The sequence below is a fragment of the Streptomyces albireticuli genome (genome assembly GCF_002192455.1).
GTDB lineage: Bacteria > Actinomycetota > Actinomycetes > Streptomycetales > Streptomycetaceae > Streptomyces > Streptomyces albireticuli_B.
Genome location: NZ_CP021744.1, coordinates 7,157,371 through 7,214,461, shown reverse-complemented (window position 1 = coordinate 7,214,461; position 57,091 = coordinate 7,157,371). Strand labels below are relative to the sequence as shown.

The 57,091-nt window shown below is 74.2% G+C and carries 47 protein-coding genes (2 of these 47 running past the window's edge); 21 read left to right on the top strand and 26 right to left on the bottom strand.

Features of this window, described 5'->3' with window-relative positions:
- Positions 1 to 417, top strand: the end of a protein-coding gene (locus tag SMD11_RS31075) for an amino acid permease (RefSeq protein WP_087929611.1). The gene continues 987 nt to the left of window position 1, outside the view; 417 of the gene's 1,404 nt are visible here — the last part of the coding sequence; its start codon lies beyond the left edge, outside the window; it ends in the stop codon at positions 415 to 417.
- A gap of 86 nt (positions 418 to 503) precedes the next feature.
- Here the strand turns inward: SMD11_RS31075 and SMD11_RS31070 are convergent, their stop codons facing one another.
- Positions 504 to 1,046, bottom strand: a complete 543-nt coding sequence (locus tag SMD11_RS31070) for a YbaK/EbsC family protein (RefSeq protein ID WP_087929610.1) — start codon at positions 1,044 to 1,046, stop codon at positions 504 to 506.
- 46 nt (positions 1,047 to 1,092) lie between these two features.
- Positions 1,093 to 2,373, bottom strand: a complete 1,281-nt coding sequence (locus tag SMD11_RS31065; protein WP_234366241.1) for an MFS transporter — start codon at positions 2,371 to 2,373, stop codon at positions 1,093 to 1,095.
- A 193-nt stretch (positions 2,374 to 2,566) separates the two neighbouring features.
- Between SMD11_RS31065 and SMD11_RS31060 the strand changes: the two genes are divergently transcribed.
- From SMD11_RS31060 to SMD11_RS31040, 5 genes are all read left to right on the top strand, one after another.
- Positions 2,567 to 3,934 (top strand): DUF6002 family protein, encoded by a 1,368-nt coding sequence (locus tag SMD11_RS31060; RefSeq protein WP_087929608.1) that lies wholly within the window; start codon positions 2,567 to 2,569, stop codon positions 3,932 to 3,934.
- 59 nt (positions 3,935 to 3,993) lie between these two features.
- A complete protein-coding gene (locus SMD11_RS31055; protein WP_087929607.1) occupies positions 3,994 to 4,902 on the top strand; it encodes an LLM class flavin-dependent oxidoreductase in 909 nt (302 codons plus the stop codon).
- 77 nt (positions 4,903 to 4,979) lie between these two features.
- Complete coding sequence (locus tag SMD11_RS31050; RefSeq protein ID WP_087929606.1) at positions 4,980 to 5,768, top strand: class I SAM-dependent methyltransferase; 789 nt, start codon at positions 4,980 to 4,982, stop codon at positions 5,766 to 5,768.
- Positions 5,765 to 6,913: a GNAT family N-acetyltransferase gene (locus SMD11_RS31045; RefSeq protein WP_087929605.1), complete on the top strand. Its 1,149-nt coding sequence runs from the start codon at positions 5,765 to 5,767 to the stop codon at positions 6,911 to 6,913. The genes SMD11_RS31050 and SMD11_RS31045 overlap by 4 nt, the downstream gene beginning before the upstream one ends.
- Positions 6,914 to 6,925: 12 nt before the next feature.
- Entirely contained in the window at positions 6,926 to 8,269 is a 1,344-nt protein-coding gene (locus SMD11_RS31040; protein ID WP_087929604.1) for a hypothetical protein, read from the top strand.
- A 14-nt stretch (positions 8,270 to 8,283) separates the two neighbouring features.
- Here the strand turns inward: SMD11_RS31040 and SMD11_RS31035 are convergent, their stop codons facing one another.
- The 3 genes from SMD11_RS31035 to SMD11_RS31025 form a co-directional block, all read right to left on the bottom strand.
- Positions 8,284 to 9,069, bottom strand: coding sequence for a maleylpyruvate isomerase family mycothiol-dependent enzyme (locus SMD11_RS31035; protein ID WP_087929603.1), 786 nt, complete (start codon positions 9,067 to 9,069; stop codon positions 8,284 to 8,286).
- Between the two features lie 374 nt (positions 9,070 to 9,443).
- Positions 9,444 to 11,099, bottom strand: coding sequence for an APC family permease (locus SMD11_RS31030; protein ID WP_087929602.1), 1,656 nt, complete (start codon positions 11,097 to 11,099; stop codon positions 9,444 to 9,446).
- Positions 11,100 to 11,476: 377 nt separating this feature from the next.
- Positions 11,477 to 12,460: a helix-turn-helix domain-containing protein gene (locus tag SMD11_RS31025; protein WP_087929601.1), complete on the bottom strand. Its 984-nt coding sequence runs from the start codon at positions 12,458 to 12,460 to the stop codon at positions 11,477 to 11,479.
- A gap of 160 nt (positions 12,461 to 12,620) precedes the next feature.
- On the opposite strand from SMD11_RS31025, the gene SMD11_RS31020 reads away from it, so the two are divergent.
- Positions 12,621 to 13,877: an alpha/beta hydrolase family protein gene (locus SMD11_RS31020; protein ID WP_199843992.1), complete on the top strand. Its 1,257-nt coding sequence runs from the start codon at positions 12,621 to 12,623 to the stop codon at positions 13,875 to 13,877.
- 69 nt (positions 13,878 to 13,946) lie between these two features.
- On the opposite strand, the gene SMD11_RS31015 is transcribed toward SMD11_RS31020, so the two are convergent.
- The 5 genes from SMD11_RS31015 to SMD11_RS31000 form a co-directional block, all read right to left on the bottom strand.
- Positions 13,947 to 14,318 (bottom strand): arsenate reductase family protein, encoded by a 372-nt coding sequence (locus SMD11_RS31015; protein ID WP_087929600.1) that lies wholly within the window; start codon positions 14,316 to 14,318, stop codon positions 13,947 to 13,949.
- A gap of 66 nt (positions 14,319 to 14,384) precedes the next feature.
- The gene (locus SMD11_RS31010; RefSeq protein WP_087929599.1) at positions 14,385 to 15,485 is read right to left on the bottom strand and encodes a calcium:proton antiporter; all 1,101 of its coding nucleotides are present in this window, start codon (positions 15,483 to 15,485) and stop codon (positions 14,385 to 14,387) included.
- 353 nt (positions 15,486 to 15,838) lie between these two features.
- A complete protein-coding gene (locus tag SMD11_RS36925) occupies positions 15,839 to 15,970 on the bottom strand; it encodes a hypothetical protein (protein ID WP_267896873.1) in 132 nt (43 codons plus the stop codon).
- A 64-nt stretch (positions 15,971 to 16,034) separates the two neighbouring features.
- Entirely contained in the window at positions 16,035 to 16,973 is a 939-nt protein-coding gene (locus SMD11_RS31005; protein WP_087929598.1) for a TRADD-N-associated membrane domain-containing protein, read from the bottom strand.
- A gap of 664 nt (positions 16,974 to 17,637) precedes the next feature.
- Entirely contained in the window at positions 17,638 to 18,531 is an 894-nt protein-coding gene (locus tag SMD11_RS31000; protein WP_087929597.1) for a hypothetical protein, read from the bottom strand.
- 215 nt (positions 18,532 to 18,746) lie between these two features.
- On the opposite strand from SMD11_RS31000, the gene SMD11_RS30995 reads away from it, so the two are divergent.
- Complete coding sequence (locus SMD11_RS30995; protein WP_087929596.1) at positions 18,747 to 19,460, top strand: YoaK family protein; 714 nt, start codon at positions 18,747 to 18,749, stop codon at positions 19,458 to 19,460.
- 99 nt (positions 19,461 to 19,559) lie between these two features.
- Here the strand turns inward: SMD11_RS30995 and SMD11_RS30990 are convergent, their stop codons facing one another.
- From SMD11_RS30990 to SMD11_RS30975, 4 genes are all read right to left on the bottom strand, one after another.
- Positions 19,560 to 22,517 (bottom strand): NACHT domain-containing protein, encoded by a 2,958-nt coding sequence (locus tag SMD11_RS30990; RefSeq protein WP_087929595.1) that lies wholly within the window; start codon positions 22,515 to 22,517, stop codon positions 19,560 to 19,562.
- 194 nt (positions 22,518 to 22,711) lie between these two features.
- Positions 22,712 to 23,020, bottom strand: coding sequence for an SCO5918 family protein (locus tag SMD11_RS30985; protein WP_087929594.1), 309 nt, complete (start codon positions 23,018 to 23,020; stop codon positions 22,712 to 22,714).
- A gap of 46 nt (positions 23,021 to 23,066) precedes the next feature.
- Entirely contained in the window at positions 23,067 to 24,557 is a 1,491-nt protein-coding gene (locus SMD11_RS30980) for a DEAD/DEAH box helicase (protein WP_087929593.1), read from the bottom strand.
- A 298-nt stretch (positions 24,558 to 24,855) separates the two neighbouring features.
- Positions 24,856 to 25,059 (bottom strand): cold-shock protein, encoded by a 204-nt coding sequence (locus SMD11_RS30975; protein WP_018536328.1) that lies wholly within the window; start codon positions 25,057 to 25,059, stop codon positions 24,856 to 24,858.
- Between the two features lie 360 nt (positions 25,060 to 25,419).
- Between SMD11_RS30975 and SMD11_RS30970 the strand changes: the two genes are divergently transcribed.
- Positions 25,420 to 26,124 (top strand): NADPH-dependent F420 reductase, encoded by a 705-nt coding sequence (locus tag SMD11_RS30970; protein WP_324614788.1) that lies wholly within the window; start codon positions 25,420 to 25,422, stop codon positions 26,122 to 26,124.
- A gap of 48 nt (positions 26,125 to 26,172) precedes the next feature.
- Here SMD11_RS30970 and SMD11_RS30965 read toward each other — a convergent pair whose 3' ends face one another.
- From SMD11_RS30965 to SMD11_RS30955, 3 genes are all read right to left on the bottom strand, one after another.
- Positions 26,173 to 27,651: a UDP-N-acetylmuramoyl-L-alanyl-D-glutamate--2,6-diaminopimelate ligase gene (locus SMD11_RS30965; protein WP_087929591.1), complete on the bottom strand. Its 1,479-nt coding sequence runs from the start codon at positions 27,649 to 27,651 to the stop codon at positions 26,173 to 26,175.
- A gap of 510 nt (positions 27,652 to 28,161) precedes the next feature.
- Positions 28,162 to 29,187 (bottom strand): sulfotransferase family protein, encoded by a 1,026-nt coding sequence (locus tag SMD11_RS30960; RefSeq protein ID WP_087929590.1) that lies wholly within the window; start codon positions 29,185 to 29,187, stop codon positions 28,162 to 28,164.
- A gap of 177 nt (positions 29,188 to 29,364) precedes the next feature.
- Positions 29,365 to 30,639 (bottom strand): MFS transporter, encoded by a 1,275-nt coding sequence (locus SMD11_RS30955; RefSeq protein WP_418952495.1) that lies wholly within the window; start codon positions 30,637 to 30,639, stop codon positions 29,365 to 29,367.
- Positions 30,640 to 31,029: 390 nt separating this feature from the next.
- Between SMD11_RS30955 and SMD11_RS30950 the strand changes: the two genes are divergently transcribed.
- Positions 31,030 to 31,386 carry a DUF805 domain-containing protein gene (locus SMD11_RS30950; protein WP_087929588.1) on the top strand — a complete coding sequence of 119 codons (357 nt, stop codon included), beginning with the start codon at positions 31,030 to 31,032 and terminating at the stop codon, positions 31,384 to 31,386.
- On the opposite strand, the gene SMD11_RS30945 is transcribed toward SMD11_RS30950, so the two are convergent.
- Positions 31,380 to 32,027, bottom strand: coding sequence for a DUF5701 family protein (locus SMD11_RS30945; protein WP_087929587.1), 648 nt, complete (start codon positions 32,025 to 32,027; stop codon positions 31,380 to 31,382). The genes SMD11_RS30950 and SMD11_RS30945 overlap by 7 nt on opposite strands.
- Before the next feature lie 229 nt (positions 32,028 to 32,256).
- Here SMD11_RS30945 and SMD11_RS30940 point away from each other — a divergent pair, with 229 nt between their 5' ends.
- The 5 genes from SMD11_RS30940 (at position 32,257) to SMD11_RS30920 (ending at position 40,063) form a co-directional block, all read left to right on the top strand.
- Positions 32,257 to 33,222 (top strand): cyclase family protein, encoded by a 966-nt coding sequence (locus SMD11_RS30940; RefSeq protein ID WP_087929586.1) that lies wholly within the window; start codon positions 32,257 to 32,259, stop codon positions 33,220 to 33,222.
- 161 nt (positions 33,223 to 33,383) lie between these two features.
- Positions 33,384 to 36,314, top strand: coding sequence for a SpoIIE family protein phosphatase (locus SMD11_RS30935; RefSeq protein WP_087929585.1), 2,931 nt, complete (start codon positions 33,384 to 33,386; stop codon positions 36,312 to 36,314).
- Between the two features lie 37 nt (positions 36,315 to 36,351).
- A complete protein-coding gene (locus SMD11_RS30930; protein WP_087929584.1) occupies positions 36,352 to 37,866 on the top strand; it encodes a sugar ABC transporter ATP-binding protein in 1,515 nt (504 codons plus the stop codon).
- Positions 37,863 to 38,903: an ABC transporter permease gene (locus tag SMD11_RS30925; RefSeq protein WP_087929583.1), complete on the top strand. Its 1,041-nt coding sequence runs from the start codon at positions 37,863 to 37,865 to the stop codon at positions 38,901 to 38,903. The genes SMD11_RS30930 and SMD11_RS30925 overlap by 4 nt, the downstream gene beginning before the upstream one ends.
- On the top strand, positions 38,900 to 40,063 hold the full coding sequence (locus SMD11_RS30920) for a substrate-binding domain-containing protein (RefSeq protein WP_087929582.1): 1,164 nt from the start codon (positions 38,900 to 38,902) through the stop codon (positions 40,061 to 40,063). The genes SMD11_RS30925 and SMD11_RS30920 overlap by 4 nt, the downstream gene beginning before the upstream one ends.
- Positions 40,064 to 40,070: 7 nt before the next feature.
- Here SMD11_RS30920 and SMD11_RS30915 read toward each other — a convergent pair whose 3' ends face one another.
- Positions 40,071 to 40,616, bottom strand: coding sequence for a hypothetical protein (locus tag SMD11_RS30915; RefSeq protein ID WP_159395410.1), 546 nt, complete (start codon positions 40,614 to 40,616; stop codon positions 40,071 to 40,073).
- A gap of 178 nt (positions 40,617 to 40,794) precedes the next feature.
- Positions 40,795 to 41,337, bottom strand: a complete 543-nt coding sequence (locus SMD11_RS30910) for an FABP family protein (RefSeq protein WP_087929580.1) — start codon at positions 41,335 to 41,337, stop codon at positions 40,795 to 40,797.
- Positions 41,338 to 41,484: 147 nt separating this feature from the next.
- On the opposite strand from SMD11_RS30910, the gene SMD11_RS30905 reads away from it, so the two are divergent.
- Positions 41,485 to 42,207, top strand: coding sequence for a class I SAM-dependent methyltransferase (locus tag SMD11_RS30905; RefSeq protein WP_087929579.1), 723 nt, complete (start codon positions 41,485 to 41,487; stop codon positions 42,205 to 42,207).
- A 10-nt stretch (positions 42,208 to 42,217) separates the two neighbouring features.
- Here the strand turns inward: SMD11_RS30905 and SMD11_RS30900 are convergent, their stop codons facing one another.
- Positions 42,218 to 42,772, bottom strand: coding sequence for a hypothetical protein (locus SMD11_RS30900; RefSeq protein WP_087929578.1), 555 nt, complete (start codon positions 42,770 to 42,772; stop codon positions 42,218 to 42,220).
- A gap of 33 nt (positions 42,773 to 42,805) precedes the next feature.
- On the opposite strand from SMD11_RS30900, the gene SMD11_RS30895 reads away from it, so the two are divergent.
- The 4 genes from SMD11_RS30895 to SMD11_RS30880 all read left to right on the top strand — a co-directional run bounded on the left by SMD11_RS30895 (position 42,806) and on the right by SMD11_RS30880 (position 47,663).
- Entirely contained in the window at positions 42,806 to 43,519 is a 714-nt protein-coding gene (locus SMD11_RS30895) for a response regulator transcription factor (RefSeq protein WP_087929577.1), read from the top strand.
- Positions 43,516 to 44,922 carry a sensor histidine kinase gene (locus SMD11_RS30890; RefSeq protein ID WP_087929576.1) on the top strand — a complete coding sequence of 469 codons (1,407 nt, stop codon included), beginning with the start codon at positions 43,516 to 43,518 and terminating at the stop codon, positions 44,920 to 44,922. The genes SMD11_RS30895 and SMD11_RS30890 overlap by 4 nt, the downstream gene beginning before the upstream one ends.
- 186 nt (positions 44,923 to 45,108) lie before the next feature.
- A complete protein-coding gene (locus SMD11_RS30885; RefSeq protein ID WP_087929575.1) occupies positions 45,109 to 46,524 on the top strand; it encodes a cellulose binding domain-containing protein in 1,416 nt (471 codons plus the stop codon).
- Positions 46,525 to 46,646: 122 nt separating this feature from the next.
- Entirely contained in the window at positions 46,647 to 47,663 is a 1,017-nt protein-coding gene (locus SMD11_RS30880; RefSeq protein WP_199843991.1) for a lytic polysaccharide monooxygenase auxiliary activity family 9 protein, read from the top strand.
- 608 nt (positions 47,664 to 48,271) lie between these two features.
- Here the strand turns inward: SMD11_RS30880 and SMD11_RS30875 are convergent.
- Positions 48,272 to 49,465, bottom strand: a complete 1,194-nt coding sequence (locus SMD11_RS30875; protein ID WP_087929574.1) for a saccharopine dehydrogenase family protein — start codon at positions 49,463 to 49,465, stop codon at positions 48,272 to 48,274.
- 549 nt (positions 49,466 to 50,014) lie between these two features.
- On the opposite strand from SMD11_RS30875, the gene SMD11_RS35600 reads away from it, so the two are divergent.
- A complete protein-coding gene (locus SMD11_RS35600) occupies positions 50,015 to 50,599 on the top strand; it encodes a hypothetical protein (RefSeq protein ID WP_159395409.1) in 585 nt (194 codons plus the stop codon).
- 68 nt (positions 50,600 to 50,667) lie between these two features.
- On the opposite strand, the gene SMD11_RS30865 is transcribed toward SMD11_RS35600, so the two are convergent.
- From SMD11_RS30865 to SMD11_RS30850, 4 genes are all read right to left on the bottom strand, one after another.
- Entirely contained in the window at positions 50,668 to 53,538 is a 2,871-nt protein-coding gene (locus SMD11_RS30865; protein ID WP_087929572.1) for a M4 family metallopeptidase, read from the bottom strand.
- A gap of 119 nt (positions 53,539 to 53,657) precedes the next feature.
- Positions 53,658 to 53,936, bottom strand: coding sequence for a DUF1540 domain-containing protein (locus SMD11_RS30860; protein WP_234366496.1), 279 nt, complete (start codon positions 53,934 to 53,936; stop codon positions 53,658 to 53,660).
- A 141-nt stretch (positions 53,937 to 54,077) separates the two neighbouring features.
- The gene (locus tag SMD11_RS30855; RefSeq protein ID WP_087929570.1) at positions 54,078 to 56,183 is read right to left on the bottom strand and encodes an alkyl/aryl-sulfatase; all 2,106 of its coding nucleotides are present in this window, start codon (positions 56,181 to 56,183) and stop codon (positions 54,078 to 54,080) included.
- Between the two features lie 537 nt (positions 56,184 to 56,720).
- On the bottom strand, positions 56,721 to 57,091 hold the end of the coding sequence (locus SMD11_RS30850) for an NACHT domain-containing protein (protein ID WP_087929569.1). It continues 1,999 nt past the right edge of the window; only the last 371 of its 2,370 coding nucleotides appear in the window; its start codon lies beyond the right edge, outside the window — the gene reads right to left on this strand; the stop codon is at positions 56,721 to 56,723.

The window sequence follows — 57,091 nt, the reverse complement described above, 5'->3', positions numbered from 1 at the left end:
CGCGGTCAGGGGCCGAAGGCCCTGGCCAAGGTCTCCGGCGGGGTGCCGCGCCGCGCGGTGCTGGCGTCGTCCGCGTTCGGCTTCTTCGCCGTCCTGCTGTCGTACTGGTGGCCCACCACGGTCTTCGCCTGGCTGCTGAACATGGTCGGCGGCGTGGTGCTGATCGTCTGGGGCTTCATCGCCGCCTCGCAGCTGCTGCTGCGCCGCCGGACCGAGCGCGAGGCGCCCGAGCAGCTCGTGGTGCGGATGTGGGCCTTCCCGTATCTGACCTGGGTGACGCTGGCCGGTGTGGCCGGCGCGCTCGTCCTGATGGGCCTGGAGTCCGACACCCGCGTCCAGCTGTACTCCACGGGCGGCCTCGCACTGGCCCTGGCCCTGATCGGGTACCTCCAGCAGCGGGCGGCCGCGGCGCGCTGAGGCCCGCCGCTCGCCACGAAGGCCGGCCGCCCTCCCGCAAAGGGGAGGGCGGCCGGCCTTCGGCGTACCCGGGCCGGCGCCGTGGCCTATCCGACCGGCAGGCCGAGCCCCGGGAGGACCTGGGCGCCCGGCAGCCCGGCGAGCAGCGGGCCGGGGACCCAGAGCTTGGAGCCCCGGATCCCGGAGCCCACCACCAGCCTGGGGTGGGCGGCGACCGCGGCGTCCACCAGGATCGGCCAGCCCGCCGGGAGCCCGACCGGGGTGATGCCGCCGTACTCCATGCCGGTGGCCGACAGCACGGTGTCCATGGGCGCGAACGACACCTTGCGGGCGTCGAGGTGGCGCCGCACCAGGCCGTTGACGTCGGCGCGGCCGGTGGCGGGGACGACACAGGCCGCGTAGCTCGTCGTCCCGCCCCGCTTGGCGGCGACGACCACGCAGTTGGCGGAGTCCGCCAGGGCCACGCCGTACGCCTCGCAGAACTCGACCGTGTCGGAGAGCGCGGGGTCGATGGCCGCGACCTCCACCTGGGCGGCGGCCCGCTCGCTCCAGCCGCCGAGGGCGGCGGCCACCGGAGGGGCCATCAGATCGGTCCGGGACAGGGCGGGGCATACCTCGGTCGTGTGCATGGACCCATCCAACCGCACCGGCACCACCGGCCGGCCGACGGGTGGATCATGCCCGCACCGCCCGCCGCCCGGACGGGAACCGGCGCACCCGCGGGGAGAGCAGGGCCGCCGAGGTGGCGAGGACGACGAGGCCGGCGCAGCCCAGCAGGGCGGTCCGGGGTCCGGTCGCCGCGGCGACCGGACCGGCCACCAGCAGGCCGAGCGGGGCGAAGGCGAGGGAGCCGAACCAGTCGTAGGCGCTGACCCGGGAGAGGGCGTCGGCGGGCACCTCGCGTTGCAGCGTCGTCGCCCACAGGACCCCGAAGACGTCACCCGAGACGCCCGCGGCGAAGGCCGCCACCGCCGTCGCCCAGACCGGGGCGGCCACGCCCAGCAGCACCATGGGCGCCGCCGCCGGGAAGGTGGCCAGCACGGCGACGAGGACGGGGCGGCGCGCGCGGAGCCGGACCGCCATGGCGGCGCCCACGAGCGTGCCCACCGCCTGCGCGGCGACGACGAGGGACCACTCCCGCGCCCCGGCGGGGCTCCGCCCGCTCGCCAGCGGGCCCAGGACGCCCACCGTGGCGTTGACGGCCGCGACGACGAAGGCGTACTGGGCCACCACCACCCACAGCCACTGCCGTGAGGTGAACTCGCGCCAGCCCTCCCGGAGGTCGGCCCAGCCGGATCCGCCGCGCCGGCGGTGGGCCCGGACCGGCCGGACGCCGGCGATCAGCACGGCGCTCGCGAGGAACGACAGGGCGTCGAGGGCCAGCGCCCAGCCCGCCCCCACCCGGGCGACGACCGCCCCGGACAGCGCCAGGCCGAGCACCATGGCGACGTTGGTGCCCATCCGCAGCAGGGCGTTGGCCTCCGTCAGCCGGTCGCGGGCGACGATCTCCGGGACCACGGCGGTCATCGCCGGGGAGAAGAGCGCGGTGGCCGTCCCGGCCGTCGCGGCGAGCAGGGCCATGGCGGGGAGCGGCGCGTGTCCGGTCAGGGTCATGACGGCGAGGCCGGCGTAGGCGAGTGCGCCGGTGGACTCGGCGACGACCATGAGGCGCACGCGGGGTATTCGGTCCGCTATGACGCCGCCGGCCAGGACGAAGAGCAGCTGGGGAAGCATCTGGCAGGCCAGTACCAGGGAGAGCTTCCCCGGGGTGGCGCCGGGCAGGCCGAGCACGGCGAACGCCAGGGCCACGCGGGCGAATCCGTTGCCGAGGACGGACACTGTCCGGGCCCAGGACAGGAGTTGGAAGTTCCGGTCGCGCAGCGGAGCAGGCGCGGACGGGGGAACGGGTGCGGAGGGTGGCGACGGCGGGGCGGGCCGTCCGGATGAGCGACTCACTCCGCCAGTGTGCGTCGGCCGCCGGGAAGGGAGACCGGCTTTTCCGGGCAGATGACTGTTTTCCGGCCAGATCTCACCAGCTTCTCCGTAACCCCCGGACAGGGACATTACGGGGTCTAGCATGGGTCATCGGACATGCTCAAGGACGTTCCGGTGAGCCGGCCCACGGGGTCCGGCGGTACGGGAGGGACCGATGGGAGCACGCGGGCCGTCGGTTCTGGACAATGCGCTCACCCACTACTACGACCGCGTCCAGACGGCGCTCCACCGGGTGGCGGAGAGCCGCCGCGCCGACGCCCGGAAGGACTTCTCCCCGGGCCCCCTGCTGACTCCCCCGACCGACCGGTTCCGTGCGTACGTGTCCGTATCCGGTCTGGCGGCGACCGAGGCGGGCGAGCACCACGGGGTGCGGCTCACCCTGCTGGACCTCATGCGCAACCCCGGCACGAGAACGACGAAGACCATGGCCTCACTGGTCATCGTGGCGCGCGCCGCGCACCACGTGCGGGAGACCGGGGAGCGTCTGATGCTCCTCACCCCGTCCTCCGCGAACAAGGCCACGGCCCTGCGCGACGCCGTCCTGCGCGCCGTGGACCACGGCCTGGTCACCCGCGACGGGCTGCGCGTCGCCTGCGTGGTCCCCGAGGAGTCCGCCCACAAGGTGTGGCGGTCCCGGCTCTCCGACGACCCGGAGCTGCGCCGCCGCAATCCGGTGCTGGTGCACGCCGGTTCCGGCGCGGCCGTCAAGGCCCTGGCGGGCGAGGCCGCCGGGGACGCCGCGGCCCGGATCCGGCACCTGACCGGCGTCCGCGTCTGGCACACCCTCGACCTCGACAACTACCGCGCCGCGGACACCGTACGGGCCTACTTCGAGGACGAGTACCTGCCGCCGCGGGACGGCCGCGTCCGCTGGCACTCCCACGCGGTGTCCAGCGCCTTCGGGCTCCTCGGCCACCACCTCGGCACCAGGCTCCTCGCCCGGGAGAAGATCGGCTCCGGCGCCGCCCGCCCGTCGCCCGGCTACCTCCTCGTCCAGCACCTCGCCACCCCCGACATGGTGCTCGGCCTGCACCGCGACGGCGGGCTCCCGGCGTACGGCCTGGACCGCGGGAGCGGGCTCTTCACCCAGGCCGCGAACCCGCGCTTCCCCGCCGCCGCCGACGACCCGTCGGAGTCGATCGACCCCACCTTCTACACGAAGACGCCCGCCACGGCCCCCGCGATGAGCGAGATCGTCCGGACCCAGGGAGGCGGGGGCCTGGTCGTCTCACGGCACGAGTGCCTCGCGCGGTACGCGCGGGTCCGCGCCCTGGTGGCGCCCGCCGGGATCCAGCTGCCGTCCGACCCGGCGCGGCTGCGCGAGTGGTCGCTGGTCATGGTGGTGACGGGCACCCTGCTCGCCGTCGAGCGCGGCCTGGTCGAGGCCGACGAGGTCGTCGTGCACGGCTCCGGCTCCTACACGGCCGACGACTTCGCGCCGCTGCCGGCCGCCGCGCTCCGGCCCGTCGGGAGCGTCACGGACGTCGCCGACGCGCTCCACGCGGCCGCGGCGGCGCGTTAGGGAGGGCGCGGCGGGGATGCGGGAGACGCGAGGGACCCGGGCGGAAGGAGGCGGCGAGGATGCGGACCGGGATCGTGATCCTTCCCGAACACCCCTGGCCGGAGGCCCGCCGGCACTGGCTGCGCGCCGAGGAGCTCGGCTTCGACCACGCCTGGACCTACGACCACCTGTCCTGGCGCTCGCTGCGCGACGCGCCGTGGTTCGGTGCCGTCCCGCTGCTGGCCGCGGTCGCCGCGGTCACCACCCGCATCCGGCTGGGCCCCCTGGTGGCCACCCCGAACTTCCGGCATCCGGTGGTGCTGGCCAAGGAACTCATGACGCTCGACCACGTCGCGGACGGCAGGATCGTCGCGGGGCTCGGCGCCGGGGCGGACGGCCCCGACACCCGGGCGCTCGGCGGCCCACCGCTCTCCCCCGCCCGCCGGGCCGCCCGCTTCGAGGAGTTCGTCGCCCTGACCGACCGGCTGCTGAGCCAGGAGCGCACCGACCACGAGGGCCCCGTCTACACCGCCCGGGGCGCCCGTACGGTGCCCGGCTGTGTGCAGCGCCCCCGCGTCCCCCTCGCGATCGCGGCGACCGGGCCGCGCGGCATGCGCCTGGCGGCGCGGTACGGGTGGGCGTGGGTGACCCACGGCACGGCCGCCGGGCCCGGCGAGCTCCCCGCGGCCGAGGTGCTGCCGCTCCTGGCCCGGCAGTCCGCCCTGTTCCGGGAGGCCTGCGCACAGGTGGGCCGCGCGCCCGCGGAGGCCGGCCGCATGGTCCTCGGCAGCCGGCTGGTCCCCGGCCTCACGGACTCCGTGGACCGGCTGCTCGGCTTCGCCGGGGAGTGCGCCGCGCTGGGCTTCACCGACCTGGTCCTCCACCGGCCCAGGCCGTCGGGGGTGTTCGCCGGGGACGCCGCCGCCTTCGAGGAGGTCGTGGCGGCCGCGCTCCCGCGCCTCGAACGGCTCCGGGCCGCGGATCCCTAGCGGTCCGGGGGAACGGCTGACGGCGCCCCGGGCCGCACGACCCACGGCGGAAGGCACCGGCGGAGAAGGAAGCGGACGTGGAAGCGGACGAGAGGACCGGCCGGGAGCCGGACGGACACGGCATCGGTGACTACGGCCGGACCTTCGGCGAGGTCTACGACGACTGGTATCCCCCGGAGTTCGCCGACGGGGCCGCGGCCGTGGCGGCCCTGGCACGCCTCGCGGGCGGCGGCGAAGCACTCGAACTGGGCGTCGGTACCGGCCGCGTGGCCATACCTCTCGCCCGGCGCGGCGTCCGCGTCCACGGCGTGGACAGCTCACCGGAGATGCTGCGCCGGCTGCGCGGCAAACCCGGCGGGCACCTGGTGCGCACGGTGCTCGCGGACATGGCCGACTGCGACCTGGGCCGCCGCTTCACCCTCGTCTACTCCGTCTTCAACAGCCTCTTCTGCCTCCCCGACCAGGCCCGGCAGGCCGCGTGCCTCGCCGTCGCCGCCCGCCATCTGGCACCCGGCGGGCGGGTCGTCGTCGACCACCAGATGCCCGCCGACGTCTCCCCCGGGGTCTCCGTCCGGCACTTCCACACCGGGGAGGACCGGTTCCGCTTCTCCGTCGTCGACTGCGACCCGGTGACGCAGGTGATGGAACGGCGCACCGTGGCCGTCACGGACGGCGGCGTCGTCTCGTACCGGTCGGTCATCCGCTACGTATGGCCCGGTGAGCTGGACCTGCTGGCCGCGGCGGCGGGGCTGGTGCCGCTGGCCCGCACGGCCGACTGGCAGGGCTCGCCGATGAGCCCGGACAGCCCGGGGTGCGTGTCCGTCTACCGTCACCGGTCCCCCGGCGAAGGTCCGGGCGCGCGATGACGGCGCCCGGCCTCCCCGGCCCCCGCCGTCCTCCGGCGCCCGCCCCGGCCAGGTCGGCGGCCCCGTACCGCGCGGTGCTGCGGGCGCGGTACGCGTGGGACACCGGTCCCCGGCTGGCGGCCGTCCGCGTCCGGTGGGACGGCGCCCGGCGCCCCTTCACGGCCTGCTCACCGCCGGACGGCCCGGTGCGGCTGTGCTACACGGGGCTGGGTGACGGGTCGCGTCACATCCTGGCGTTCCTCCGGCAGCGGGGCGTGGACACCGTGGCGACGCGGCCCGGCGCACGGCACTCCGCGCCCGTGGACATCCGGCTGTCCGGGCTCCCGGCCCGGCGCGTGCCCGTGCCGGGGCCGGCCACGGTCGTGCTGCCGTTCCGCGTGCGGCTCGTCGTCCCGGTCGGTGCCGGGCCCGGGGCCCTGCGCGCCCGGATCTCCGCGCGCGAGAGCCGTACCTTCCGCGCCGGCCGCGCCGCGCGGGGGTGGACGTGGGAGACCGGCACCGGCCCGCACGCCTTCGACCACTTCTACGAGCGGATGCACCTGCCCACCATGCGCCGCCGGCACGGGGAGGCGACCCGCAGCCTGTCCGCGGCCCTCGCCTACGAATGCCTCTTCCGGAAGGGGATCCTCTTCTTCCTGGTCGAGGACGGCACCCGGGTGGCCGGGGTGCTGTGCGCCCGCGGCCGGCACCACCGCGTCCTGACGATGCGGCTGCTCGGCGTCCTCGACGGCGCCGAACGGTACTACGCCGACGGCGCGGTACGGGCGCTGACGCACTTCACGCTGGAGTGGGCGGACGCGCACGGCTTCGACCACGTCGACCTGTCCGGCTGCGAGCCCTTCCTCAGCAAGGGGATCTTCCAGTTCAAACAGCGGTTCCACCCGGAGTGCCGGCTGCCGGACGACCACTTCGGCGGCAAACGGCTGGTGCTGCGCGTCGGGCGGGACACCCCTCGGGTGCGGGACCTGCTGGTGGCGAACCCGGTCATCGCCTGCGGCGACGACGGCTTCGAGGCCCTGTACTTCCACGACGCGGACCGGCCGCCGCGCACCGACCTGGCCTGGCGGTGCCCGGGCGTCCGCCGCGCCCGCCACGTCCCGCTGGACGCCTTCCTGCGGGACGTGCGGGAGCCCGGGCCCGCCTGAGAGGGAAAGACCATGACCGAGCACCACCCCTGGTTCGGCTCGTACGCGGTGGACGTCCCCGCCCGGCTCGGCGCGGCCGGCGTCCGCGACGTCCTCCGCGAGGAGATGCGCGACCTGGGCTTCCACGAGGAGCTGGTGTCGGCCCGGCCGCTGGTCGTCCCCGCCCGCGGCGCCGCGGAGCTGTACGGGGCGGCCGCGCGGCTGCTGGACCTCCTCCGCCGGGCCCTGCTGGCGAGCGGGCCCACGGCGCGGCACCGGATGGCCGCGCTGGGCGTGGACGAGTCGCTGCATCCTTTGTTCGTCGACGACCGGCTGGAGGAGCGCTACTGCGGCTGCATGGCCCGCCCCGACGCGGTGATCGGGGAAGACGGTCCGCGGTTCCTGGAGTTCAACGTCGGCGGGGCGGTCGGCGGCGCCGTCCACACGCACATGATGACGCGGGCCTGGCGCCGGGTGCACGGCGGCGCCGGCGGTGACCGCGCGCCCTTCGACGGCCCTTCGCTGTTCGGCGCCCGCCGCAGGCTCTTCGCCGCCGTCTGCGAGGAGCTGGGGCTGCCCCGGGCCGTCGCCCTGCTGGGCACCGTCCGTGACCTGCCCGGGGTGGGCAGCGCCCGCTACTTCGACGTCGAGATCGGCCACCTGCGGCGGCACGGCTTCCGGGCCGAGTTCCTCGAACCGGAGGAGCTGGACCGGGCGTACGACCCCGACGGCCGCTTCCGGTTCCCCCTGGGCCTGCGGCACTTCACGGTCACCGAGTGGCGCGAGCACGGCATCGACCTGGCTCCGGTGCGCCGGGCGCTCGACGCCGGGTGCCTCTTCCTGGCGCCGCAGACCGCCTTCCTGATCTCCAACAAGAAGGTCCTCGGGTGGGTCTCGGAGGGACTGCCCTGGATGACGGGCGCCGAGCGGGAGCTGGTCCGCCGCTACCTCCCCTGGACCAGGGTCGTCCGCGAACGCCGCGTCGCCTGGCGCGGCCGGGACCACGACCTCGGCGAGCTGCTGGTGCGCCGGCGGCCGTGCTTCGTGCTCAAGAAGGCCGTCGGCATGTGCGGCGACGGCGTGCTCCTGGGGCCGTCCACCGACCCCGTCGTGTGGGAGCGCGCCGTCGGGCGGGCGCTGCGTGAGGAGGACAGCGTCGCCCAGGAGTACGTGGAGGCGGGGCGGTGCGCGGCGCTGGTGACCGACGGGACGGGGTCCGGCACCCGTCCCACGACGATCGCCCCGCTCCTCGGCCCGTACGTCGTCGCCGGGAAGCCGGCGGGATGCCTGGTCCGTTACTTCGCCTCGGGCGAGAGCGGCATCGTCAGCATGTACGGCCACGGGGCCCTGATCAACGTCCTGGTGGCCGGTCGCTGACGGGGCGCTCGCCCTCAGAAGGCGGAGTTCGCGGTCCAGCGCGCGAGCAGTTCCTCGTCCCCGTCCACCCGGAAGGCGTCCGAGTCGTGGCCGAGGCGCCCGTACAGGAACAGCAGCAGGTCCGCGGCTGCCGCCCGGACGGACACGTCGGCGCCGGTCCCCTCCGGTTCCCGGCCCGCGGCCTCCACGCCGAAGCCGTCGGGGCGGAGGCGGACGAGCCAGTCCCCGTCGGTGTCGGCGCACCGGAAGCGCAGGGTCTCGCCGTCGCCGCGGAGGTCCGCCACCTTGGGGGCGAAGAACGCGGCGTGGGGCAGGTTGACGAGGAACTCGTCGACGGCGTCGGTGGCGAGGTCACGGTCGATCCCGGACCGGAGGCCGAGGGCGCGTTCCGCGTCGGTGCGGTGGACCAGCGTCTCGATCAGCATCCGCCGGATCCAGAACCTGGCGTGCTGGTCGGCTCCCCAGGCCCACATGGGCGCGTCCGGGTCGAGGCCGTCGAAGGCGCTCGCGGCCTCGGCGGCGCTGTCCGCCAGCCAGTCCGGGTAGCCGTCCTCACTCGCCGGCAGCCGCAGTTCCACGTCGCGGCTCCGCGGCGGCTCCTGGACCCGCCGGCGCAGGAGTGCGGAGAACCAGCGCTGCACGCTGCCGGTGTGCTTGACGAGGTCGGCGAGCGTCCAGCCCGGGCAGCCGGGCACCGGGAGGGTCAGGTCCGCGCCCTTGACCGCCGCCACGAACCTGGCGGTCTCGGCGGCGACGGCCTCGCGGTGGACGGCGGAGGCGGTGGCCCGTGGGTTCGACATGTGCGTTTCGCCGCGCTTCCTGGTGCTCCGGCCCGGGGGCCTGACCCTCGGGATCTTCTGAGGGGCAGCCTGCCACAGCGGCCTTGGCGGCCGGCGGGCGGGCCGGGGTGCGCCCTGCGGGCGGCTTGTTCCCCGCCCCGCCCCGCCCCTTCCCGCTGTATCCGATGTGCGGCTCCGCCGCGTGCGGGGCTCCGCCCCGGACCCCGGTCCTCGAACTCCCCCAGCTACCGCTGGGAGGTGCCCCCGGACGGGCTGACTTCAGCCCGTCCGGCGTTTGAGGACACCGCGCGTCAGCGCGGAAAGGGGGTCCGGGGGCGAAGCCCCCGGTTTCGGGAAGGGGCGGGGCCGGGGAAAAAGCCCGCCCGGCCCGACCCCTAGGAGACCGTGACCCCGGCAGGGCTGCCCTGGTGAGGGATGTCGGCCTGAGCCGCAGGCTCCCCCGCCTCAAGCGGATCCGGACCCGGCAGCCCCGCCTCATGCGCCCGCACTCCAGCCCGTACCGCCCAGAAGTAGAAGCCCAGGGCCGACAGCCCGACCAGCGCCGTGTCGACGCCGCCCGGGATCACCCCGTGGCCGCCGAACTCCTCGCTGCCGAGGGCCGACAGCAGGGACATCCACAGCAGGAAGCCGACCATCCACCAGGCCGGGGCGAACTGCCGCCGCAGGTCGGTCTCGCCCTTGCGGCGCAGCACCAGGGCGGCGATGGGCACGGAGATGAGGGTGAGGAGGGCGACCTTGCCGGTGTTGGGCCACTTGGACCAGTACAGGGCGCAGGCCGCGAAGGCGAAGGTGAGGGGGCAGAGCACCTTGGCCGCGGGAAGGCGGAAGGGGCGGGGGAGGTGGGGCTTGGTCTGCCGGAAGACGCCGACGGCGATGGGGCCCATGAGGTAGGAGACGACCATCGCGGCGGAGACGACGCTGGCCAGCGCCTCCCAGCTGTGGCCGATGGTGAGGAGCAGCAGCACGGAGAAGCCGAGGTTCAGCCACATGGCGGGCCGGGCGACGCCGTAGCGGGGGTGCACCTCGGCGATCTTCTTGGGGAAGAAGCCGGTCTCGGCGAGGTTCTGGGCCAGGTAGGCGGCCGAGGCGACATTGCCGATGTTGGCGCCGGACGGCGAGATGAAGGCGCCGAACTGGAGCATCGTGACGACCCAGTGCAGCATCAGCAGCTTGGCGAGGTCCGCGAAGGGGGACGCGAAGTTGATGCCGCTCCACCCGCCGGCCTCGGCGAGCCGCTCCGGCGGGACGGCGCCGAGGAAGGCGACCTGGAGGGCGAGGTAGATCACCAGGCCGAGGACGAGCGCGCCGACGAGGGCCCGCGGGATGGCGCGGCCCGGGTCCTTGGCGGCGCCGCCGAGGTTGACGACGGCCTGGAAGCCGTTGAAGGCGAAGACGACGCCCGAGGCGGTGACGGCGGTGAGCACGGCGGACCAGCCGTTGGGGGCGAAGCCGCCGTGCGCGGTGAAGTTCTCGGTGTGGAAGCCGGAGGCGATGAGCGCGCCGACCGCGAGGACCGGGATGGCGAACTTGACCAGGGTCAGGAGGTTGTTGGCGCGGGCCAGCAGCGCGACCGACCAGTAGCAGGCCAGCCAGAGCGCGACGGTCAGGACGAGGGCCGTCGCCATGCCGGTGCCGGTGAGGCGGCCGTCGGCGACCAGGCCCTTGGCCCAGCCGAAGTTCCAGGAGGCCATGTACTGGGTGCCGGCGATGGACTCGATGGGGATCAGGGAGGCCGTCGCGATCCACACCGCCCAGCCGGTGATGAAGCCCAGCACCGGGCCGTGCGAGATGGAGCCGAACCTGGCCATGGCCCCCGGCAGCGGGTAGGCGGCGCCCACCTCGGCGTACGACATGGCGATCATGCCGATGAAGACCGCGCCGATCACCCAGGCGACCAGGGCGGCGGGGCCCGCGACCTGAGCGGCCTGACCGGCTCCGAAGAGCCAGCCGGAGCCGAAGATGGACCCCAGCCCGATCATGATCAGGGCGAAGAGGCTGAGGCCTTTTCGATTGGCCGCGCTCAGATCCACGACGTGCTTTCCGTTCTGCCGGGAGACAAGGTCTGGAGGCAGCCTGGAGCGACCCTCCGGTCGTGCGGCTGCCACACCTGTTGCATTGGCTCGCGCCGACCGACGGCGCCTTTTCGGACTGAGTGAGTACTGAGTGAGTTCAGCCACCCGCGCTGAATACCGGCCCCGTCGGCTTTGCCGACATCGGGCCCCCGGGAGCACACACCGGGATTTGCGTGACGGGCCCGGGGAATTCGCGCGGGCGATTTTCCCCGCCCGTCGGCGACGAGATCGCCGAGGACGCAATAGCGACGCCGGTCATCGTACGGTAATTCGAGTGACGGATCCAAACGCGACCGGACTCGCCATTACCGCTGTGAGCATGCCATTACCGCCGGTCAGGCCCGCCCGTTCCCCGCTCCGTCGCCCCGCCGGACCAGCAGGCTCCCCAGTGCGGTACGGCGGTGCAGCACCGCCCGTCCGGCCCGGACCGTGGTGATCAGCCCGGCCCCGCGCAGCGCGGCGGCGTGGGCGGACGCGGTGGCGGCGCTGACGCGGAGGCGGCGGGCGAGCGCGCCGGTGGTGTGCTCCTCCTCCAGCAGGAGCAGGGCGTCGGCGCGGGTCCGCCCGAGCACCCCGGCGAGCGCGTCACCGGCGCCGCCCGGCCCGGCCGGCGTCAGCGGCAGGCCCGGACCGGCCGGATAGGTCACGACGACGGGACGGCCGGGCAGGTCGGAGAGCAGGGGACGGCCGGTCCAGTGGAAGGTCGGCAGGAGCAGTACGCCCCGGCCGCCCGGCCGGACGTCCCGCTCCCCGGGCGCCGCCCACTCCCAGACCGCCCCGCGCAGCCGGGTGCCGGGGACGAGCGCGACCAGCGCGGACCCGGCCCCGTGCTCGGCCACGGTCAGGGCGTGCCGCGTGAACTCCGCGTGGTGCAGGTCCTGCACCAGGGGCCACACGGGGCGCAGCACCGTCTCGAAGGCCGCGCGCTGCGCCCGGTGGAGGATCCGCCACGCGCCGGCGTCGCCCCGGTGCAGCTCACGGACCCACGGCGGGGCGGGCGCGCGCCCTGCGTACACCCGCTCGATCTCGCTCCGCACCAGGTCCGGCGGTGCGGCGCGGACGCTTTCGAGGCCCTCCTGGAGCGAGTCGGCGAACACGTCGACGAAGGCGGGGGCCTCCCGTCCGGGCACCAGGTCGCCGAACGGCTCGGCGGCGGCCGGGAGGGAGTGGAACAGGCGCCGCCGCCAGCGGTCGAAGAGCAGCGCGTCGCCACCGTCGAACAGCATGCTGAGCGCCGCGTTCAGCTCCTGCAAGGGCGCCGGCCGGGCCGCGAACCGGACCCGGGCGAAGTCCTCGGCCGTGAGATGGATCCGGATCACTACGCTCCCCGCCGGCGCCGCGCCATCGTTTCGGGCAGGGCCTGAAGGATCGCCCGCGCTTCCCTCCCGCACCAGCATTCAGGTCATGCCCCCGTCATTCATTCAGGGGGCCGGCGTCCGGTACAAGGACCGGCGTCACAGCGGCGCGAGGAGGATCGGCATGTTTCCGGGAGAGTTCGGCGCGGGCGGGCGCGAGGGTGCCGCCGGGGTGGGCCGGCGTACGGTCGCGAAGGCGGCCGTCCTGGGTGCCGCGCTGGTGGTGACGGGCGCGGGCGGCGCGGGCGCGCGGGACCGCGCCACGGCCGGCCTCGTCCCGCGGCTGCCGGCGCCGAGCGGCCCGTACCCGCTCGGGGTCACCACGCTGCACCTGGTCGACAGGCGCAGGCGCGACCCGTGGGTGCCCGGGATCCCGTTCCGGGAGCTGATGGTGACGGTCTTCTACCCGGCCCGCGACGTCCACGGCCACCCGGTGGCACACCAGATGACCGCGGACGCCGCGGCCGGGTTCGCGGAGATCGGCCCCGCCGTGCACCCCGGGCTGCCGGCGGCCGGGGTGGACTGGGCGGGCACCCTGACCCACGCGCACACGGGCGCGCCCGCGCTGCCCGGACGGCACCCGGTGCTGCTCCACAGCCCGGGCGGCGCCGACCCGCGCACGCTGGGCACCGGGCTCGCGGAGGAGCTGGCGAGCCGGGGCCGGGTCGTGGTGACCGTCGACCACCCCGGCGACGCGAGCGTGGTCGACTTCCCGGCCCGGACGGTGTGGCGGAAGAAGGTCCGTACGACCGTCTTCGAAGGGGACCCGCGGCGGGACCCAGGCCTCTTCCGGACGGCGATCGGCACCCGCGTCGCGGACCTCCGGTTCGTCCTGGACCAGCTGGGGATCCTGGCGGCGGGAGGGAATCCGGACGTGGCGGGGCGGCCGCTGCCGGCCGGTCTCGGCCGGGCGCTGGACCTCCGGCGGGTGGGCGCGTACGGGCACTCGGCCGGGGGCACGGCCGTGGCCCAGGCGCTGTACGAGGACCGCCGCATCAGGGCGGCGGTCGGCATGGAGGGGTATCTGGACCACCCTCCGCAGGCGCCCGGCCGGGCGGGTGAGTTGTTCCCGGTCGCGCGGTACGGGGTGGACCGGCCGCTGCTCCTGGTGGGAACCGACGGCTTCGACGACAAGGAGGCCCTGGAGCGGTCCTGGTCGGCCGTGGCGGCCCACCCGGGGGGCCACGTCCGGCGGCGGCGGATCGACAGGGCCGGGCACTGGGTGTTCACGGATTTCGGGGCGGTGGTGGCGCGGCTGCACGAGGCGGGGCTCATGACGAGGGAGGACCGGGTGCGGCTGGTGGGGGCCATGGGGCCGGCGGAGTCGGTGCCGCTGGTGCGGGGGCTCGTGGGGTCGTTCTTCGACCGGTGGGTGGCGTAGCTCCCGGGCGATCCCCGGCCGGAGGGCCCGTACGGCCTGTGCCGTACGGGCCCTCCGAGGGGGTCGTCGTCAGCCTCGCGCCGACCTCTCCAGCGCCTCGCGCACCGCCTCCTCCGTGCGGCCGACCACGGCCGAGCCGTCGTCCGCCGTGATGAGGGGGCGCTGGATCAGCCGGGGGTGGGCGGCCAGCGCGGCGACCCAGCGGTCCCGCGCCGACGCGTCGCGCGCCCAGTTCCTGAGGCCGAGCTCCTTGGCCTCGGCCTCCTGGGTGCGTGTGATGTCCCACGGCTCCAGCCCGAGCCGGCCGAGCACGGCCCGGATCTCGTCCTCGTCCGGCACGTCCTCCAGGTAGCGGCGCACGGTGTACGCCGCGCCTTCCGCGTCCAGCAGACCGACCGCGCTGCGGCACTTCGAACAGGCGGGATTGATCCAGATCTCCATGGCGCACACGGTATCGCGGGGCCTCCCGGGGCCTCCCGGGGCGGCCGGCGGCCCCGGCCGGCGGTCTCAGGGGCTGACGGCCAGGACGATGTAGGCCGCCAGGAGGGAGAGGTGCACGCCGCCCTGGAGCGGGGTGGCGCGCCCCGGGATGACCGTGAGGGTGCCGACGACGAGCGTGAGCGTGAGCAGCACCATGTGGGTCGCGCCGAGGCCGAGGACGAGCGGGCCCTCCAGCCAGACGGAGGCCACCGCGACGGCGGGGATGGTCAGGCCGATGCTGGCCATGGCCGAGCCGAGGCCGAGGTTGAGGCTGGTCTGGACGCGGTCGCGGCGGGCGGCGCGCACGGCCGCGATCGTCTCGGGGAGGAGGACCAGGAGCGCGATGACGACACCGACGACGGAGGCGGGCAGCCCGGCGGCGGCCACCCCGGACTCGATGGTCGGCGAGACCCCCTTGGCCAGGCCGACCACGGCGATCAGCGCGACGGCGAGGAGGCCGAGGCTGGTCAGGGCGGCGCGGGCGGACGGCGGGTCGGCGTGGTCGTCGGTGTCGATGACCTCGCCCTCGGCGGTCACGGGCAGGAAGTAGTCGCGGTGCCGGACGGTCTGGGTGGCCACGAACAGCCCGTAGAGGATCAGCGCGGCGACGGCCGCGAAGACGAGCTGGGCCGGGGAGAACTGCGGCCCCGGGGTGCTGGTGGTGAAGGTCGGCAGGACCAGGCTCAGACCGGCGAGCGTGGCCACCGTGCCGAAGGCCGCTCCGGTGCCCTCGGCGTTGAACACCGCGACCCGCCGCTTGAGCGCCCCCACCAGCAGCGACAGGCCGACGATGCCGTTACAGGTGATCATCACCGCGGCGAAGACGGTGTCCCGGGCGAGCGTGCTGCTCTTGTCGCCGCCGTCGGCCATCAGCGTCACGATGAGGGCCACTTCGATGATGGTCACCGCGATGGCCAGGACCAGCGAGCCGAAGGGTTCGCCGACCCGGTGCGCGATCACCTCCGCGTGGTGTACGGCGGACAGCACCGCGCCGGCCAGGCAGCAGCTGACCAGGACCACCATCCCGGTGGGCAAGGAGCGCCCCCAGGTCAGGGCGAGCACGACGGCCGCCAGGACCGGTGCGAGGGTGGGCCAGTGCTTGGCGAGCGGGCGGAGCCGAAGGTTCATGGGACGATCTTCGCAGATTGCCCCATGGGGACCGTTTCAGGGCACTTGGCCGTTCTGCGGGGATGGTCCCGCGACCGTACTTTCGGACGAGGCGGCCCCGTCGCCCGGCCGAGGCGGGGACGGCGGGCGGGACCGGAGAGTGAGGCGGTACGCCCGTACCGCCGAGGAGACCCCGTTGCCGCACTCCCCCACAGCCGGCACCCGGGCCGGCGCCGCGCCCGGCGCCCCCGCCACCGTTCCCGCACCGCCCCGGAAGCGGATCGACGCGCTGGACGCGCTGCGCGGCTTCGCGCTCTGCGGGATCCTGCTCTCGCCGCCTTCTTCGCCCCGCTCGGCCGGACGGCGCTCACCGACTACGTCACCGCGACGCTGGTGGTCGTCGCCGCCGGTTTCCTGGCCGGCCTGCGGGGCGCTGCGCGGCGGCGCGGTCGGCTTCCCATCTCCTGGTCGTCCGCGATCAGTACGCGGGTCGGTGCGCTGTTCATTCCCCGGATCCTGCCGGCCCTGACGCCCGGGAGCGGCGCCCGCTCCCGGCACCGGGCCCGTCCGTCACCCCGCGTCGCCCGGAGGTCCGGGCGGGGCCGGGTACGGGCGGGGCGCCTTCGGGTCGTCGCCCGGCGGTTCCGCTCCGGCGGGTTCCCTGCTCTTGCACGAACCGGCCAAGGACTTGGCCATGCAGCTCAGGGTCTCGTTGCGCAGGGCGTCGTCCCTGGAGATCCTGGCGGCGAGGTAATTGCCGAAGTGCAGGTAATGGGTGGTGACCAGCCGGTCCTGCTGTGCCGTCAGCCGCTTCGAGGTCTCCTGGAACATCCGCAGGAAGATGTACGCCACGAAATTCGTCAGGATGCCGGCGACCGCGCCCACCCCGCCGGTGATCAATTTGGCCGAGGTGTCCGCCTCATCGGACCCGCTGACCTGTTTGAGGCTGTACGCGATGATGACGAAGCCCGACAGGATGCAGAACAGGCCGAAGAGAAAGATGATGCGCCCCTGCGACAGGGTCTGGCTCTGATGCCGCTTCACCTGTAGCTGGTTCAGCCGGAAGAGCTTGTACGCGAACAGGTCCACGGGCTGGTGCTCGAAGTCGACGAGGTCCTTCTCGTCGTCGATGTTCTGTATGTCCACCGTCACTTCACCCGCGGAGGACAGCATGAAGCCCCCCAGCGCCGTGACCAGCAGGCTGTACAGCGCGATCGGGATGGTGAGGGGGCGCGTCTCCTTGTCGAGGTTCGCATAGAGGATGACCATGCCCACGGCGGCCAGGCACCCGACGGCCACCAGGACGACGCCGACGATGAGCCTGCGGGAACGCCTGTCCTTGAGCCCGACCCGGCGTCTGTCGAGAACCTCGAGGCGGTCGGCCACCCAGGCGTGCAGCTCGGGGTCCTGCGGACCGGGCATCTCCGGCTCGCCGGGAAGGTTCTCCCCTGCGGCGTCCTGGGCCGGCGGGAGGTTCCTGAGCCGTCCCGGCGACCTGAATATGCCCATTGCGGCCCTCCCTTCCCTTGACCGTGAAGGAGGGTAGGTCCCACCATTTTCGCCCTTCCGGCGGGATCCCGCGATCGCGGCCCCGGCCGGTGGAAGCCACCGGCTCCTCCGGAAACGCCTCTCAGGCGTCGGGGAGGCCGACGACGGACAGGTCGGCGGCCGGCAGCCGGCCGCCGCCGGGGCGCGGGCCGGCGCCCCCCGTCCCCCGCACACAGGAGCCCGGCCGTCACCCCGCCGGACAGCACCGCCGCGGCCCCCGCCCGCCACCCGGGCGACAACCGCCCCGGAGCCAGCAGCAGCCCCGCCACGACGGTCCGCACACCAGCACCACCCAGGGGCGGAACGGCAGACTGGTGAGCAGATCGAGGCACCAGAGCAGGCACAGCACGGCGCAGAGCGCCACCGGCGCCAGGCGCTGCCGGGTGGGTCGGGGGCACTGTGGGAGGTCACGGTCTTCCACTCCCCGAATCTACGGACCGCGCCCCCGGAATTGCATCGTCCGTTCGGTTGAGCGGGCGCCCCGCCGCCCCGTCCGGAGGACCGGCCGGGGTGGTGTCGCGGCAGCACGGCGGGCCCGCCCGGGTGACGTGCGCCCGGGCGGGCCCGCTTCCGTGCGGGTTCGGGGACAGGGATCGGCGGCCGGTGATCTGCGCGGCCGGCCGGTTCAGCCGAAGAAGACGGAGGAGACGGTGTTGTCGAAGCCGAGGGCGGCGAGGTCGGGGACGTCGCCGCTGACGACCTTGGACCTGCCCGTGCAGTTTCGCTCGGACCAGATCTTGAGGCTGCCCCGGGCCTGGAGGGACGACGCGACGTTGTCGCGCGCGACGTTCCGGCAGCCCTTGCCGGCCAGGCCCTGGGACGGGTCGCCGAAGTCGCGCTCGTCGAACAGGACGGCGCTGGAGGCGGGACCTGTGCCGGCCTCCCCGGTCCCCTTACCGGCCTTCTTGCCCTCCGGGGTGACGCCGAACCACGTGCCGCCGACGCCCTGCCCCTTGGTGTCACCGGGCTTGGTGTCCTTGTCGAACCGGTAGACCGGCCAGCCGCCGACCGTGACCTGGCGGGTGCCGTCGTCCCGCTTGACGACGCCGACCTTCGACCTGTCGACCCCGTCGAGGAAGATCTTGCCGCCGGGCGCGACGACGACCGGCGGCCAGGTGACCGCGCACGCGCCGTTGCACGTGGACTTCGACGGGCTCGCCGTGTCCTTGTCGAACCGGTAGAGGGTGAAGCCCGCGCCGTTGACGACCACCGGGTCGAGCGCCCCGGCCCTGGACGCGGAGAGCTGCACCCACCGGGTCGCCTCCGGCTTCACCGCGGGCTTGCCCGGCTCGTTGGCCCAGTCGCCGGTCATGGCCGGGGCGTTGTTCTTCCTGGCGGTGCCGCTGAGGAAGTTCAGGTCCTGCCCGGCCGGCTGCCCGGCGGCACTCGCCTCGCCCCGGGCGGCGGCCGCGGTGGCCGGCGCCGAGGAGTCCTTGCCGTCGCCGCCGCCGCACGCGGTGAGCAGCAGGGCTCCGAGGGCGGCCGATGTGACGATCGCTGCGGTCTGCTTGCGGAACATGTGAGATCCCCCCAGTCGTGGCCCCGGGCCGGTCCGGCGCCGTCGTCCCCCTGTACGGAGCCGGCTCCGCGGGAGCCTCAGCCGGTTACCGTCCCGATACACGACGCGGACGATGTCACGGGGCCGGCGTCCCCCTGGGGCTTCCCCGCCTCCCCTGTCCCGGTGGATACGGACGTCCGGCTCGTGCCGCGCCGGGTCCCCGCCGAAGAGAAGGTATGAACCGCACGCAAGGCCCGCTGCGCCGGGCCGCCGACCGGCTGTTCCCCGACGGCACCAACCAGTACGGCGCGCTGCCGGCCGCGCTCGTCCTGCTGACGGTCGTCACCGGCGTCGTGGACGCCGTCAGCTATCTCGGCCTGGACCACGTCTTCGTCGCCAACATGACGGGGAACGTCGTCTTCCTCGGCTTCGCCCTGGCCGGTGCGGCGAACCTGTCGGCCGGGGCGTCCCTGCTGGCCATCGCCACCTTCATGGCCGGGGCGTGGGCGACCGGGCGGCTGGCCCGGCGGGTCGCGGACCCCGGGCGACTGTTCACCACCGCCACCGGCGCCCATGCCGCGCTCGCCGCGGCCGCGCTGGCGGTGGCCCTCGTCGCGGGCCACCGGTCGGACGGCGCCCGGACGGCGCTCACCGCCCTCCTCGCCGTCGGCATGGGCATGCAGAACGCCGTCGTCCTCCGGCTGGCCGTCCCCGACTTCACCACGACGGTCCTCACCAGGGCCGTCACCGGCGTCGCCGCCGACCCGCCGGGCCCCGCCACCACGCGCCGGCTCGTGTCGCTCGCCGCGATGCTCACCGGCGCCCTGTGCGGGACCGTCCTCCAGCTCGGCCCGGGCTCCGGCGCGGCGCTGGTACCGGTCGTGGCCCTGCTGGTGTTCGTGGCGGTCGCCACCGCCTCCGGACAGTCCGGGGGCACTTCGCGGCGGTGACCGGGGAGGCCGGGTCGGTCCGGGAAAGCCCGGGGAAGCCGGGGAGAAGGGGCCCGGGCCGTTCGGGAAGAGCGGGCCGGGGCGAATCCACGGGCCTCCTCACCCGACCGTGCTCGGCCTCCGGTCCCCCGTCCGCCCGTCCCGCGCCCCCGGGATGTCCCGCACCGTGCCCCCGGCCGCCAGCCGTTCCTGCAACCGCGCGTGCCGGAACTGGTACACCGCCCCCACCTGCCGCAGCACCCCCCTCGCGTGCGCCTCGGCCAGGAAGCCCATCAGCCGCCAGGGCAGCCGCCCGGTCGCGGCCAGCCAGGCCCGCGCCGTCATGTAGCGGCCCCACGCGGTCACATAGAGGCAGATCGGGCCGGCGGGCAGGGCCATGGCGAAGGCCACGCCCCGGTCGAAGAGCCCGAACGCCAGCGGCACATAGCCGGACTGGACCCCTCCGTAGCGCCAGATGTGCCAGATCAGGAACACGGCCGTCAGCGCCGCGACGACGAGGCTGCGGATCAGCGCCGCCCTGCGGTCGCCGTGCAGGCTCCCCGCCGGGCTGGAGGCCCGGGTGACGTCGGCCGGCGCGGACAGCCACCGGCGGAGGCCGGCCGCGAGGCCCACGACCAGGCCGACGGTCAGCTGGCCGCAGACGGAGTTGTTCACGGCGTGCGCGGCCAGCACGCGGCGCGGCGCGCGTTCCTGCCACTCCTGGACCGGGCCGCCGGGGGCGAATCGCACGGGTGTCGGGGCGAGTTCGCCGGGCGACGCGTCCGGGTCCGCCGGTACGGGCCCGCCCGCCTCCCGCACGGCGGGCAGGCTCAGGTACCACTCGACCGCCGGGGACTCCCGCACGCCCGTGCCGGCCACGTGGGTCGCCCGGCCGTCGCGGAACCCCTTCGAGAAGAGCAGGAGCCTGATGCGGCCCGCGTACCGCGTGCAACGGGAGGAGGGCCGGGGGCAGTCCACGGCCTCGGTACGCAGCAGCCGCTCCCACCGCTCGACGCCGCCGCGCAGCCTCGTCCCGTCCCACAGGTGCGGCACGCCGTCGCCGTCGCGCGTCAGCGCGCCCCGGACCGGCCGGGGGATCTCGACGTACCGGGTGCCGTCCGGGCGCTGCCCGTAGCGCCAGCCGTCCGGTGTCCTGGTGTAGCGGGAGCGGTCGGGTGCGACGTGGTGGGTGCCGGTGGCGGGCAGCCCGTGGTGGGCCGAGGCCCTGGTGACCGTGACGGCGGCCTGGGCGGCGCCGAACACGGCGCCGGTCACCAGACCGGCCGTCAGTCCGGCGGCGAGTGCCACCGGGACGATCCGCAGCAGGCGCCGCAGCTGCGCGGCCGTGGTCCGGGGGGAGGCCCGGAAGGCGCGGGACAGGGCGGTGGGGATGTACGAGATGCCCATGGCCCGTACGAGGGTCGCGCTCGCGACGCCGAGCAGCGCCAGTTGCAGGACGAGGTTCGTCGGATGGGTCTGGGGGTCCCAGTAGCCGGACTCCCCCGATTCGTAGGTGAGCGGGCGGAACGCCCCGGTGAGGGCGCCCAGTGCGACGAGCACGGCGCCGCACGCCAGTACCCGCGGCATCAGCCGCCGGCGGTCCCGTACGGCGCCGGGAGCCGTCACGTACGAGAGCAGCCGGTGGGTACCGCCCATGCCGGCGACGAAGGCGGCGGCTTCCAGGCAGAGCAGCCCGCCGCCGGCGCCGGGGGCCACCAGGTAGGAGGCGAGCAGGGCGACCGGCAGTATCAGCAGGATCCTCGTCAGCGTGCCGAGGCCGCGCGGGGTCCCGGGCGGCAGCTCCCACCAGGCGAGGTCGCGGGTGCCGCGCCGCTGCATGTGGTGGGCGAGGAAGGCGAGGCGGGCGATCGTCCCGTCCGGGCCGTGGGCCTCCGGGGCGTCGGGGAGGTCGCCGTAGGCGGCGGGCACGAACCCGTCGAGAAGGTGCGCCTCCAGTACGGCCGGGTCGGCGAACCGCCGCTCCAGGAGCGTCCGGGGGTCACTCGACGCCTCGCTGTGGACGGCGCGCGCCAGACCGACCATCAGGGGGCTGCCGAGCACCGTGCGCAGCGTGCGGCAGACGGCGTCCCTGGGGTCCTGCTCCACCTCGCGCAGGACGGGCGCCCACGCGGTCTCCGCCGTGCGTCCCGGGCGCGGGGGCGCGGTGCGGGTGAGGTACGCGCCGACGGTCTCCCACGACAGCGGGCGCAGTTCGATCACGGCGGCGGAGGTGATCACGTCGGCGGTCGCCACGGTGTCCGCGTAGTCGCGGGTCCGGCAGGTGAGCACCAGCGGATCGCCGCGGCCGAGGTCGCGGTTCAGGGCCTGGACGGCCTGCGGGCGCAGCGGTGCCGGGAGTTCGTCCAGGCCGTCGAGGAGCGGCAGCACCCTGCCGAGTTCGAGCAGCCGGCGGGCCCGGGTGACGCCCGCGGGGTCCCGGGCGGCGGTGGCCGGGTAGCCCTCGATCAGCCGCTCCTCCAGCCAGTCGGAGAGGCTCCGCGCGCGGGGGTCCCAGGTGCCGAGTCCGAAGACGACCGGGACCGGGTCGTCCGGCCCGCGCCCGGCCAGCAGGTCGAGGGCGAGCTGGAGGAGCAGGACCGTCTTCCCCGCGCCGGGTTCGCCCAGCACCACGAGGCGCCGGGAGGGCACCCGGGCATACGTGCGGGCCACCTGGCCGAGGTGGCCCTGGAGCGCCGAGGACCTGTCGGGCGGATCGGCGGCGCCCGCGGTGACGTTGGCCCAGTGGTCGGACAGGTGCGGCTCCGCCGGGGTCCAGTGGACGGGCAGGGGCTCGGGGTCCTGGAGGCGGCGCAGCCGGGACTCCGCCCGCCACTGCTCGCCGACCGCCTCGGCCAGGTCGCGGGCGGCCCGGTCGAGGTGCTCGGCGCGGCCGTGCACCGACGCCTCGTCCGCCGCGCCGCGCGCGGTCTCCCGGCCGAGCCCCGCCACGGAGACCAGCAGGGCGAGGATCGAGGCCGCCTGGTTGCCGAGTTCGAGGCCGTGCTCGGCGACCACCACGGCGAGCAGCACCCCCGTCGCGGCGACGGCTCCCGCCCACCACCACTGCCGCAGGTTCATCCGCCGTACCGCCTTCCGCACTCCTGCTCGGCCGAGCGGGTGGACGGCGCGGCGCCGCACCCCTGCTCGATCAGTCAACGACGAGCGGTGCGTCCACGTAACGAAACAGTGGCAAGCCTGACAAATCGGCGACGAACATTCCTGCGAGCCCCCTCCGGAACCTGAGGACCGGAGGGGGGAATTCGCGGGTCCGGCTACTCGCCGGGAGGCGTCCCCAGCAGCGCGGCCGCCGTCTCGTACGAGGTCGGCTCGGGCGCCGGGGCCGCCACGGGGACGGCACGGCAGGTGAAGCCGAGGCGGGTGAGCGCCCGGGTGACCTCGGCGGCGGTGAAGTCACGCCGGTCCTGACGGGTGATCACTTCCCCCACCTGCTTGACGGGGTAGGTGCGGCGGCCGATGATCACGGACTCGCCCGTGACGGGCTCGGGCTTGACGCCCTTCATCGAGCGCTCCACCTCACTCTTGACCAAGTCGAAGGGGAAGCGGGCGATAACGCAGCGCATAGTGCCTCAAACAGGGTTGAAGGAACGGGTACGGAGTGCCGCCGGGTCAGGCGGCGCGGCCCCTGGCGGACGGGGCGGAACGGCGGCCGCGGGCGGGCCCGCCGCGCCGGCCGCGGGACGCGGAGGTGCCGCGCTTCGGGCCGTCCGCCGCGGGGGCGGCGATGGTGACGGGCACGCCCGAGGGCGCCTGGGCACCCGTGATGCGGCCCAGCTCGGCCTCGCCGGACCGCACCTGGGCGGTCCGCGGCGTGATGCCGGCGTCGGACATCAGGCGGGTCATCTCACGGCGCTGGTTGGGCAGGACCAGCGTGACGACGACACCGGACTCACCGGCGCGGGCGGTACGGCCGCCCCGGTGCAGGTAGTCCTTGTGGTCGCTCGGCGGGTCGACGTTCACGACCAGGTCGAGGTTGTCGACGTGGATGCCGCGGGCCGCGACGTTGGTGGCCACCAGCACCGTGACGTGCCCGGTCTTGAACTGGGCGAGCGTCCGGGTGCGCTGGGGCTGGGACTTGCCGCCGTGCAGCGCCGCGGCGCGCACACCGCTCTGGAGCAGGTGCTTGGTCAGCTGGTCCACGGCGTGCTTGGTGTCCAGGAACATGATCGTCCGGCCCTCGCGGGCGGCGATCTCCGTGGTGGTGGCGTACTTGTCGGCACCGTGCACGTGCAGCACGTGGTGTTCCATCGTGGTGACCGCGCCCGCGGCGGGGTCGACCGAGTGGACCACCGGGTCGTGCAGGTAGCGGCGGACCAGGAGGTCCACGTTGCGGTCCAGGGTGGCGGAGAACAGCATCCGCTGGCCCTCGGCGCGCACCTGGTCGAGGAGCGCGGTGACCTGCGGCATGAAGCCCATGTCGGCCATCTGGTCGGCCTCGTCCAGGACGGTGATGCCGACCCGGTCCAGGCGGCAGTCGCCGCGCTCGATGAGGTCCTTGAGCCGGCCCGGGGTCGCGACGACGACCTCGGCGCCACCGCGCAGGGCGCTCGCCTGGCGGCCGATCGACATGCCGCCGACCACGGTGGCCGTGCGCAGCTTCAGGGCCCGGGCGTACGGGGTGAGCGCGTCGGTGACCTGCTGCGCCAGCTCGCGGGTGGGCACCAGGACCAGGGCGAGCGGCTGCCGCGGCTCGGCGCGCAGCCCGGCGGTGCGGACCAGGAGCGCCAGGCCGAAGGCCAGGGTCTTGCCCGAGCCGGTGCGGCCCCGGCCGAGGACGTCCCGGCCGGCCAGCGAGTTCGGCAGGGTGGCCGCCTGGATCGGGAACGGCTCGGTCACGCCGAGACCGGTGAGCGTCGTCAGCAGCTCGGCCGGCAGGTCCAGGTCGGCGAAGGCCGTGACCGGGGGGAGCGCCGGGGTGAGGGTGGTGGGCGGGGCGAATTCGCCCTGCGGTGCGGGCCTGCGCCCGGAGCGGTGCGGACCGCCCGGCCGGCCCTGGGCCTGCGCGCGGAAGCCACGGCCGGAGCCGGCGGATCCGGAAGCGCCGGAGCCGCTCTTGCGGCCGCGGGGGTAACGGTCGTTCGTACGAGCTGTGCGGTTCATGCAGAACCTTCCTCGATGCGGCACGTATCGAGGAATTCCCGGCAGCGGTGAGCGCACACAGGATCGCAAGAACGAGCCGGAGAAAAACGAAAGCGAAGCCCGGGAGACGGGCGTATTTCCACCGCATGGCGGAAAGGAGAATTTTCCGTGCACCCGACCGGGAACCGTTGTGGGCACGGGGCGGGATACGGCCGTGGGGTACCGGAAGAATCCGGGAGGGGCCGACCGGGCCCGGAAAAGCAACGAGCTGGGGCCCGCACCCAAGGTGCGGGCCCCAGCTACGCCGTACGCGTCAACGTCAGGCGGGAACGATGTTCTCGGCCTGCGGGCCCTTCTGGCCCTGCGTGACGTCGAAGTTCACCTTCTGGCCTTCCTGGAGCTCACGGAAGCCCTGGGTGGCGATGTTCGAGTAGTGGGCGAAGACGTCGGGGCCGCCACCCTCCTGCTCGATGAAGCCGAAACCCTTTTCGGCGTTGAACCACTTCACGGTGCCAGTAGCCATGTCAAATCTCCTTCGGGGCAGTGCCCGAGGCGCACACTGTGCACGCCTCGCGTCGCCGCGATGATTGCCCCGGTCGGAAAGCACCGGAAAAACAAAAAGTGCACTCACCGGCCCGTCCGGGCCAGGAAGCGCATTTGAAGTCCTTGGGAAACCACAACTGCAACTGGGATCCACACTAGCACGGTACGGGCCGCCGGGCAGGGTAAGAAAATTCACCGGACCCGCCGCGCCGCAAAAAAAATTCCCCCTGTACAAGACACCGATTTTCTGCACACGCGTGTGCAGGAGCCGGGCGGCCGCGGTCCGGGGCCCGGCGCGCCGGGCCCCGGCGGCCGGAATAGTGCCCGCACCCCTGAGGTTGTGGGCTGGCACGACACACGGTCGCGGCCCTCCGGAAGGACTCCCATGAAGATCGGCATCATCGGCGCCGGGAACATCGGCGGCAACCTCGTACGACGGCTCACGGCGCTCGGCCACGACGTCTCCGTCGCCAACTCGCGCGGCCCGCACACCCTGACCGCGCTCGCCGAGGAGACCGGCGCCACCCCCGTCACCGCGGCGGAGGCGGCGCGCGACGCCTCGGTCGTCGTGGTCACCGTCCCCCTGAAGGCCGTCCCGGACCTGCCGTCCGGGCTGTTCGACGAGGCCGCGGACGGCGCCGCGGTGATCGACACCTGCAACTACTACCCCAAGGAGAGGGACGGCCTGATCGAGCCCATCGAGGCCGGTCTGCCGGAGAGCCGGTGGACCGAGCGGCATCTCGGGCACCCCGTCGTCAAGGTGTTCAACGGCACCTACGCCCAGGACCTCCTCGACAGACCGCTGCCCAAGGGCGCCCCCGGGCGGCTCGCCGTGCCGGTGGCGGGCGACGACGAGGCCGCCAAGCGGGTCGTGCGCGAGCTGGTCGACGAGCTCGGCTTCGACACCGTCGACGCGGGCGGCATCGAGGACTCCTGGCGCCAGCAGCCCGACACCCCGGTCTACGGTCTCCGCGCGGGCGCCGAGGAGGTCACCAAGGCCCTCGCCGAGGCGTCCCCGGAGCGGCCGCGGGCGTTCCGGGCGTAGGCGGTACGGCCCGGAGGACGCGCGCGGGCGGCGCCCCGCGGCCGTTCCTCAGCCCCGCGCGGCGAGGTCGCGGACGACGGCCATGTCGTCGAAGGGGATCAGCCGCGCGCCGACGACCTGGTGGGTCTCGCTGCCCTTGCCCGCGACCAGCACGACGTCGTCCGGCCGCGCGGCGGACAGCGCGTAACGGATCGCCTCGCGGCGGTCGGCCTCCCGGTGGAAGGGGGTCCCGGTGGCCGCGAGGGCGGGGGCGATCCGGTCGAGGATCGCCTCCGGGTCCTCGCCGCGCGGGTTGTCCGAGGTGAGGACGCACAGGTCGGAGTGGTCTCCGGCGATCCTCCCCATGGGGGCGCGCTTGGTGACGTCCCGGTCGCCCCCGCAGCCGAAGACGGTGATCACCCTGCCGGTCGCGAAGCCGCGGATCGTGGTGAGGACCTTCTCCAGGGAGTCCGGGGAGTGCGCGTAGTCGACGATCACATGGGCGCCCCCAGGGGTGCGGTAGCGCTCGAAGCGGCCGGGGACGGGCGGCATCCGTTCCAGGGCTGCGACGAGCCCGGGGAGGGCGTGCCCGAGCAGGTGGCACGCGGCCACGGCGGCGAGGGCGTTCGCGACGGAGAACGGGCCCGGCACCGGGATGGCAGCGGGGTACTTGCGCCCCTCGTGGTGGAGCGTGAACCGGCTGCCCGAGGCGTCCACGACGAGGTCGGTCGCCCGGTAGTCGGCCGGCGCGTCCAGGGCGTACGTGGTGACCGCGCCCGGCATCAGGGCCAGGATCTCGGCGCCGACGGGGTCGTCCGCGTTGACCACGGCCCGGTCGCACAGCCCGCCGAAGAGGCCGAGCTTGGCGTTCTTGTAGTTCTCCATCGTTCCGTGGTCGTCGAGATGATCCTGCGTCAGGTTGGTGAAGACGCCGACGTCGACGGGGACGCGGTCCAGCCGGCGCTGGAGCAGGCCCATGGACGTGGCCTCCAGGACCACGCTCCCGACGCCCCGGTCGCGCATGTGGCCCAGCAGGTATTGCAGGTCGGGCGCCTGCGGGGTGCTCAGCGCCGACCTGGGCATCGGGATCCGCAGCCCGCCGATCCGGCTGCCCGAGGTGCCGATGACACCGGTCGTCGCGCCCTCGGCGAGCCGCAGGACCGACTCGACCATGTACGAGACGGAGGTCTTGCCGTTCGTCCCCGTGACGGCCACCACGTCCATCGCGCGGCCGGGCTCACCGTGGTAGCGGGAGGCCACGACGGCGGCCGCCGCCCGGACGTCCGCGACGCGCACCACGCACACGTCCCCGGGGAGGCCGGCCGGTGGCGGGCCTTCGTTCCCCTCGGCCAGCACCGCCACGGCGCCCCGCTCCAGTGCCCGCCCGGTGCCCTCGGGGCCGCCCTCCTCGTGGCCCGGGACCGCGATGTACAGCGCTCCGGGCGTCACCCGGTGCGCGTCGAAGGTCATCCCGGCGGTGACGGGCGTCCCCGGGTCTCCTTGGAGGACGTGGTGCTCGTGTCCGTGGAGCAATGCGCTCAGTTTCACAGCTGTCCCCTCGCAGGCGGCCGACGGCGCACCGCGCGTGGCCCCGCCCGGGGGCAGGGGGTGGCGGCGAGCCGGGAACCGCGTTTGACGACCATGCCCCGGCGGCGCCGGGGGCAGTACTGACCGGCCGGGCACCGGTCCGGCGGCGCAGCGCGGGGCACTGGCGGAGCGGGAGCGGGGGCACGGGCGGCGTTACGCGTGCGGGCGAGCGGGCCCCACAGGGGGATATCTGCGTACGAGCCGAAGGGCCGGACCGGCCGGGCATCGCTACCTGTCCCACCGTGCGGCCGGAGCCGTCGGCGGTCCGCCGCGGAGGGCGGATTCAGGTGGTCGGACGGAGCAGGGACCTGCCCGACACCGTCACAGTGTATGTCCGCCGGCGGAGCGTGGCGCCCAGCTCGCCGGGGGCAGGCCGTCGTCCGTACCTTGCGCGTCCGGCCGGCGTGCGCGGCCCGCGCCTCGGCACGGCCGCCGGCCCGTGGAGCCGGTACCCCGGCCGGAGGCGGCTGTTCAGCGCCCCTTCAGAACGCGCGTACCGGGGGCGCAGCTCTCCCGCAGCGCGGCCAGTTCGCCGGGCGGCAGCCGCAGGGAGGATCCACGGCGGCCGGTGTCGAGCAGCGCGCTCCCCGATTCCAGCCATTCGGGGAGCGGTGCGACGCCGGCGAACGCGGCGAGGCGCGCCAGTTCCTCGTGGGGCGCGTCGAGGAGGTCCTCGTAGGCGAGCGTGGTGCGGCCCTCCTCGGGAAGGGTGGCGAGGTGCCCGGTCGCCTCGGTGACGAGCTCCGACCACAGCGCGCCGAACCCGGGGAGCGGAAAGGCCCGGTCGCGCACCAGGGCGGGGTCGAAGCGCTCGCCGAGCAGGGGGGCGAGGTCCGGCGGCAGTGACGTCACGTGCTCCTCGGTCAGGTCGGCGAGGCGCTCGACCCCGGCCCGTTCCCCGATCTCCCGCATGAGGAAGATCATCCGGTATCCGGCGTGCCGGCTCATGGACAGCGCGCAGTCCGGCCCGTCCCTGTGCAGGTGCACGAACCGGGCCTCCGGGAACGCGGCCCGCAGGCGCGGCACCCAGGCCGCGGAGTACCCGGACCGCTCCACGACGGCCGTACGCCCGAACCGCGCGCACAGCGCGCCGAAGAAGGCCCGGTGGTGGTCGGGCGCGCCGCGCGCGGGCCGGTGGACGACCGTCTCCCGGAGTTCGTCGAGGAGTCCGTCCGGGTCGTCGGTGAGGTGGGGCAGCACCATGAGGGAGAGCGCGGGGATGCCGGTGGTCTCCGCCGTGTACCGCCCCGGGCGCCGGGTGTAGAGGAACTCCGGCATCAGCACACCGCTGCGGATCATGCGCGCGAAGTACGGCGTCGGCGTGGTGAGGCGCCGCCAGAACTCCTCGCCCGTCAGGTCTCCTTCGGGGAAGGCGGTGTCCCCCACGGAGGCCATGAACTCGTTGAGGCTGAGGACGTCCGGATGGGCGTTGAGGATCCGGGACAGCGCGGTCGAACCGCTGCGGCCCGTACCGACGACGAAGGTCAAGGTGCGCACGGTCGCTCTCTCCTTGCCGGTGGCGGACCGGGGCAGCCTTCCCTGCCTCACCGGCGGCAAACGGTGCACACCACACGCTTCCTGGGGAGCGGCCGCCGGGGCGTTCGCCCGGGTCACCGCCTGCGAGTGACCGGCGGTGCCGGCGGGACCGGGCCGCCGTGCCCGGTCCGCCGTGGCTCAGGGCTGCGGCGACCGCGCGTCGTAGCGTGCGAAGCCGCGCCACTTCAGGGCGATGAGCGCGACCGCCACGACGCACGCGACGCCCCCGCCGAAGACCGCCCAGCGCGGGGACGCCAGGTCCGCGACGGATCCCGCGAGGAAGTCGCCCAGCCGGGGCCCGCCCGCGACCACGACGATGAAGACGCCCTGGAGGCGGCCCCGCATGTCGTCGGGCGTGGCCGTCTGGAGCATGGTGGTGCGGAAGACCGCGGATATGGAGTCGGCGCATCCGGCGACCGCGAGGAAGAGGAGGCCGAGCCACAGGTCGCGGGTGAGGCCGAAGACGGCGATGGCCGTGCCCCAGGCGACGACGGACAGCAGGACGGCGAGTCCGTGCCGGTGTATCCGGCCGAGCCAGCCGGAGAACAGCCCGCCCAGGACCGCGCCCACAGCCGGTGCCGCGACGAGCAGGCCGACGGTCTTGGTGTCGCCGCCGAACCAGAGGCCGGCGACGGCCGGGAAGAGGGCGCGGGGCTGGGCGAGCACCATGGCCGCGAGGTCGACGAGGAACGTGAGGCGCACGTTGGGGCGGGTGGCGAGGAAGCGGAGGCCGCCCCGTACGGACGCGCGGCCCGGCGCCTTGCCCCCGTCCAGGGCCTCGGGGCGCATCGAGGGCAGGCGCCACATCGCGTACAGGGAACCGGAGAAGGCGACGACGTCGATCAGGTAGGCGGCCTGGTAGCCCCAGAGCCCGACGATGGCGCCGCCCAGCATGGGCCCGCCCATGAGGCCGAGGTTGGTGGTCAGGGAGGACAGGGCGTTGGCCGCGGGCAGTTGCTCCTTGGGCAGCAGCCTGGGGATCATCGAGCTGCGGGCCGGGCTGTTCATGGCGAAGCACACCGCCTGGAGGGCGACGACCGTGTAGAGCAGCCACACCTCGCGCAGGCCCAGCAGGGCCGCCGTGGCCAGCGCCACGGACAGCAGGGTGGCGCCCGTCGCGCTGACCAGGCCCAGGGCCCGGCGGTCGACGGTGTCGGCGACGGCGCCGCCGTACAGGCCGAAGACGACCAGGGGGACGAGCGAGCACAGTCCCACCATGCCCACCGAGAAGGTGGAGCCGGTGATCGCGTAGACCTGCAAGGAGACCGCGAGGGCGGTCATCTGCTGGCCGATCCAGGAGACGGTCTGCCCGAACCACAGCCGGCGGAAGTCCACGGAGCTGCGCAGGGGCGTGAGGTCGGCCAGGAAGCGGGAACGCCGGGCAGGGCGGGGTTCGACGGCTACGTCGGACACGTCGGGCACGGGAAGGTCTCCAGGGTTCGGGCGGCAACTCCTCGGTGACGCGGCGGGGTCACCGGGCGGAGCCGGCGCCGCTGCCCGCCCGGAGCGGCCGTCCCGGAGCAGCCAGGAGGCGTTCGCCTGTCATGTCCGCAACCCTAGAACATGGTTACTACAACTGATCAGTTTGTATGACAATTCTTGGTAAGGGTTTGTCAGAACCCTTGGCGGGCCTTCCGGTTCGCCCCGCCGTCCCCGACCGGCGCACACCGGCGGCCGGTGACACCGGCCGGGCGCCGCCGGGCGTTCCCGGGCAACGGTTGACCGGCCCCCGTGGTCCTCCTACTTTCCCCATGAGGGCTCGGTCCACGAGGACGGGCCCCGCCGTGGTTCTTGGGGGCGCAGGTGCACTGGTATGTGGATGTGCTCAAGAAATACGCGACGTTCAGCGGGCGGGCGGGCCGTCCGGAGTTCTGGATGTTCACCCTGATCAACGTCATCATCAGCATCGTCCTGGCCGTTCTCGACGTCGTGTTCGGCACGGACCCGCTCCTCGGCACGGTGTACAGCCTCGCCGTGTTCCTCCCCGGGCTCGCCGTCGGCACCCGCCGGCTGCACGACACCGACCGCTCGGGCTGGTGGCAGCTGATCATCCTGATCCCGATCGTGGGCCTCATCGTCCTGCTGGTGTTCTGGGCGGGCGCGGGCAAGCCGCACGCCAACGCGTACGGCCCGAGTCCGCAGGAGGTGCCGGCTCACTGACCCCGGGCGCCGGCCGAGGCCATGCCCAGCCAGGTGTGGGGGTTGCCCTCCCAGCACCAGCCGAGCTTCGGGGCGCCCTTGCTGATCCACAGCGCGGGGACGCGGCGGTCGCCGAAGCGGGTGCCGGCGAGGGAGAAGCACTTGTTCTTGGCCAGCGCCGCCGGGTGCTGGAGGACGAGTGCGAGGCCCTCCTCGATCGTGAGCGGGGTGCGGTCCCGCTCCGCGACCGCCGCCAGGGCGTCCAGGGGCACGGCGTTGCAGAACTCCTCGCCCCGCTCGACGTCGAAGACGACGTACGCGGCGCCGTCCGGCAGCGCGAGCTCCTCGATCGGGACGAACCGCTCCAGCTCACCGGGCGCGTAGAAGCGCTCGATGACGCCGGGCCTGCTCTTGCCGGCGAGCGTGGTCAGCGGCACCGCCTCTTCGAGGGGCACGAGCGCCCGGGTGACCACGATCAGGAACGGGACGCGCCCCTCGGCCGGCGGCTCCATGGCCGCCGCCCGGGCGAGCACGGGCTCGCGCAGCGGCTCCAGGAGGCCGCGGAAGGCGTCTTCCGTCATGCCCGCGAGGGCCGGGTACGCGAGGTCGACCAGCGTCCGGACCTGGCGGTCGAACTCGTTACCGGCGTCGAAATCCGTCATGTGCGGCCTTCCTGCTGAACGGGTGGGACGGCCGGCCCCGCCATTCCTCCGGGACCGACAGGAGGAAAGTTACTATGAACATATTTTTATGTCCAGTCCCAATATTCACCCATGGCAACTTTGCGGCACGGGCAAATCTCCGGCCCACGCCCCGCCGCTCCCACGCACCCGGCCGCCGACGGCCCATGATCGGCACCATGGACAGGCCCCTCCGAGCCCGGAGCGACGGATGAACGACGACCCGGGCGACGCGACGACTCCACCGGCAGGTGCCCGCAACGGGCCGGCCGTCTCCCGCCGGGAGTTCGACGCGCTCTTCGAGAGGGTCCGCGCCTGGGGCCGCTGGGAGCCCGCCGGCCGCGGCGCCTGGAACCGGGTGACGGCCGGCCACGTCCGGCGGGCCGCCGCCCTGGTCAGGTCCGGGACGGTCGTGCCGATGGCCCGGCCGTGGGACACCGCGCCCGCCCCGGACAACAGCAGGCCCGCCCTCCACTACATGTCCGACCTGGGTGACGTCGAGCCCCCGGAGCCCTCCGCCTACAAGGACTTCGTGGGCGCCGACTACCACGGCAAGGGCGTCAGCCACCTGGACGCGCTGTCCCACATCGCCTACCGGGGGCGGCTCTACGACGGCGGCGCGGCACGGGAGCTGACGGGCGCGGGCGGCGCCCGCTTCGGCTCCGTCTCGGCCCTCGGCACCCTGGTCACCAAGGGGGTGCTCCTCGACCTCCCCGCCGTCCTGGGGAGCCCCTGGCTGGAGCCCGGGCAGGCCGTGCACGCCAGGGACGTCGTCGCCGCGGAGCGGGCGCTCGGCGTGCGGATCGACGAGGGCGACGCGGTGCTGCTGCGGGTCGGCCGGTTCCGGCGGCGCGCGGAACTGGGCGCCTGGGACCCCGGCACCGCGAGCGCGGGCCTCCACGTGGACGCGGTGCCCCTGCTGGCCGAGCGCGGCATCGCCCTGCTCGGCGGCGACGGCGACAACGACGTGCGCCCCTCCCCGGTCGAGGGCCTGCACTCCCCCGTCCACACGCTCGCGATCGCCGCGATGGGGGTGCCACTGCTGGACAACCTCGACCTCGAAGCGCTCTCCGCAGCCTGCGCCGGGGCGGGGTGCCACGAGTTCCTCCTCGTCGTGGCCCCCTTGAACGTCCCCGGCGGTACGGGTTCGCCCGTCAACCCGGTCGCGGTCCTGTGAGGGCGGGCGCTCCCGCGCGGACGTCACGGACGGTGCCACCCGGGCACCCTCCGCACTTTTCCCTTCATATCAGGGCAAAGTTCTAAAATGGAACGACCGTGCAGCCACCCCGGCGTGCGGGTGGCCATGGGGCGCGCGTACCGACGAGGGAAGTGATCCGGATGGGGCTCGTGGCGGAGGACATCGGCCCCGCGCTCGCCCGTGAGCGGTTCCTCGGCGGCGGGTCGGTCGAGGGGACCGTGCGCGGCCCGATCCTGAGCTCGTGGCAGCGCTGCCGCTCCCTGGGCCTGTCGCCCGACGGGTGCGAGCTCCCCTTCACCCGGGAACTCGATGCGGAAGGCCGCCTGGTCCGCGCGGCCGGGCCGGTGCTGGACCGGCTGGAGGCCATGTTCGCGGACCGGAAGATGAACATCTCCCTCGCCGACGAGCGCGGCGCGGTGCTGGAACGCCGGTTCGGCGATGCCGCCATGGCCCGGCGGCTGCCCCCGATCCAGAGCGTCCCGGGCTTCGTCTTCGCGGAGAAGTTCGGCGGGACCAACGGCATCGGGCTGGCGCTCGCGGAGCGGAACCTGGTCAGCATCTACGGCGCCGAGCACTTCGCCGAACGCTCCCAGTCGAACGCCTGCTCGGCGATTCCCGTCCGGGACCTGCTCAGCGGGCGGATCGAGGGGGTCCTCTGCTTCGGCTTCCCGTACACCGACGCGGACGGCTCGCTGGACGTCGTGATCCGCAGGGCGGCCGGTGTCATCGAACGGCGGCTGCTGGAGCAGAGTTCGGCGCGCGAGCGCGCCCTGCTGCGGGCGTACCTCGACGCCCGGCGCCGTGTACCGCCCGACGGCTCGGCCGGCGACGAGGGCGGCGGGCCGGCCGGTGGCACGGGCGGCTTCGGCGGGCTGGGCGAGCTGGCCGCGAGCGGGCTGGACTGGCGTGACCAGATGATCCTCAAGGAGAAGGCCACCGAGCTCATCTCCTCGGCCCAGCGGGCCGCCGTCGAGGTGTCCCTGCCCGGCGGGCGCCGGGTCACCTTGCTGAGCCGCCCGGTGACGAGCGCCTCCGGGGTGGAGGGCGTCGCCATCGAGGTGCTCCTCCCCTCACGGCGGCAGCCCCTCACCGTCCCCACCGGCGCCGACCCGACGCCCGGCCTCCTGACCCGGCGGGACCTCTCCCCCCTCGTCCCGCCCTCGCCCGAGGACCTCCCCGGCGCCCTGCCCGGGTCTACCGCCGTGACGGCCCACCCGCCCGTCGCACCCCGCACCGCCGACCGTGCCCACGACACCGACACCGATAGCGGCACCGACGCCGCGACCAGCGGCCTGGTGCTGGTCGGCGAGCCCGGCGTGGGGAAGTACGCCGTGGCGGCCCGGCGCCGGCTGGAGCTGCTGTCCGAGGCCAGCACCCGCATCGGCACCACCTTGGACGTGAGCCGCACCGCCCGGGAACTCGCCGAGATGGCCGTGCCGCGGCTGGCCGACTACGTCACCATCGACCTCCCCGAGGCGGTGCTGCGCGGCGACGAACCGACCGACCCCCGCAAGGACCTCTACCGCACGGTCGTCCACGGCATCCGCGAGGACTGCCCCTTCTACCCCGCCGGCGAGCGCGTCGACCTCAAGCCGACCACGCCCCAGCTCCGCTGCCTGACCAGCGGGGAGACCGTCCTGGAGCCCGATCTGCGGTCGGCCACCGGCTGGATCTCCCAGGACCCGGCGCGCGCCCAGCGGCTCCTCGCCCACGAGGTCCACTCCCTGATCACCGTCCCGCTCCTCGCCCGTGGCATCGTCCTGGGCATAGCGAGCTTCTACCGCGCGCGGGACCCCGCCCCCTTCGGGGACGACGACCGTTCGCTGGCCCAGGAGCTCGCCACCCGCGCCGCCATCTGCGTGGACAACGCCCGCCGCTACACCCGCGAGCACAGCATGGTCCTCGCCCTCCAGCACAGCCTGCTGCCGCACGGTTTCCCCGAGCAGAACGCCGTCGAGGTCGCGCACCGCTACATGCCGGCCGAGTCCGGCGTCGGCGGCGACTGGTTCGACGTCATCCCGCTCTCCGGCACCCGCGTCGCCCTGGTCGTCGGGGACGTCGTCGGCCACGGCCTGCACGCCGCCGCCACCATGGGCCGACTGCGCACCGCCGCGCGGAACTTCGCCGAGCTGGACCTGCCCCCGGACGAGGTCCTCACCCACCTCGACAACCTCGTGGGGCGGCTGGACCGGGAGGAGTGCGGCGACGACCCCGCCGCGGGCAACACCGGCATCATCGGCGCCACCTGCCTCTACGCCATCTACGACCCCACCTCCCAGCGGTGCGCCATGGCCCGGGCCGGCCACCCCCCGCCCGCGCTGGTCCGCCCCGACGGCACCGTCACCTTCCCCGACCTGCCCGCCGGCCCGCCCCTGGGCCTGGGCGGCCTGCCCTTCGAGACCGCCGAGTTCCCCCTCCCCGAGGGCAGTCAGCTGGTCCTCTACACCGACGGGCTCATCGAGGACCGCCACCGCGACTTCGACACCGCGCTGGAGCAGCTGCGCCGGGCCCTGGCCCACCCCAACCGGCCGCCCGAGGAGACCTGCGAGGCGGTCGTCCGGGCCGTGGTGCCCGAGCACCCGGCCGACGACATCGCCCTGCTCGTCGCCCGCACCCACGCGCTGGACCCGCAGCGGATCGCCGACTGGGAACTGCCCGCCGACCCGGCGCTCGTCTCCACGGTCCGCGGCTCCGTCACCCGCCGGCTGGCCGAGTGGGGGCTCGCGGAGGCCGGCTTCGCCGTCGAGCTGCTGCTCAGCGAGCTGGTCACCAACGCGATCCGGTACGGCAGCGGGCCCGTCGGGGTGCGTCTGCTCTACGACCGCACCCTGACCTGCGAGGTCTCCGACAGCAGCAGCACCGCCCCGCACCTGCGCCACGCGGCCACCACCGACGAGGGCGGCCGCGGCCTGTTCCTCGTCGCCCAGCTCTCCCAGGCCTGGGGCACCCGCTACACCGCCGAGGGCAAGGTCATCTGGGCCGAGTGCGCCCTGGAGGCCCCCGGCGGGCGGCCCGGCACGGCGGAGGTGCCACCGGCCGAAGTGCGTCTCGACGACATCCCCGCCATCTGACGGCCCATCCGGCGCAGGGGAGAAAAGGGGTCGTAGCATGACGAATGTGCGCTCCCCACAGCCCCTCGTCCGCATCCGCGGCCTCGGCAAGCGGTTCGGCGGCACCCTCGCGCTGGACTCCGTCGACCTCGACATCGACCCCGGCGGCGTCCTGGCCCTGCTCGGCCCCAACGGCGCAGGCAAGTCCACGCTCATCAAGGTGCTCGCGGGCGTCCACCACGCGGACGAGGGCGAGGTGACGGTCGCCGGGCACCCGCTCGGCACCGAGGCCGCCGCCCGCGCCATGTCCTTCATCCACCAGGACCTGGGGCTGGTCGGGTGGATGACGGTCGCCGAGAACATCGCCCTGGGCACCGGCTACCCGCGCCGCGCGGGTCTCGTCTCCTGGCGGCGGACCCGGGCGCGGAGCGCCGAGGCCCTGGGCATCGTCGCCGCCCACCTCGACCCGGACGCCGTCGTCGCCGGCCTCACCCGTGCCGAGCGCTCCCTGGTGGCGCTGGCCCGCGCGCTGTGCACCCGGGCCGAGCTCATCGTCCTGGACGAGCCCACGGCCAGCCTCCCGGCGGCGGACCGCGACCGGCTCTTCGCCGTCCTGCGCGACCTGCGCGACCGCGGCCACGCCGTCGTCCTCGTCACCCACCGGCTCGACGAGGTGCACAAGGCCGCCGACACCATCGCCGTCCTGCGCGACGGCCGCCTCGTCGCCCACGGCCCGCTCGCCCACTACGGCCCCGCCCGCCTGGTGCGCGCCGTCGTGGGCCACGAACCGGCCGCGCACCGGCTCACCGTCCCCGCCCCGGGGCCCGGCGTCCTGACCCTCGACGGCGTGCGCGCCGGGAACGCGGGCCCCGTCACCCTGCGGCTGCGCGCCGGGGAGGTCCTCGGCACGGTGGGCCTCACCGGCGCCGGGCACATGGAGCTGGGCCGCGCCCTCGCCGGTGCCCGGCCGCTCCTCGGCGGACGGGCGCTGCTCGACGGCCGCCCGTACCGGCCCGGCACGGTCGCGGACGCCGTCGCCGCGGGTGTCGGCTTCGTCACCAGCGACCGTCAGGAGGAGGGCTGCGCGCCGGAGCTGACCGTACGGGAGAACTTCCTGGCCAACCCCCGGGCGGACGGCCCGCCGGGCACCCGCTGGATCGGCCCGGGGCGCGAGCGGGCCCGGGCCGCCGGTCTGATCGAGCGGTTCGCGGTGCGCCCCCGGGACAGCGAGGCGCCGATCGCCACCCTGTCCGGCGGGAACCAGCAGAAGGTCATGCTCGGCCGGTGGCTGGGGCTGCGCCGGCAGCTGCTGATCCTGGAGGAGCCGACCGCCGGCGTGGACGTCGGCGCCAAGGCCGCGATCCACCGCCTGCTCCAGGACGCGCTGGCCGGCGGCCTCGCCGTCCTGCTCGTCTCCTCCGACTTCGAGGAGGTCGCGGAGGTGTGCCACCGGGCCCTGGTGTTCGTCCGCGGGACCGTGACGGCGGAGCTGAGCGGCGCGGGCCTCACCGTCGGCGCGCTGACCCACGCCGCCTCGGACATGGACGCCCTCACCGGGACACCCGGACGGTGACCCCGGCGCCCCGCCCGCGCACGGCCCACCGGCTCGGCCACCTCGTCGGCGCCTACGGCCTCCTGGCCCTCACCGCCCTGCTGTTCCTGGCCTTCTCCCTCGCCCTGCCGGACACCTTCCCCACCCTGGACAACATCTCCGCCGTCCTGTCCAACCAGTCGGTGCCCGCCCTGCTGGCGCTCGGTGCGACCGTCCCCGTCGCCGCCGGGAAGTTCGACCTGTCCCTCGGCTACGGCCTCGGCCTCGCGCACGTCATGACGATGCGGCTGGTCGTCACCGAGGGGTGGTCGTGGCCGCTCGCCTGCCTGGTGGTGATCCTCGGCGGGGCGGTCGCCGGCGCCGTCAACGGCGTCGTCGTCGAGTTCGCGAGGATCGACTCCTTCATCGCCACCCTCGGCACCGGCAGCGTCATGTACGCCTGCACCGGATGGCTCACCGACGGGGCCCGCGTCGTCCCCGGCCCGCACGGCCTGCCGGCCGGCTTCACCGCCCTCTACGACTCCCGGTTCCTCGGCCTGCCGGTCTCCGCCTTCTACGTCCTCGCCGTCACCGCCGTGCTGTGGGTGGTCCTGGAACGGCTGCCGCTGGGCCGGTACCTGTACGTCATCGGCTCCAACCGGCGCGCCGCCGACCTGGTGGGCATCCGCTCCCGCCGGCACGTCGTCCACGCCTTCACCGGATCGGGCCTGGTCGTCGGCGTCGCCGGGGTCCTGCTCGCCTCGCAGCAGCAGATCGGCAACCCCAGCGTCGGCATGGACTACCTGCTGCCCGCCTTCGTCGGCGCGCTGCTCGGCTCCACCGCGGTCAGGCCCGGTCGCGCCAACGCCCTGGGCACCCTGGTGGCCGTCACCGTCCTCGCCGTCGGCCTCGCGGGGATCGGCCAGCTCGGGGCCGCGTTCTGGGTGACGCCACTGTTCAACGGCGGCACCCTGCTGGTCGCCGTCGGCCTGGCCGGCTACGCCGCCCGCCGGCAGCTGCGACGGCGGCGTACGGAACCGGTCCGGACCCCCCACGACCCGCCGGGAGTCACCTCGTGAACCCCGGCCCACGGCGGCGGGCCGCCGGGACCGCCGTCCTGGGGGCGACGGTCGCTCTGGCGGCGGTGGCCGGCCTCGCCGGCTGCGAGCGGGGTTCGTCGGCCGGGGGCGCCGCGCCCACCGCCACGGGACCGGCCGGCTGCCCCGCCGCGCTGGCCAGGGCGGAGGCCGCCGTCCGCCGGGCCGAGCGGACCGACGCCGCGTGGAACGGGCCCGCCCGCGGACCCCGGGCGGTGCCCGGCAAGAGCCTCGCCTACGTCGCGCAGACCATGACCAACCCCGGCGTCGCGGGCACCGTCAAGGGCGTACGGGAGGCCGCGAAGGCCATCGGCTGGAACGTCCGGGTGATCGACGGCCAGGGAACCCCCGCCGGGATCCAGGCGGCCTTCGGGCAGGCCGTCGCCCTCCGGCCGTCCGGCATCGTCATCGGCGGCTTCGACCCCCGCCTGACGTCCCAGCAGGTGGCGACGGCCCACGCGGACGGCGTCCCGCTCGTCGGCTGGCACGCGCTCGACGCCCCCGGCCCGAGCGCGGACCCCCCGCTCTTCACCAACATCACCACCCGGGTGGAGGACGTCGCCCGGATCAGCGCGGACTGGATCATCGCGCACTCCCGCGGCCACGCCGGCGTGGTCCTGTTCACCGACGCCTCGATCCCCTTCGCCAGGAACAAGTCCGAGCTGATCAAGAAGGGGCTCGCCACCTGCTCCGGCGTCCGGCTGCTCGCGGAGGAGAACGTCCCGATCTCCGACACGAGCAGCCGCACGCCCCAGGAGGTCTCGGCCCTCCTCGCCCGCTTCCGCGACAGGTGGACCCACTCCGTGGCCGTCAACGACGTGTACTTCGCCGACGCCGCCCCCGCCCTGCGCGCGGCCCGCAGGAAGGGCGCCGGCGCGCCCTTCGCCATCGGGGCGGGTGACGGCGACCCCTCGGCCTTCCAGCGCGTCAACGGCGGCCAGTTCCAGACGGCCACCGTCCCCGAGGCCCTCACCGAACAGGGCTGGCAGATCGTCGACGAGTTCAACCGGGCCTTCGCCGGCGCCCCTGCCAGCGGTTACGTGGCACCGGTCCACATCGCCACGTCCGCCAACAGCGCGGGGGTCACGTCCTGGGACCCGCCCGGCTACCGGGCGGCGTACCGGAGGATCTGGGGCAGGTGAGGTCCCGTCACCAGATCCGTACGATCTCCACCCGCGCCGTCCCGCTCCGGAACTTCGCCTCGGTGTGCGGGGCCAGCTTCGGGGTGCTGAACGGGCCGTAGTTCGTGCGCTGTTCGTAGTAGGTGGCGCGGCACTTCCACTTGCCGGAGTCGATCAGGTTCCGGTGCGGCCAGCCCGCGTCGCTGTACGCCTGGCCCGCGCCGTAGAAGCCGTAGAACTTGTACGGGATCTTCGCGAACAAGGTGCAGTCGCCGGCCTTCGGCGGCGTGCGGACCTTCGTCGCCAGCAGGTCCTCGGAGCCGGCCGGCTCCGGCGCGTCCTGACGGTCCTTGTAGCCGGTGAAGGTCATCCGGGCCGTCGTGACGTCGATGTCGTACATGGCCGTCCTGCCGTCCGGCACCGTCGCCGAGGGGTCCCGGCCGACCCACGTCAGCTCCGTGGGGGCCGGGTCCGCCGCCGGCGCCGCCACCGCCGCCACCGCCGGCGCGGCCAGCCCGAGGCCGGTCGTGGCCGCGAGGGCGGCGGCGACGGCGATCACAGGTAACTTGCGCATCTTTCTCTTTCCTTTCGGGACGAGCTGTTCGCGTTGTCCTTTCCGGTCGCTCTTCACTATGGATCCGTCCCGAAGCCGACTCAAAGCATCATCGGTCCGTCGGCGATTCAGCCATAACTCCGGTGAACAAAAGGCTGGTTGATGCTCAACCCTGCACCGCCGGCGGCGCGTCCCGGCTTCATCGCGTACGCCGGAGCCGCGCCGAGAGATGGTGCCGCAGCGGCTGCCCGACCGCCGCCAGGTCGTGCGCGAAGTCGAGCGTGTCCTCGTCGGTCAGGGTGTAGCGGCGGCGCGTGGCGTCGACCCGCTTCGCGGTCGGGGCGAGGGCGACCTCGTGGGTGGCGAGATCGACCGCACCGGCGGCGGCGCGGCCGACCGAGATCTCCGCGATACCCGTGGGCTGGGTGATCAGCGCCTCCACACGCCCTTCGGGCTGCAACCGCCACCATCCGCTCTCGCGGGCCGACGGGCGCAGCGGTGCGCCGTCCGCGTCGAGCAGCCAGGCCCGCGCCTCGTAGTGGAGGAAGGGGCGCCCGTCGTGGCTGAAGGTGACCTCCTGCGCGTATGTGAACGCGTCGGCGAGCGTCGGGTACTCGCCGCGGCCCCGGCCGGTCCAGGTGCCCAGGAGGCCGGTCACCGGCGCGAGCAGGGCGTGCGGCGCGGGCGCTTCGTCCGGCCGGAGGGCGTCGGGATACGGGTACTTCCGGGCGGGTTCGAACATGGTGTGCGCTCCTGGGTCGGGGCCGGTGCCAGGTGGCAGCCTAGGGTGTCGCTCCACCGGTGGCGGCCGTACGGGAAGGGCACGGAGGGGTCGCGCCCGTACGGACACGGCCTTCCCCGGCGGCGGCCGGTGTGTTCCGATGGAGCCATGAGCGTTCAGGCACGCGAGGGGCATCAGGGGACGGGGCCGGGGGCGATCACCCCGGACGGCTGCGCGGTCGAGCTGTACGAGCGGCTGCCGGTGGGCGACGAACCGGACGTCGTCGAGCGGGCGGTGCCCGCCGGGGCCCGCGTCCTCGAACTGGGCTGCGGTGCGGGCCGTGTGACGCGTCCGCTGGTCGAGCGGGGCTTCACCGTGACCGCCGTCGACGAGTCGCCGCGGATGCTGGACCGGGTGCGGGGCGCCCGGACGGTGTGCGCCCCGATCGAGGAACTGGAGCTCGACGAGCGCTTCGACGTGGTGCTGCTGGCCTCCTTCCTCGTCCACACCGCCGACCCGCGGGTCCGCCGGGGGCTGCTGCGGGCCTGCCGGCGCCATGTCGCGGACGACGGGTGCGTGCTGATCCAGCGGGAGGCCGCGGACCGGCACGAGAACCTGCCTCGCGAGCGGGAGGTCACCGGCGGGCTGATCCGGGTGGTGTCCTCCGAGCCGGTCCGCCCCGGCGTGCGCTCCGTCCACGTCGAGTACGTCTTCCCGGACGCGCGGTGGACGCAGACGTTCCTGTCGCGTCCGCTCACCACGGAGGCATTCGAGGACGCCCTGGCCGAGGCCGGGCTCGCCGTGGACACGTATCTGACGGAGGACCGTACCTGGGTGCGGGCGGTGCCGGTCACGGCCCGTCAGAAAGCGGTCCCGGACCAAGACCGGTAGGCGGCCGGGGTCAGCCCTCCACCGTCTGCACGTGCGGCGGATGGCCGTTCCAGGTGACGAACACCGACGTGGTCCTCGACCCCGCCACGAAGTCCACCCGGATCCACTCGGTCTGCTTCCACACCCGCATCCGCCAGCCCTCGTCCGGCGTCGCCGACACGAGCGTGGCGGCGTTCTCCCCGAGGTCGAAGACCGCCCGCCCGCCCCGGACCTGAAAGCTCTTCACTTCGCCCGAACCCGAACCCGAACCCGTATCCGGCACCGGCCGGGCGGCGGCGCTCCGCGCGGGCTCCGGCCCGGGAGCGGACGGGGACGAGGCGCGCGGCGTGGGCGGCTCCTCGTCGTCCTGGCGCGAGGGGGACGCCGAGGGCTCGGGCGCGGGCGCCGGAGTGGCCGGGCCCGTGGGCGGCGGCGCCGTGGCCCCGGAGATCGGCAGGGCGCGCGGCGGCTCGTAGGCCGTGCCCGCGAGCACGGTCCGCACCCCGTACCAGGACACCGCCATGGCGGCCGCGGTCGCCAGCGCCCACAGCAGGACCTGCATCATTCCTCGCCTCACCTGACTCATCCTGCCTCACCCGTATGGCGTACGGTGCGGGCCATGGCAAGACTGCTCGTGGTCGAGGACGACCCGTTCGTACGCTCATCCCTCGTCCGGCAGCTGACCGAGGCCTCGCACACCGTACGCAGCGTCGGGACCGCCCTGGAGGCGTTGCGGGAGGTGGCGCAGGTCGGCTTCGACCTGGTCGTCCTCGACCTGGGGCTGCCGGACCTGGACGGGGCGCAGGCGCTGAAGATGCTGCGCGGCATCACCGACGTTCCGGTCGTCGTGGCCACCGCGCGGGACGACGAGGCGGAGATCATCCGGCTGCTCACCGACGGCGCCGACGACTACCTCGTCAAGCCGTTCTCCGTGGCGCACCTGACCGCGCGCATGGCCGCCGTGCTGCGGCGGTCGGGCAGGGGCGGCGGCGCGGCGGGCGAACCGGTGCCGTCGGGGGTGCTGCGGGTCGGCGGCCTGTCCGTCGACCCGCTGCGCCGGCTGGCCGAACTGGAGGGGGCCGCACTGGACCTGACCCGGCGTGAGTTCGATCTGCTCGCCTATCTGGCGGGCCGCCCGGGTGTCGTCGTGCCGCGCAAGGAGCTCCTCGCCGAGGTCTGGCAGCAGTCCTACGGGGACGACCAGACCATCGACGTGCACCTGTCGTGGCTGCGCCGCAAGCTGGGCGAGACCGCGGCCAGTCCGCGCTATCTGCACACCGTGCGCGGGGTCGGGGTGAAACTGGAGCCGCCGGCCGGGCCGGAGCCGGCGTGAGATGGGCGCTCATCAGGGTGTCGCTGGCCGTCACCGTGATGGTGGTGCTCGCCTTCGCCGTGCCGCTCGGGCTGGTGGTCAAGGAGCTGGCCAGGGACCGCGCCTTCGCCGACGCCGAGCGGCAGGCGGCCCAGATCCGGCCCGCGCTCGCCATCACCACCGACCGCGAGCAGCTGGAACGGGCGGTCGCGAGCTCGCAGGCCGGCGGTGAGGGGCGGATGGCCGTCCATGTGCCGGGCGCCGGGCGGGACGCGCGAGGGGCCCGGAAGGCAGAGGGGCCGGACCGGGCGTACGACATCGGCCGGCGCCGGGCCTCGCCGGGCGATGTGGAGGCGGCCCGCCGCGGCCGCTCGGCCGTCACCTCCGTGCCCGGCGGCTACGCGCTGCTCCAGCCGACGGCCCTGAGCACCGGCGAGTTCGCGGTCGTCGAGGTCTACGTGCCGCACCGCGCGGTCGGCAACGGCGTCACCACCTCCTGGGTGATCCTCGCGGGCGTGGGCCTCGGCCTGGTCGCGGGCTCCCTCGCCACGGCCGACCGGCTCGGCCTGCGCCTGGTGCGCCCGGCGGAGCGGCTCGCCAAGGCCGCGGGCGAGCTCGGGGAGGGCCGGCTGGGGGTGCGCGTCCGCGAGGACGGCCCGGCGGAACTGCGCGCCGCGGCCGTCGCGTTCAACTCCATGGCCGACAAGATCGTGCGGCTGCTCTCCCACGAGCGCGAGCTCGCCGCCGACCTCTCGCACCGGCTGCGCACCCCGCTCACGGTCCTGCGCCTCAACGCCGCGTCGCTCGGCGACGGCCCGGCCGCCGACCACACCCGGGCCGCCGTCGCCCAGTTGGAGCGCGAGGTCGACCAGCTCATCCGGGCCGCCCGTGAGCAGGGCGAGCCCAAGGAGCGGCCGGTGCTCGGCTGCGACGCGTGCGAGGTGATCCGCGACCGGATGGACTTCTGGTCCGCGCTCGCCGAGGACGAGGGGCGCGCGGTGCGGCTCGCGGGCGTCGACGCGACCGTACGGGTCCCCGTGGCGCGTGCCGAACTCGCCGCCGCGCTGGACGCGATGCTCGGCAACGTCTTCCGGCACACGCCCGAGGGCACCGCCTTCGCCGTGGACGTCCACCACAGCGAGGAGGCCGTGATCGTGCTCGTCTCCGACGCGGGTCCGGGCATCGCGGACCCGGACGCCGCGCTGCGCCGCGGCCACGGCGACGGCGGCCCCGGCTCCACGGGGCTCGGCCTGGACATCGTGCGCCGGGCCGCCGAGTCCACGGGCGGTGACGTGCGGATCGGGCGGTCGGTGCTCGGCGGCACGGAGGTGCGGGTGTGGCTGTCGCTGGGCGGCGAGGGCGGGCCGCGCCGTGGCGGACGGCGCCGCCGGATGCGCCGCGTGGGGGCGGGACGGCGTTCCTAGCCGGCCGGATCCGGGCCCGCCCGCCCTTCCCGCCCCGGCCGGACCCGGTCCTTTAACCGTCACCCATGTGTTTCTTAAGGGGGCCATAAATCGCGGGCCCGGGGCCTTGATTCAACCATTCGTCCGATTCGCTCCCGCTAGCGTGCTGCCGCGTCACCCCCCGACACATGACAGGCAGGTACGTCCATGGGTTCCTCCGCACACCGCCGACGCGTGAGCCGCAAGGCGAAGCTGACCGGTACCGGCATCGCCGCGGCGCTCGCGGCGGGCGCCGCGTTCACGCTCACCGGGACGGCGAGCGCGGCGTCGGTCGGCGCGGCGTTCTCCCGTACCGGTTCCTGGACGGGCGGCTACACCGGGCAGTTCGTGGTCACCAACGGCACGGACAAGGAACTGCGGGGCTGGAAGCTGACCTTCGACCTGCCGGAGGGCACGAAGGTCACCTCGCTGTGGAACGGCCGGCACACCGTCACCGGCCGGACGGTCACGGTCGCACCGGAGAGCTGGAACGGGACCCTCGCCCCCGGCGCGTCCGCGACCGTCGGCTTCGTCGCGGCCGGGGAGAAGGCGGCCGGCGGGCCGGTCGGGTGCCGGATCGACAACGGCAAGTGCGCGCTGGACGGGTCACCCGGTACGCGGCCGACCGGCCCGACGTCCGGTGCGGAGCCCACTTCCGGGCCGCCGAAGCCCGCTCCGGGCGGTGGCGGTGGCGCGGCCTTCGCCCCGTACGTCGACACCCTCCTCCACCCCGCCTACGACCTCCTGGGCACGGCGCGGAAGACCGGTGTGAAGGAGTTCAACCTGGCCTTCGTCACCTCCGGCGGCGGCTGCGCCCCCAAGTGGGGCGGCGTGACCGACCTCGGAAGCAACCCCGTCGCCCAGCGGATCGGCCCGCTGCGCGAGGCGGGTGGTGACGTGCGGGTCTCCTTCGGCGGGGCCGCCGGCTCCGAGCTGGGGCTCGTCTGCTCGTCCGCCGAGGAGCTCGCGGCGGCGTACGGCAAGGTCGTGGACGCGTACGAGCTCACCAAGGTCGACTTCGACATCGAAGGGAGCGCGCTGCCCGACACGGCCGCCAACACCCGCCGCGCCCGGGCCATCGCCCTCCTCCAGAAGAAGCACCCCGGCCTCGACGTGTCCTTCACCCTGCCGGTGATGCCCACGGGCCTGACCCAGGACGGCGTCGGCCTGGTCGGGAACGCCAGGAAGAACGGCGTGTCCATATCCACGGTCAACATCATGGCGATGGACTACGGCCCGTCCTTCGACGGCGACATGGGGCAGTACGCGATCGACGCGGCCACCGCGACGCAGGCGCAGGTCAAGGGCGTGCTGGGGCTGAGCGACGCGGCCGCGTGGAAGGCCGTGGCGGTCACCCCGATGATCGGCGTCAACGACGTGGCCACCGAGGTGTTCAAGCCCGACGACGCGGACCAGCTCGTGCGCTTCGCCCGCGCCAAGGGCCTCGGCGGGCTGTCCATGTGGTCCGCGACGCGCGACAAGCCGTGCCCGGGCGGTGCGCGGAACTCCGCGTCCGCGACGTGCAGCTCGATCCCGCAGGACGAGCTGGCCTTCACCAAGGCCTTCGCCGCGTACCGGAACTGACGCTCTCCCGCTTCCCCCCTCGCCCCCACTCCCCCCTCTCCCCCATACTGCCCCGCACGCACGGCACCCCCCACCTCGGCCCTGCGTGCGGGGCCACCCCTCACCCACCAAGGAGCTCCCCCATGCATCCGATGCGTCGGACCGTACGGATATCCCTGCTCTCCCTCACCCCCCTCGCACTCGCCACGCTGACCGCCGGGCCGGCCGCGGCGCACGGCTCCATGACGGATCCCGTCAGCCGCGTGTCCGCCTGCTTCGCGGAGGGCCCGGAGAGCCCGGACTCGGCCGCGTGCAAGGCGATGGTCGCGGCCGGCGGCACCCAGCCGCTCTACGACTGGAACGAGGTGAACATCGGCGACGCCGCCGGGCGGCACCGCCAGATCATCCCCGACGGCAAGCTGTGCAGCGCCGGGCGCGACAAGTACAAGGGGCTGGACATGGCCCGCACCGACTGGCCGGGAACGAAGCTGGCGCCGGGCGCGCACACCTTCCGGTACCGGGCGACGGCCCCGCACCGCGGCACGTTCGAGCTGTACATCACGAAGGACGGCTACGACCCGGCCAAGCCGCTCAAGTGGTCTGACCTGGAGGCGAAGCCGTTCGCGAAGGTCACCGACCCCACGCTGAAGGACGGCAGCTACGTCATCGACGGCACCGTCCCGAAGCGGTCCGGCCGGCACCTGATCTACAGCGTCTGGCAGCGCTCGGACAGCCCCGAGGCCTTCTACACCTGTTCCGACGTGGACCTCGGCGGGAAGGCGTCGGCACCGGCGCCGGGGACGAAGGCGTCGGCGCCGAGCGAGAAGCAGATCGCCGAGGAGGCCGCCAGGTCGACGGTCGACCACGGCGGGCACGGCGGGGACGGCCCCGGTGAGGGCGGGCACGGCGCGGTCGCGCACGGGGGCGCGGGCGGTGAGGCCCCGGAGTCCGGGACCGGCGCGGGCGTCGGCAACGGTCACCAGCAGCACTACGCGGTGAAGGCCGCCAACGCCCCGGCCGCGCAGGGCGGCCGCCTCGCCGAGACCGGCGGCGACAGCAGCACGACCGTCCTGGCCGCGGGCGGCGCGGCGGTCCTGGCCGCCGGCTCGGCCACCCTGTTCCTGGCCATGCGGCGCCGCTCCGCGCGGAACCGCGCCTGAGATCGCCGGGCACACGCCGGGGACGACGCTCGTACACGGCCGACGCGGTCTCCGCGCGGCCGTGCGCCGTCCCCGGCGGCCGCCCCGGTCCCGCCCCTGCCCGGAACCCGGGAGGTCCCCCGGACCCCCGGTTCCGGGCAACGATTCAGCCCGTCCGGCGATTGAGGACCGGGGTCCGGGGCGGAGCCCCGGTTCGGGAAGGGGCGGGGCGGGGACAGAGCCCCGCGCAGCGGCCCGGACCACCGGAGGACCGAAGGCTCACCCGCGCTGAGGTTCTGCCGGCCGTCACCCCGCAAAGCGCACCCATCCGCCCTCCCTCCCCGTCCTCCTCTTCTGCCCGCGTCACCACGGGACCGCCTCCGGGCACCTCACCCCCGAAGGGTATAAATTGGACGAAAATCCCTAGGAAAGCCCGGAGAGGAGCCGATATGTCCTCGAAGCGACGCCGCAAGAAGAGGGCCCGCCGCAAGGCGGCCAACCACGGCAAGCGCCCTCAGTGCTGAGCCCCCGCACCTGAGTACTCGCACCTGAGACCTCGCACCTCAAACCCGGGGCGCCCGGACCTCCGTACCGGACTCCGGGACCCCGGGGCCCGGTACGCCCTCGCCTCAGCGGGCGTGCCGCACGCGGAACGGCATGCCGGCCGCTCCCAGCCGGCCGATCAGCGCGTCCCCCATGGCCGTGGCCGTCGTGACCTGCCCCGACGTGGTCGGCAGGTCGTCCAGGGCCAGGCACATCGACGCCTCTGCCAGCATCTTCGCGGTCTCGCCGTAGCCCGGGTCGCCGCCCGAGACCTCCGTGAACACGCGCCGGCCGCCGCCCTCGCCCACGGCCCGCACCTGGAACCAGGCGCGGGCCCGCCGCTCCGGCCCGGGTCCCCTCCCCGGCTCGTAGCGGTTCATCAGCCAGGTCCGGGCGGGAGGCACCTGCGCGACGGCCGCCACCGCGCCCGCGCCCACCGTCGCCGCCAGGGCCATGGGCAGCGTCTTGACGGACGCGTAGTGGCGGTAGCGGAAGTCGGGGCCGTACCGCTCCAGCGCGGCGGCCGACCGGCGTACGACCCGAGGGTCGAGCGTGGGCAGCGGCAGCGCCCATGTGCCCGTCTCCTTGCTGAACCGCGGTGCCGCCAGCGGGGCCCGGACCCGGCGCCCGGCCGGCGCCGGCTCGTACCGCCGGCGTTCCCGGGCCGCGGCGAGCGCCTGGCGTTGCCGCGCGATGATCGTCAGGGACGAGGTGAGCGTCCCGCCGGAGGCGAGCCCGAAGGCCCGGACGAACCCGTCGACCGTGAGCGGCACCCCCTCCGGCAGCCGCTGGACGGTGAAGTACGCGAGGAGGTCGTGCGGCATCGCGTCGAAGCCGCAGGCGTGCACGAGCCGCGCGCCGGTCTCCCGGGCCCGCGCCTGGTGGCGTACGTAGGTGAGGTCCACGAACTCCGGCTCGCCGGTGAGGTCCGTGTAGTCGGTACCGGCCTCCGCGCAGGCGGCCACCAGCTCCTCGCCGTACCAGATGTACGGACCGACGGTCGACGCGACGACGTGCGTGGACCCGGCGAGCGCGCGCATCGCGGCACGGTCCCCCGCGTCCGCGGTCACCAGGGACACCTCGGCGGCCCGTACGGGGTCCACCGCGGCCAGTTCCTCCCGCAGCCGCTCCAGCTTCGCCCGGCCGCGCCCGGCGACCGCCCAGCGGAGACCCTTCGGCGCGTGCGCCAGCAGGTACGCGGCGGTGAGCCGCCCGACGAACCCCGTCGCGCCGAAGAGCACGACGTCGTAAGGCCGTTCCGGGCCTGTCTGCCTGTTCATGGAGCCTCCGGCTGCTGGGAGTACGACCTGACACGGCGCCGTGACGCCTGATACGTACGGTGCCGACCGGGCCGATTCTCCGCGTTCCTCAGGCCCGGGGCCACAAGGGAGACGGCCACGGGGAGACGGCGGCGCCGGAGAAGAAAGGCCGCCGCGAGGTGCGCGCGACGGCTCGCTCCGGCGCCGACGGGACAAGCGCGTCGCGCCGGACGAACGGCGAGCGCGCCTGGACGAACCTGGTAGGAGGTCGTTCCGGCACGCGTCCGCGACGCGGCTCCGGTTCGCGCCTTCCGCGCTGGTGGGGTCGGGGGAAGACCCGTTCCGGACGGGCTGCCCGGGAGGGCCCCGCCCGCCGTGCGCCGGGCGCCCCCGAACGCGCGGCACCGCCGCCACCCCGCCGGTCGAGCCGTATGCCCATGCATGAACCGGTGGTGGGCCGCGGTTCCGGTGGGTGCGCGGCGGGCGCTGGCTCATGCTCATTGCGGACAGTGCGGTTCTGAGGCGAACCGTTCGCCTCCTCGAAACCCACGCAGAAACGGCAGGACGACCATGCCAGTGCACCCGCTCGCCCGGCGGCTCGCGACCCTCGTCGCCGCCACCACACTGGTGGTCCTGGCCCCCGGAGTGGGCCAGGCCGACACCCCGTCAGCAGGACTGATCAAGCACGAGGAAGCGGGGTGGTACCTCGACAGCGGCAGTGACAGCTCGGCCAAGGCCCCCGCGCACACCACCAAGTACACGGGCGAGGCCGCGGCGGCGCCCGGCAACCTGAAGTGGTCCTACGACGCGGCCACCAAACTGATCAAGAACGAGGCCAAGGGCTGGTACCTCGGCAGCGGTGACTCCTCCTCCGCCAAGGCTCCCGCGTACACCACCAAGTACACGGGCGAGCCGTCGGCCGCTCCCCCGCAGCTGAAGTGGACCTACGACGCCACCACGAAGCTGGTCAAGAACGAGGCGAGCGGCTGGTACCTCGGCGCCGGGGGCGGCGGCGGGGACAAGGCCGAGAAGGGCGGCGACGACTACTCCGGTTCCAAGTCCTCCTCGACCGCGGCCTCGGCCGCGTACACCTCGAAGTACACGGGAGAGCCGGCGTCGGCACCGGCTCAGCTGAAGTGGTCGATAACGCCGTAGTCCCGGGTCAGGGGCCGGGCCCCGGTGCCTTCCCGCCAGGTGGGAGGCACCGGGGTCGCGCCTGTGGGTCAGCCGCAGGCACCCGCCGGACGGGAGCGGGTGACCAGGTCGGTGGAGCCGGTCGTGGCGTCGAGCCAGACCACCCGCCGGCCGCCCGCCGTCACGGGCCAGAACTGCTCGCCCCTGTTGCAGGAGACCCGGCTCCTGCGCGAGCCGTCGGGCGAGAGCTGCCACAGTTTGCCGAGCGTCCCGTTGCCGATCCGCGTCTCGGACGACTCCGTGCCGACGGTCACCGCGTCGTCGGAGGCGGTCAGGTACACGCCCCGCAGCGCGTCCTTGCCCTCGGCGGGACTGATGTCGACGGTGCCGGTGCCGTCGAGGTCCGCGCGGCGCACCGCGGTCGGCTGCCTGGACGGGTCGTTCGCCGCCAGCCAGTAGACGTGCTTACCGGTGATCGCGGTCGGACCGACGTACTCCGGTGTGCCGGGCTGCCCCATCGTCGTCCGCTTGCCGGTGGCGGTGTCCAGGACCTCCGTGTCGGACCGGTACAGGCCGTCCACGCGGCGCGAGGTGGCGAAGGCGATCCGGCCGTCCTTGAGGGACGGGTTGTCGGTGCCGCCGTACTTGCTGTACGGGACCGGTGGCACGACCACCGGCTGGTCGTCGCCCATACGCATGTACATCACGCGCGGGCCCGTCCAGCGGCTGTAGGAGGTGAAGGCCAGGAGCTTCCCCTCGACGCTCAGCGAGGACACGCGCCCGAGGTTGCCGGAGTTGGAGAACAGTTTCCTGACGGGGCCGCCCGCGAGCGGCCGGGCCAGGACCTCGGAGGTCCGGCCCCGGTAGGAGTGCCACACCACGGTCTTTCCGTCGGTGACCGGATCCGCGTGGTAGCGCCCGTCGTTGGGGCTGACACGGATCTTCTCACCGGTGCCGTCCAGGCGCCCGGCCCAGACCGAGTACGCCTCGGAGCCGTCCTCGTTCGAGCCGGCCGCCGCCCACCAGCCGCCGCCCGCGCCCACCGACGTGAAGCCGTCCGTGTTGACCCCGCCGAAGAGGCGGTCGGAGTCCACGCCCATGGCCGTCTCCCATCCGGCCACGATGCCGTGGGCGTCGAAGGCCCGCTCGACGGACCTGAGTCGCGCCCCCGTCACCTTGAGGTCCTTGGCCGCCGCGACGACGGCGTGCCGGCCCTCGGTGAAGCCGTCGAGCGGCGTCATGTACTCCGTCAGCGCCTTGTGGGCGATCCTGTCGGCGAGGGTGCGGTCCAGGTCCTCGCGGATGTCCCACAGCGCGCCCGAGAAGAGGGTGGAGTTGGCGTGGACGCCGCCGTTGTCGGTCGCGAACGACACCCCGAGGAAGGACGTGGAGGTGGTCCGGCCGTCGTTCATGTCACGGGCCGCGCACTCGCGGGGGCCCTTCTCCCGGCACAGCGCCTCGCCCACCAGGCCGGAGGCGGGGCTGTCCATGGGCGTGCCGTGGGCGTCGGTGTCGACGGCGTTGCCGAAGTAGTCGGCGAACGCCAGGGCCACGGATCCGGGCTGGCCCGCGTTGACCAGGCCGGCGCTGTTCTCGACGGCGCTCTTCGTCATCGTGTGCCCGACGACGTCCAGCGCGGCCGCGACGGGCCGGTGCTCGGCGTCGCCCTTCCCGTACATCGCCTTGGTGCCGTCCCAGACGGCCTCGTTGGCGAACCCCCAGCCGATGCCCACCAGGGAGTGCGCGGCCGCGCCGCGGCCGTCGGACCCGTCCCGGCCGTGCACGCTCTTGTAGTAGTCGTGGACCTTGGCGGCGCCCCAGTGCGCGTCGACCGCGCCCGCCTCGGTCGCCTCCTTACCGAAGTCCGGCTCCGGCGAGCCGAACTCCTTGAGGCCGGGCGGCCAGGTGCCCCACACCTCACTGACGCTCCGGTCGCGCGCGTCCCAGGTGGAGATCTGGTTCCTGTCGCCGCCCTCCTCGGCGCGGGTACGGTCGCGCAGTACGTACTCCCCGCGCGCGTCGTCCCGTTCCACGGCCAGCCCGACCGTCTCCCCGTCGAGCCGGACGCCGGATCCCCGCACGCCGCCCGCGGCCCGGGAGGGCGATGTCCCGGACCCGGCCGCCTTCCCGGCACCGGACGCGGCACCGGGCCCGGCTCCTGAGAACGACTGGATACCGCTGTACTGGAGGACCGGATAGCCGGACCGCGCCTCGACGTACACCTCCCGCAGCACGGGCGCGCCGGTGCCCGGGGCGGTGCCGCGCACGGTGACGTGGTGGGTGAGCACGCCGGCGCCGCGGGGCAGGACGACGAGCCCGTGAGCGGTGCCGGTCAGCGGCTCGGGGGTCCCCTCCCCCGGCTCCCCGTCCCGGCCGGGCCGCCACGGGCCGAGCCGCGCCTCGACGGCCTCGACCGCCCGCTCGGCCGCGAGTTCCCCGTCGACCTCGGGCTCGACCGCGACCTTCAGCCCGGTGAAGTACCGGCCGGAGGTGCCGGTGACGAACCGCTCCCCGCCCTTCCTCTCCATCCGGACGACGTACTGAGCGCCGAACACCGCCACTCCGCGGTGCTTCTGCCGCAGCCGCACGGTCTCCGCGTCGCCCGCGGTGACGGTCCGTACGGGCTCCAGGTCGCGGTCCGGACGCGGGATCCCGTAGCGGCTCTCCTTGTCCGCGAGATACCGCCGCGCCGCGTCGGCGGCGCCCCCCGTGGCCTTGACCCGTTCCCTGATGCCGCTCACCAGCGCGGGAGCCGCGGTGCGCTGTCCCGGGACCACCTCCTCCGTGCCGGACGCCGGTGCCGCGACCGCGCTCGCGGGCAGCGCGGAGACGACGAGTGCGGCGACGCCGATCAGCGTCGCCGCACCGGGTGAGCCGCTCCGTGCTCCGCGTGCCTTCGCTCTTCGCGTGGTTCTCCGCCGTGAACCCGGACCTTCCGCGAGCTCTCCGCGCTGACGCATGAGTACCCCCCATAGACGAGACACCCGACATGCAATCGGTGTCGCGTGCACACGTTCAATGGGGGCGACGGAAATGCGTGAGCGAGTTTCGGTCCGGGTGGCGGCGGGCCCGGAGCTCCTTACGTCGCCGTGTACGTCAGGCAGTCCGCCGAGGCGCCCAGGGAGGCGACGGTGATGCCGGGAGCCTGGCATTCGAGTCCGACGTTGTGCAGGCAGCCAGCCATCTTGCAGGCCCCGACCCGGCCGACGGCCGAGGAGTCGCCGCCCTTGGCCGGGAACACGAAGAACGTGTCGCAGTGTGCGTGGGTCGAGTCACCCACCGTGATGGCCAGGGCGTGGCAGGCGCTCTCCTGGTTGTACGCGCACTCGTCCACCTGACACACGCTCACCTGCGGCATTTCCACGGCGTTCTCCTCGGCATGACGTCCGGGCCCCGGCAGCGGCACCCCGCTCCGTACCTCCGACGCCTTCCTCGGGCGCCGGACACCGACACCGGTGACCTGGTGTCTTCACCCGGATGCGGGACCGCGTGCCGCGGGTCAGCCCGTGACGGGCCCCGGCTCCTGGTCCGAGGGGACCGGGCGCGGGGTGACGAGGGGGAAGACCGGGTCGGGGAAGGTCAGGTAGCCGAAGACGGTGTCGGCGGCCGCCTGGTCGTCGACCTGGATATGGCCACCGGCCACCGCGGCGTCGAAGTTCTCCTTGAAGCGGATGCCGGCCAGCGCCAGGTCGTTCAGGGCCTCGCGGGTGAGGCTGATGGTCGCCTGGGGCTTGCCGGCGAGCTTGTCCTGCCCGTCGACGTGGATCAGCACACCGTTGCGCAAGGTCGTGGTGCACTCCTGGCCGGTGCCGGTCAGGACCCAGCGCAGCACGAGGGGCGAGCGCTGTTCCCGGGCGGCCTTGGGGCCGTCGACGCTCTTCGCCATGGCGGTGAAGAACTGGTCGAGGGTCATGCTCCTGACCAGGTCCGAGGCGCCGTGCGAGGTGGGCTTCTGCGGGCCGTTGCGCAGTTCCTCGGCGCCGGTGAGGAAGAAGTTGCGCCAGGTGCCGTTCTCGGCCCCGTAGCCGAGCTGGGTCATGGCCTCGGCCTGGAGGTTCTTGGCGTCCTGGAGCACGTCGGCCGGCACCTCGAAGACATCACCGGCCTCGCCGGAGGCGAAGATGACGTGGTTGAGGAGCTCGACGGCCCAGCGGTACTGCGGCGGCTCGGCCTGATAGGCCTCCCGGGCGATGCGGACGACCTCGGCGGGCCCGCCCATCGCCCGGACGTAGTTCACACCGGCCTGGACCGGGGGGAGGTTCCACAGGTGGGCGGGGTTGCCGTCGAACCAGCCGATGTAGCGCTGGTAGACGGCCTTGAAGTTGTGGCTGAGCGAGCCGTAGTAGCCCTGGTTGTACCAGTGCTCGGCGAGGCCGGGCGGCAGGTGCCGGAGCTTCTCGGCGATCTCGATCCCGTTGAAGCCCTCGTCGATGAGCCGCAGCGTCTGGTCGTTGAGGTAGGCGTACATGTCCCGCTGGTTGCTCAGGAACTCGACGATGTTCTCGCTGCCCCAGCGCGGCCAGTGGTGGGAGGCGAACTCGACGTCGGTGTACTCGCCGAAGGTCTGGATCGCCTCGGTGAGGTATGTCGACCACGCGTGCGGGTCCCGGACCTGGGCGCCGCGCAGGCTCAGGATGTTGTGCAGGGTGTGCGTGGAGTTCTCCGCCATGCACATGGTGCGCAGCTCGGGGAAGTAGAAGTTCATCTCCGCCGGGCACTCGGTGCCGGGCGTGAGCTGGAAGACCATGGGGATGCCGTCGATCGTGTGCTGGTAGAGGCCCTCGCGCCACTGGACGACGTTCGTGGGCAACCAGTCCGCGTGCTTCGCCGGCTGGATCAGGGGCCCGCCGACGTAGTGCGTCGGCGGGACGAGCGTGACCTCGCCGGTGGAGATCGTCAGCCCGAGGCCGGAACCGACCTGCCCGTAGGGGCTCTTGTCCAGTCCCGCCGCGTACATGTACTCCGCGCGCCGGGCCATGGCCGGGCCCGCGTAGACGTTCTCGCTGATGGCGTGGTCGAGGAAGCCCTCGGGCGCGTACACCGGAAGGTCCTTCGGTATGACGTCGCCGGTCTCGTGGAACAGACCGCGGGAGCCGCCGAAGTGGTCGACGTGGCTGTGCGTGTAGATCACGGCGCTGATCGGCCGGCTGTCCTCGGTGGTGTCGCGGTAGAGCTTCAGGGCGTGCTGCGCGGTCTCGTACGAGGCGAGGGGGTCGATGACGACGATGCCGGTGTCGCCCGTGACGATCGTCATGTTGGACAGGTCGTAGCCGCGCACCTGGTAGATGGCGCGGTTGCCCGCGGCCGTGACCTGGAACAGGCCGGCGACAGCGGTGAGCTTGCCCTGCCGCCACAGGCTCGCGTTGACGGACGGCGGGGCCTGGTCGTCGCTGTCCAGAAGGAAGTCGTAGCCCGCGAAGTTCCAGGCCACGCCCTTGTTGTCGCGGGTCGGGATCACGGGGACGCCGGGCAGGGCCAGCAGGCCGCGCTGCGCGTCCTGGAAGTCCTCCGCGTTGGGCGGGATGGTGTCGATGATGCCGCGGTTCGCTTCCACGACGGAGGGGGAAGGCTCGACGGGCTCGGTGAATCCACGGGTATCGGTCATGCGACTGCCTCCTTGGGACATACGGAGAGAAGCTCAGCGCGCGTTACGGGAGCGGCACGTGTGGTGCGAGAGCCGTTCCGGTGCGCAAACGACGCTATGAAGCGACTGATCCGCATACAAGGGACCGATCAAGCCACCCTCGGTACCGTGGTGGTGGCGCTCCGTAGGTGCGCGACCCCTCCCCCCGCGCCCCCTCTCTCGTTACCCTGTGCGGCCCAAGGGGGAGAGAAATGACGCACGACTCGCGTGATCCTGAGCCGGCTCCGCCCGGTGAGCCACCCGGCACGCCCCCGAGCGCCCCGCCTCCGCCCGCCTCGCGCCGCGGCAGGGGCTACTTCCCTCTCCGGGACCGCGGTTTCCGAAGTCCGGTCTCACCGAGGCCCCTTCGGCCGCCGAGGACCTCGCCCGGAGCAAGAAAGCCGCTGTACGCGAACGACGCCGGTACCCCCGGCCTCACCGAGGACACGTGGGTGCCGGTCCCCTTCGACGAGCGGATCCTCGAATAGCCGCGCCGGCGGCCCACCGGAGAACCGCCCCTCACCGCCGTGGGCGCCCACCGGCCTCCTCACCCACCAGTCGCCCGAAGGCCGTCCGCGCGCGGGTCGCGTGCAGGCGCGCGGCGGCGCCCGGGGCGGCGGCCCGGATCACGGCGTCGAGCTGGGCCACCGTGTCCCGGCGGGTGGCGCGGCGCGCCTCGTCGAGCTCGCTCTGCGTGGGAGGTTCCGTATGGGTGAGTTCCGTCAGGGGCATGTGCCACGGGTCCAGGGTGTCGAGCCGGCCGGGATCGTCCGCCATCGCCCTGAAGGCGTCGAGGCCCCGTTCGTCACCGAGCCCGGCCAGCGTCTCGGCGGCCAGGACGCGCGCGCTCCCCGGGATCTTGCGGTGGCCGAGGGCCGCCCGTACGAGCG

What these genes read in the sequence shown, in the direction of transcription:
- SMD11_RS31070 (WP_087929610.1), bottom strand. Translation starts at nt 1,046, where the DNA reads ATGCACACGACCGAGGTATGCCCCGCCCTGTCCCGGACCGATCTGATG.
- SMD11_RS31060 (WP_087929608.1), top strand. Translation starts at nt 2,567, where the DNA reads ATGGGAGCACGCGGGCCGTCGGTTCTGGACAATGCGCTCACCCACTAC.
- SMD11_RS31055 (WP_087929607.1), top strand. Translation starts at nt 3,994, where the DNA reads ATGCGGACCGGGATCGTGATCCTTCCCGAACACCCCTGGCCGGAGGCC.
- SMD11_RS31045 (WP_087929605.1), top strand. Translation starts at nt 5,765, where the DNA reads ATGACGGCGCCCGGCCTCCCCGGCCCCCGCCGTCCTCCGGCGCCCGCC.
- SMD11_RS31040 (WP_087929604.1), top strand. Translation starts at nt 6,926, where the DNA reads ATGACCGAGCACCACCCCTGGTTCGGCTCGTACGCGGTGGACGTCCCC.
- SMD11_RS31035 (WP_087929603.1), bottom strand. Translation starts at nt 9,069, where the DNA reads ATGTCGAACCCACGGGCCACCGCCTCCGCCGTCCACCGCGAGGCCGTC.
- SMD11_RS31020 (WP_199843992.1), top strand. Translation starts at nt 12,621, where the DNA reads ATGTTTCCGGGAGAGTTCGGCGCGGGCGGGCGCGAGGGTGCCGCCGGG.
- SMD11_RS31015 (WP_087929600.1), bottom strand. Translation starts at nt 14,318, where the DNA reads ATGGAGATCTGGATCAATCCCGCCTGTTCGAAGTGCCGCAGCGCGGTC.
- SMD11_RS31010 (WP_087929599.1), bottom strand. Translation starts at nt 15,485, where the DNA reads ATGAACCTTCGGCTCCGCCCGCTCGCCAAGCACTGGCCCACCCTCGCA.
- SMD11_RS36925 (WP_267896873.1), bottom strand. Translation starts at nt 15,970, where the DNA reads ATGAACAGCGCACCGACCCGCGTACTGATCGCGGACGACCAGGAGATG.
- SMD11_RS31005 (WP_087929598.1), bottom strand. Translation starts at nt 16,973, where the DNA reads ATGGGCATATTCAGGTCGCCGGGACGGCTCAGGAACCTCCCGCCGGCC.
- SMD11_RS31000 (WP_087929597.1), bottom strand. Translation starts at nt 18,531, where the DNA reads ATGTTCCGCAAGCAGACCGCAGCGATCGTCACATCGGCCGCCCTCGGA.
- SMD11_RS30995 (WP_087929596.1), top strand. Translation starts at nt 18,747, where the DNA reads ATGAACCGCACGCAAGGCCCGCTGCGCCGGGCCGCCGACCGGCTGTTC.
- SMD11_RS30990 (WP_087929595.1), bottom strand. Translation starts at nt 22,517, where the DNA reads ATGAACCTGCGGCAGTGGTGGTGGGCGGGAGCCGTCGCCGCGACGGGG.
- SMD11_RS30985 (WP_087929594.1), bottom strand. Translation starts at nt 23,020, where the DNA reads ATGCGCTGCGTTATCGCCCGCTTCCCCTTCGACTTGGTCAAGAGTGAG.
- SMD11_RS30980 (WP_087929593.1), bottom strand. Translation starts at nt 24,557, where the DNA reads ATGAACCGCACAGCTCGTACGAACGACCGTTACCCCCGCGGCCGCAAG.
- SMD11_RS30975 (WP_018536328.1), bottom strand. Translation starts at nt 25,059, where the DNA reads ATGGCTACTGGCACCGTGAAGTGGTTCAACGCCGAAAAGGGTTTCGGC.
- SMD11_RS30945 (WP_087929587.1), bottom strand. Translation starts at nt 32,027, where the DNA reads ATGACGGATTTCGACGCCGGTAACGAGTTCGACCGCCAGGTCCGGACG.
- SMD11_RS30940 (WP_087929586.1), top strand. Translation starts at nt 32,257, where the DNA reads ATGAACGACGACCCGGGCGACGCGACGACTCCACCGGCAGGTGCCCGC.
- SMD11_RS30935 (WP_087929585.1), top strand. Translation starts at nt 33,384, where the DNA reads ATGGGGCTCGTGGCGGAGGACATCGGCCCCGCGCTCGCCCGTGAGCGG.
- SMD11_RS30930 (WP_087929584.1), top strand. Translation starts at nt 36,352, where the DNA reads ATGACGAATGTGCGCTCCCCACAGCCCCTCGTCCGCATCCGCGGCCTC.
- SMD11_RS30915 (WP_159395410.1), bottom strand. Translation starts at nt 40,616, where the DNA reads ATGCGCAAGTTACCTGTGATCGCCGTCGCCGCCGCCCTCGCGGCCACG.
- SMD11_RS30910 (WP_087929580.1), bottom strand. Translation starts at nt 41,337, where the DNA reads ATGTTCGAACCCGCCCGGAAGTACCCGTATCCCGACGCCCTCCGGCCG.
- SMD11_RS30905 (WP_087929579.1), top strand. Translation starts at nt 41,485, where the DNA reads ATGAGCGTTCAGGCACGCGAGGGGCATCAGGGGACGGGGCCGGGGGCG.
- SMD11_RS30900 (WP_087929578.1), bottom strand. Translation starts at nt 42,772, where the DNA reads ATGAGTCAGGTGAGGCGAGGAATGATGCAGGTCCTGCTGTGGGCGCTG.
- SMD11_RS30895 (WP_087929577.1), top strand. Translation starts at nt 42,806, where the DNA reads ATGGCAAGACTGCTCGTGGTCGAGGACGACCCGTTCGTACGCTCATCC.
- SMD11_RS30885 (WP_087929575.1), top strand. Translation starts at nt 45,109, where the DNA reads ATGGGTTCCTCCGCACACCGCCGACGCGTGAGCCGCAAGGCGAAGCTG.
- SMD11_RS30880 (WP_199843991.1), top strand. Translation starts at nt 46,647, where the DNA reads ATGCATCCGATGCGTCGGACCGTACGGATATCCCTGCTCTCCCTCACC.
- SMD11_RS30875 (WP_087929574.1), bottom strand. Translation starts at nt 49,465, where the DNA reads ATGAACAGGCAGACAGGCCCGGAACGGCCTTACGACGTCGTGCTCTTC.
- SMD11_RS35600 (WP_159395409.1), top strand. Translation starts at nt 50,015, where the DNA reads ATGCCAGTGCACCCGCTCGCCCGGCGGCTCGCGACCCTCGTCGCCGCC.
- SMD11_RS30865 (WP_087929572.1), bottom strand. Translation starts at nt 53,538, where the DNA reads ATGCGTCAGCGCGGAGAGCTCGCGGAAGGTCCGGGTTCACGGCGGAGA.
- SMD11_RS30860 (WP_234366496.1), bottom strand. Translation starts at nt 53,936, where the DNA reads ATGCCGCAGGTGAGCGTGTGTCAGGTGGACGAGTGCGCGTACAACCAG.
- SMD11_RS30855 (WP_087929570.1), bottom strand. Translation starts at nt 56,183, where the DNA reads ATGACCGATACCCGTGGATTCACCGAGCCCGTCGAGCCTTCCCCCTCC.